The organism is Zoogloea sp. (assembly GCF_028689785.1).
Taxonomy (GTDB): domain Bacteria; phylum Pseudomonadota; class Gammaproteobacteria; order Burkholderiales; family Rhodocyclaceae; genus Zoogloea.
The window spans coordinates 1-44,220 of the sequence record NZ_JAQVCN010000040.1; the positions used below are offsets into that span (position 1 = coordinate 1).

Here is a 44,220-nt window from a genome sequence, read left to right on the forward strand (position 1 = left end):
CGCTACCTCGGCGGCAAGCAGTGCCCCCGTGGCCGGGCTGTGCCAGTGGGTGGCGATGCCCAGGGTACGCACGGGCAGCCCGAAGGCTGCGGGCGGGGCGGGGCGTCGGATGCGTCCGGGGTCGTCCGCGTCTTTGAGGAAGGGGGTCACGAGGTGAGGGTGGAGAGGATGTCGATCATGAACTCCACGTCTTCCTGTTCCAGGGCCTGCCAGCGGCTGGCGCCGAGGGCTGCGAGCATGGCACGCTCCTTCTCGGTCTGGTGCATGGACAGGAGCTGCCGGGCGATGGCTTCTGCATGGGGCAGCAGCGCCGGGCCGACCAGGAAAACGTGGTGGATGACCTGGATCTGGCTGGTGACCAGTACTCGCAGATCCCGACGTACCAGGGGTGACAGGCCGTTGAAGGCCTCGACCGGCAGGAAGCCGGCGTCGGCGTCGCCCCGGAGCAGGGCCTTGGTCACCTGGATGTAGGTCTCCCGGCGGAGTTCGCGGGTGTTGCCGGCCTCCAGATTGGCTGGTTCAAGCAGGATGCGCCCCAGGGTGTTGACGCAGGGGTCATCGGTGCAGGCGAGGCGAATGCCCGCGGGGAGTTCGGGGATGCTGTGGGCCGGGCTGTCAGCAGCTACCACGACGACCATCTCGTCAGCGTTGCCCTCGGGGCGTGCGATGGCCTGGAAGCCCTTATCCCGGACCAGCAGGGCGGCATCGAAGGGGTTGGCGTAGATCATGTCTACCCGGCCCGCGGCGATGGCCTGTCGCTGGGCTCCGAAGTTGTCGTGGAGCTCCAGGTGGATGGGAAGCCCGAGCTGGCGTTGCAGCCAGGTGTTGAAGATGTACCAGTCGGAGATGCGCTCGTTGGGAAAGCTCGGGCTGACCGTGAAGTTGAAGCTCATGGCCGGCGCATTTCCCGGTACTGGGCTTCGGCGGCGATGACCCGATCACGGGAGGGTTCACGTCGGACGGAAGTGTAGCCGACGACGCAGCCGTCTCGAATGTTGGGGACCACCGTGGCATAGACCCAGTAGTGTCCGCCGTCTTTGCGCAGGTTCTTGACGTAGCCGTTCCACTGACGCCCGGCCCGAACGGTGCTCCAAAGCGCCTGGAAGGTTGCCGCTGGCATGTCCGGGTGGCGAAGAATGTAGTGAGGTTGCCCAATGAGCTCGTCGTGGGTGTAGCCCGACATGTCCACGAAGGATGGATTGCACTGGGTGATGATGCCCCGGGTGTCCGTTCGCGAGACGATCAGCTTGCCGTGGGGGTAAGGCGTTTCAATGTCTGTGACGTGGACCTGGCGGGTGGTCCCGTCGGAATGGATGAGGACGTGGGTGGTGCCGGGGGAAGGATGCACGTCCTCCATGATCACGCTCAACCGAGGATGCGGCCGATGGCATCGGCGGCCCGTCGTACGTCGAGAAACACGAGGCCAAGCTTGGCATTGGGCTTGGCCATGACCGTCAGCACGGCGTCGGCGCCAGCCTGAACCATCAGTACGTAGCCTTTTTCACCTTTGATCAGAACCTGGTCGAGGGCGCCCCGGGACAGTTCCCTGGCGGTGCGGTCACCGAGGGAGAGCATTGCCGCGCTCATCGCTCCGACCCGGTCCTCGTCCACCGTGTTGGGAAGCAGGGCCGCCATCATCAGGCCGTCGGACGAGATGATGGCTGAGGCCTCGATATCCGCTGACGTGCCGTTGAGGTCGTTGAGAACGGTTTGAAGCATGTTTGCGCGCATCGTGCTGTACCTTGCTGGAGAGGGGCCGGACGAACTGCCTTGCGGTGTGTCGACCGGGGGTGTCACGGGGGTGTCGGGGCGTCATTATTTCACATAAGGCCCGGGGTTTAGGGTGGGGCGGGCGCGGCACCGGCAGTATCGGGGCGGGATGGCTGCGGGTAGAATCCGGGGCTGATTGCCTTCGAGGACGGAGCTGTAAGATGGATTTTGACAAGGAAGTGGATGCCCGCGGCCTGAACTGCCCGCTGCCCATCCTGCGCGCCAAGAAGGCGCTGGCGGAGATGCAGCCCGGGCAGATCCTGCACGTGCTGGCGACGGACCCGGGCTCATCCAAGGATTTCGCCGCCTTTGCCCGGCAGACGGGCAACGAGCTGATGTCCCAGGCCGAGTTGCCAGACAAGGCTTTCGAGTTCTTCCTGCGCCGCAAGTAGGCGGGTATGGATGTGTGAAAAAAGGGAGCCGGATGGCTCCCCAGATTGCTGATAAAGCCCCAAGGCCCCGCCCGCCGGGGGCTTGTTTTTTATAATATCGGCATGCTCAGGCCTGCTGTCGCCCCAGCCACCGGGAGGGGTGCTTCCACAAACGCGAGTACGCCTACGATCCGCAGACCGACTGCTACCTCTACGCGCCATGCAAGGGAACCGTTGAACGTAGCTTTGCCGACGCCAAAGAGTTGCATGGGCATCGCTACGCCCGCTTTCGCGGACTGGCCAAGGTTCAAGCCCAATGCCTGCTCTCGGCCGCCTGTCAGAACATGAAGAAGATCGCCCTGCTGCTGACCCGCCGGGCGGCAGCCCTTTTTGGCCCGAAATTCCGGCTTTACCACGCCCTCACAAGCGCTCTACGCGGCCAACATCTCCTCTTTCTCCAGATGAGCGCCACGGGCTCAGGCCGCTACCGGGCGTTTCCTGTCGTCGGAGAGGGCTTCAGAAAGCACGAACCCCCGGAAAAACCGGGGGTTCGTCAGCAGTCTGTGGGGGGCCGGATGGCTCCCCTTTTTTTGCAGGCTCGCGCCGGGGTCAGCGTTCGGAGAGCTTGGCCAGCTGGGGCTTGAGCTTGTCGAGGGTGGCGCTGAAGCTGGCCAGGCGATCCTTTTCCTGGGCCACCACGGCGGCGGGGGCACGGGCAACGAAGCTCTCATTGGAGAGCTTGGCGTTGGCCTTGGTGATCTCGCCTTCGATGCGGGCGATCTCCTTGGCAATGCGCTCGCGCTCGGCGGCGATGTCGATCTCCACCTTGAGCATCAGGCGCTGCTCGCCAACGATGGCGACCGGTGCCAGTTCTTCGCTGCTGATCTCCTCCACCACCTGGACCTCGGACAGCTTGGCGAGGCCGGCGATGTAGGGGGCGAACTTGCTCAGGCGCTCGGCATTGCCGCTGGCCACAAGAGGCATGCGTTGGGCGGGAGAGATGTTCATCTCGCCGCGCAGGTTGCGGCAGGCGTAGATCAGACTCTTGAGTTCGGCCACGTCGGCTTCGCTCTTCTCGTCGATGCGGCCCAGGTCGGCTTCGGGGTAGCGGGCCAGGCACAGGCTGTCCACGTCCTTGCGGCCGGCCAGCGGGGCGACGGTCTGCCACAGCTCTTCGGTAACGAAGGGGATCAGCGGGTGGGCCAGGCGCAGGATGGTCTCCAGGACGCGGATCAGGGTGCGGCGGGTGCCACGCTGCTGGGCTTCGTTGCCCGTGTTGATCTGGACCTTGGCGAGCTCCAGATACCAGTCGCAGTACTCGTCCCAGATGAACTCATAGACGGTCTTGGAGACGAGGTCGAAACGGTACTCGGTGAAGTGCTGGGCGATCTCGGCTTCGACGCGCTGCAGGCGGCTGACGATCCAGCGGTCGGCAAAGGAGAAGTCGAGGGGGCCGTTGCCGCCGCAGCTGGGGCCGTCCTGCTTGTGCTCAAGGCCCAGGTCGTGGCCCTGGACGTTCATCAGCACGAAGCGGGTGGCGTTCCACAGCTTGTTGCAGAAGTTGCGGTAGCCCTCGCAGCGGCTCATGTCGAACTTGATGTCGCGGCCGGGGCTGGCCAGGCTGGCGAAGGTGAAGCGCAGGGCGTCGGTGCCGAAGGCGGGGATGCCTTCCGGGAATTCCTTGCGGGTCTTCTTCTCGATGCTGGCCGCCTGCTTGGGGTTCATCAGGCCGGTGGTGCGCTTGGCCACCAGGGCGTCGATGCCGATGCCGTCGATCAGGTCGATGGGGTCGAGCACGTTGCCCTTCGACTTGGACATCTTGGCGCCTTCGGCGTCGCGGATGAGGCCGTGCACATAGACGTGCTTGAAGGGGATCTTGCCGGTGATGTGCTTGGTCATCATGACCATGCGCGCCACCCAGAAGAAGATGATGTCGAAGCCGGTGACGAGCACGGTGGACGGCAGGTAGAGATCCAGCGCGTCATTGGACTGGGCCGGGTAGTCCGGGGTCCAGTCGAGGGTGGAGAAGGGCCACAGGGCGGACGAATACCAGGTATCGAGCACGTCCGGATCGCGGCTGAGGGCGCCGGTGTAGCCGGCCTTTTCGGCCAGGGCGCGGGCTTCGTCCTCGCTGTGGGCGACGAAGGTCTCGCCGTTGTCGCCGTACCAGGCGGGGATCTGATGGCCCCACCACAGCTGGCGGGAGATGCACCAGTCCTGAATGTTGTTGAGCCACTGGTTGTAGGTGTTGACCCAGTTGCCGGGCACGAACTCGATCTCGCCCGAGGAGACGACTTCGAGCGCCTTTTCGGTGATGGACTTGCCGTCTTCACCGGGTTTGGACATGGCCACGAACCACTGGTCGGTGAGCATCGGCTCGATGACCACGCCGGTGCGGTCGCCACGGGGCACCTGGAGCTTGTGGGGCTTGACCTCGCCGAGCAGGCCGAGGGCCTCGAACTGGGCCACCACCTGCTTGCGGGCCTCGAAGCGATCCAGGCCGGCGAGGCTGACGGGCAGCGTCACGGAGCCGCTGACCTGACCCTGAGTGACCACGCTGCCCTGGGCAGGCACAGTACCTTCGAGGGTCAGCACGATGATCATCGGCAGGCCGTGGCGCAGGCCGACGGCGTAGTCGTTGAAGTCGTGGGCCGGGGTGACCTTGACCACGCCGGTGCCGAATTCACGGTCGACGTACTCGTCGGCAATGATGGGGATCTCGCGATCGACCAGCGGCAGACGAACCGTCTTGCCGATCAGGTGGGCGTAGCGCTCGTCTTCCGGGTGCACCATCACGGCGGTGTCGCCGAGCATGGTCTCAGGCCGGGTGGTGGCCACGGTGAGGCTGCCGCTGCCATCGGCCAGCGGATAGCTCAGGTGCCACATGAAGCCGTCTTCTTCTTCCTGGACGACTTCCAGGTCGGACACGGCGGTGTGCAGTTTCGGGTCCCAGTTGACCAGACGCTTGCCGCGGTAGATCAGGCCTTCGTTGTAGAGGCGCACGAAGGTCTCGGTGACCACCTTGTTGAGACCCGCGTCCATGGTGAAGCGCTCGCGGCTCCAGTCGGGGCTGGTGCCCATGCGGCGCATTTGCTGGGTGATGGTGCCGCCGGAGTACTCCTTCCATTCCCAGACCTTCTCGAGGAACTTCTCGCGGCCGAGGTCGTGACGGGAGACGCCCTGGGCGTCCAGCTGGCGTTCAACGACGATCTGGGTGGCGATGCCGGCGTGGTCGGTGCCAGGCTGCCACAGGGTGTTCCAGCCGCGCATCCGGTGGTAGCGGGTGAGCGCGTCCATGATGGTCTGGTTGAAACCGTGACCCATGTGCAGGGTCCCGGTGACGTTGGGCGGCGGCAGCAGGATGCAGAAGGATTGATCGGCAGGCTTGCTGCGGTCGAGACCGGCGGCAAAGTAGCCGCTCGATTCCCAGTGCTCATACCAGCGGCGTTCAATCTCCGCCGGCTCGAAACTCTTGGCCAGTTCCATGGGGTCTGTCTTTGAAGGCAAAACGCGGATTATAACGGATGCCCCCGCCCCGCCCGTCGGGAAGACTTGGCGGAGGAGGGGGGGAAAGGGTGAGTTCAGGCCTCGGAATCGTTGTCGAGGCGGCTGGCGATCTCGGCAGAGATGAGCGGTAGCAGGCTGTGCTGCAGTTGGGTGACTGCTTTTACCCGGAGGCGCTCGGCCAGATCGTCAAGCTCCCGGGAGACAAGTTGGGGGAGTTCGGTGGCGACCCAGTCCTCGATCAGGCGCTTAATGGCGATGTCGAGTTCGACGATCCGCCCGGCGAGATCGGGGGCGGGCGCGAGCACGGGGGGCTGAAGTTCGGGCTCGGGCTCGGGCTCGACAGCCTCAAGGATGATCGGCTCGCTGTCGCCGATGAAGGGCTCGATCCGCTCGTCCACCACGTCGGTCAGCACCGGCAGGTCGTCGCTATCGCCGCTTTCAGGCACCGCCAGTCTGTGCTGCGATGCTTCGGCTTCGTCGTCTTCCAGAGAGATCTCGAATTCGGGCTTGTGGGAGGTGTTCATTCGCCGCTCCGTTGGGCGAGATCGTGGGCGCTGAGCGGCAGGCCCTGTTGCTTGTAGCGCCGGTAGCGGCCACGGGCGGCCTGGCGCTCTTCGTCGGTGGGGCCGACGATTTCGATGACAAGGTCGAAGCGGCTGAAGCCATCGGGCAACTCGTCACCCAGGTTGATCAGTACGTCTTGGTGGGGAAGGGCGTCGAGCCGGCTACCGATGACCACCGGGGTTTCGGCGGCCAGCGGTGAATCCACCGCCACATGGGGTACGAAGGCCAGGGGCTGAAACCCCCACAGCATCTGGTCGAAATGCCGGGCAACGTGGCTTTCCGGCGCGAACACCGAGACCCGCCGCCCGTTGGCTTCGGCCTTGGCCGCGAGCACGCAGGCCACCCGAAGGCGGTCTGGCGCATTGTGGTAGAAGCGGATCTCGGTGCTCACGGTTGGCGTTTCAGCGTCCGGCCCGGTTCATCAGGAAGCGGGTCAGCAGCGGCACCGGGCGGCCGGTGGCGCCCTTGTCGCCGCCGGACTTCCAGGCGGTGCCGGCAATGTCCAGGTGTGCCCACTTGTAGGCTTTGGTGAAACGGGCCAGGAAGCATGCGGCGGTGATGGTGCCCGCGCCCTTGGTGCCGATGTTGGGGATGTCGGCGAAGTTGCTCTTGAGCATGTCCTGGTATTCATCCCACAGGGGCAGCTGCCAGGCCTTGTCGCCGGCCGCCTGGCCCGAGGCCAGCAACTCGGCCGCGAGGGCGTCGTCGTTGGCCAGCAGACCCGAGGTGAGGTTGCCCAGGGCGATGATGCAAGCGCCGGTGAGGGTGGCGATGTCCACCACCGCCACCGGGTCGAAGCGCTCGGCGTAGGTGAGGGCATCGCACAGGATCAGGCGGCCTTCAGCATCGGTGTTGAGGATCTCGATGGTCTGGCCGGACATGGAGGTGACGATGTCGCCAGGCTTGACGGCCGAGCCGCCAGGCATGTTCTCGGTGGTGGGGATCAGGCCTACGACGTTGATGGGCAACTCCATCCGTGCAATGGCCTTGAAGGTCCCCAACACACTGGCAGCACCGCACATGTCGTACTTCATCTCGTCCATGCCTTCGCCGGGCTTGAGGGAGATGCCGCCGGTGTCGAAGGTGATGCCCTTGCCCACCAGCACGACCGGCTTGTCCTTCGGCTTGCCGCCTTTGTAGTTGAGAATGATGAACTTGGGCGGTTCGTGGGAACCTTGGGCCACGGAGAGCAGGGAGCCCATGCCGAGCTTTTCCATGTCGGCACGTTCAAGGATCTCGACCTTGATCTTGTGCTCCTTGGCGAGCTTTTTGGCGGTGGTGGCCAGATAGCCAGGGGTGCAGACGTTGCCGGGGAGGTTGCCGAGGGTCTTCGCCAGGGCCATGCCATCGGCGATCGCCTCGCCGTCACGCAGGGCGGCATCGAGGTCAGCGGGGTGCTTGCTGCGGGTGATGAAGGCGAGCTTCTTGACACCCTTCTTTGATTCGTCCTTTTTTGATTTCAGCTCGTCGCAGCGGTAAGTGTTGTCCTTGAGGATCTGGGTGGCCTGGGCAATGCGCCAGGCGTCGTCGCGGCCGGGAAGATCCACGTCGGCCAGGCAAAAGGCAGCGTCGTCGGCGGGGGAGGCGGCCAACTGGCGGGCGGCCGCCGACACCGCGTCGCGATAAGTCTTGTCGGTGAGTTCGCCGGCCTTGCCCAGGCTGACCAGCAGCACGCGCGGCGTGGCCAGGCCGGGAAGGGCGTGAAGAGTGAGGCTGGCACCGAGCTTGTCGTCCAGATCGCCCCGGGCGAGGATGGCCGCAATGGCGCCGTCCGAGGCCTTGTCGAGGGCCTTTGCGGCTGCGCTCAGCTCACCGCCGGCAAACACGCCTGCCACCACGCAGCCGTTCTTGAGTTTTTCCGGCGACCCGGCCTTTATGGTAAATTCCACCCGCTTCTCCTTGGAAACACGCGTCAATTGGGACTTTGCGGCACATTATGGCCGGCACCCCGGCAGACGTCAAAAAGGCCTTTCCCCGGCGCGATCACTTCCTCCGCATGATTTTTCTCCGAGCCGCCCAGCGCGAATTCACGCAGAACGCCGTGGCGGTCTTTGTGGCCTTGTTCGCCATCCTGATTTCCACCGTTCTCATCCGGCTGCTCGGGCAGGCCGCTGGGGGACGGGTGCCCGCCGATGCGGTGCTGGCCTTGATCGGCTTCGGTGCCATTGCCCAGATGCCGGTGGTGTTGTCGCTCACGGTGTTCATTGCGATCCTGATGTCCTTGTCCCGTAGCTACCGGGATTCCGAGATGGTGGTGTGGTTTTCCAGTGGCCTGCCGCTGACCGCATGGATGCGGCCGGTGCTGCGGTTTTCGGTGCCGGTGGTGGTGCTCATCGCCGCCATGTCGCTATTTGTGGCGCCCTGGGCCCAGAAAAAGAGCGTCGAGTACAAGGAGCAACTCAACAACCGGGATGATGTATCCCGGGTTGCGCCCGGCATGTTTCGTGAATCTTCCGGGGGCGAGCGGGTGTTTTTCGTCGAGGCTTTGTCAGGAGACGAGGGGCGCGTTCGTAACGTTTTTGCCAGCAGCATGCAGAACGGGCGCCTTGGAGTGATGGTGGCGGCCCAGGGGCACATGGAGGTGGATGCCTCGGGTAATCGTTTTGTGGTGCTGGAGAATGGCCGGCGTTACGAGGGGACACCCGGTACGCCCAGTTACCGGGTCATGGAGTTCGAGCGTTACCAGATCCGTATGGAGTCCAAGGAGGTCAGTGGCGGGCCGCGCCAGCCCAAGACCCTGACCCTGCCGGCGCTGCTCAAGAACCCCGACAAGCGCAATCAGGGCGAGCTGCTTGGCCGCATCAGCACGCCTGTGCTGGCTATCATGCTGGCCCTGCTGGCTATTCCCCTTTCTTTCGTGAATCCCCGTGCTGGCCGCACCAATAACCTGATTCTGGCGGTGCTGGTTTACCTTATCTACAGCAACGCCCTCAGCGTGTGTCAGGCGTGGGTTGGCCAGGGGCGACTGCGTTTCGAGGTGGGTCTGCTGGCGCCTCATCTGATCATGCTGGGCGTGCTGGCCATCCTGTTCTACAAGCGCCTGAGCGTGTTTGCCCGGTGGCGGAGAGGCTGATGATCCCTGTCTATATCCGCTATATCAGTCGCGAGATCTACGCTGCAGTAGCCTTGGTGCTGTTGGCCTTTCTCGGGCTTTTTGCCTTCTTCGATCTGGTCAATGAGCTTGATGAGGTCGGCAAGAACGGTTACGCCCTGCACCATGCGGCCATCTATGTGGCGATGATCATGCCGGGCCGGGTGTATGAACTCATGCCCATCGCTGTGCTGATCGGCAGCCTGTATGCGCTGACAACCCTCGCCCGTCATTCCGAAATCACCGTGCTGCGGGCTTCGGGCTTGTCGACCCGGCGTTTTCTGCTGGCCTTGCTATCCGTGGGTAGTGTTTTCGTGCTGCTGACCTTTGTGTTTGGCGAGTATCTGGCACCCCCGGCCGAGCGAGCCGCCCAGCAGTGGCGTCTGGCTGCGACCCGCTCGATGGTGTCCCAGGAATTGCGGACCGGGCTGTGGGTCCGGGACGGCAACCTGTTTGTAAATGTCCGCAGCATCCTTCCGGATACCTCGCTGCAAGGCGTGCGCATCTACGAGTTCGATGATCGCGCAGCCCTCGTGTCCATCAGTGAGGCGGAGTCCGGTGCCTATCAGGAGGGGGCTGGATGGCGTTTGAAAGGGGTTGGAAAGACCGTTTTTCTCGGGGAGCGCACTGAGATCCTCAAGTTGCCGGAGTTGGTGTGGCGTTCCGAGTTGACGCCGGATGTGCTGTCTGTGTTGATGGTCGTGCCCGAGCGGATGTCGGTGACCACGCTGTATTCCTACATCCGTCACCTGGAAGAGAACAAGCAGCGCACCACCCGCTACGAGATCGCGCTGTGGAAGAAGCTGGCCTACCCGTTTGCAGCGCTCGTCATGATGGGGCTGGCATTGCCCTTCGGCTACATGCAGACACGCATGGGTGGAGTCAGCCTGAAGGTGTTCTCCGGGATCATGATCGGGGTCGGATTCCACCTTCTGAACGGCCTCTTCTCCAACCTGGGTGTCATCAATGGCTGGGTGCCGGCGGTGGCTGCGCTCACGCCTAGCATCGCCTTCCTGTTGGCGGCGATGGGCATGATGTGGTGGGTGGAGCGTCGCTAGCGGGTGTTCATGCCAAGGTGGACGCGGGCAGCAGCACGATGCGCGTGCCCGCCAGCCGGTCGTGCAAAAACTGTCGGTCTTTGTCGATAAGGGCCCAGATCACTCCGGCGCCGAAAAACAGCACTGAAGGCCACGCTAGAGCGTATCTGATCCAGCCCTGGCGCAAGGAGACGGGCTTGCCGTCGCTGTTGACGATGCGCAATTTCCAGGTCTGCATGGCCAGGGTCTGTCCGCCGCGGCGCCAGTACCAAAGAAAGTACATCCCGAGTACGGCGAAGATGTAGATCCAGAGCACGCCGCCTCTGGGGGTGTAGTCAGTGCCGATGCCGAGGACGAGCAAGGGCACCATGAAGGTTAGTGCTAGGACTCCAAGCAACAGCAGCGACTCGTAGAGCATGCTGGCGAGTCGGCGGCGCAGACCGGCGAGTTCGACTGTCTGGCGGCGGGCAGACAGCCCCCCGTTTGCATTGGCTTTTGAGGGCATGAGACTCAAGTCAGGGTTTGATGCCCGCGGCGACGGTCTGGCCGGCGGGCGTGCCTACTTCCTCGGTAGGAGTGTGAGGCGGGGCAGGGGCTGGGATGAGCGGTGCAGCGGGCTCCGGGGCGGGGGGCGGAGCGGCCACGACATGCTTGCGTGGCACGATGACACGCGGTGGTGGCTGTTCCGTCAATGGTTTGAGCGGTGTGGCAGCGGTCTTTGTGCGGGGTGGCTTGACTGGCGGTTTGGCCGCTGCTTCCTTGAAGCGGCTCTTTTCCTCGCTGGGGAGTTCCTGATAGGCGTTCCACTTCTCCCGAAGGACCTCCCGCTTTTCAGGGGCGATACGCTGCAGGTTGCGGTATTGATCCCGTGCCGTGGTTCGCTGTTCAGGAGTAAGGGAAAACCATGTTTCCATCCGTCGTTGCAGGCGTGACTGCTCCTCGGGGGTGTAACCCGGGAAACGATCAGCAATCCCCACCCATTTGCGCCTTCTGTCGTCAGGAAGATCCTTCCATTCGCTCGCAAGGGGGGCAAGGGTGCGTTGCTGATCCGGTGACAGATCCTTCCAGGCCGGTGCCGTGATAGGGGGGGTGGCCAGTGCCTGGGCAGAGCAGGCGACAACGAAGGCGGAGATCAGTCCGGTGAGTCGTTTTGAACCCATGCGTCGAATCCGCGATCCAGGTAAGCGTCTATCGGGAGGTCGTCGGCGAGCAGTGCGCTATCGACTTCTTCAAGGTCGGCGGCGCGCTGCCATTCACCCAGGAAACCGCTGCCCAGGGCGGCAAGAATGACCAGTATCATGGCCAGCGTGGTACGACCCTGGGGCAGGATGTGCTCGGAGAAGGTTTGGCCAAGCCCGGCCAAGCTGAGCTTTCGCACCGTCTTCTTCTGTCGGGAGAGGGCGCGCTGACGGGCCTGAAGCAGGCGGTCGGCAACCGGGGTGGAAACGTTGCGCGCAGACACGTTAAGGTGCTGGCGGAGCCGGAGTTGGAAGTCCTGTTCGTTCATGGTTTGATACCTTTTGCAGCAAGTGCAGCGGCAAGAGTGTGCGTGGCACGCGAGCAATGTGTCTTCACGCTGCCCTCAGAGCATCCCATTGCCGCTGCAGTTTCAGCGATGTCCATTTCTTCCCAGTAACGCATCAGGAAGGCTTCGCGTTGACGGGCAGGGAGCTTTTCGATTTCCCTTTCTATGGCGCCTAGCGTCTGGCGTTGTTCCAGCTGAGTCTGCGGGGACTCGCTTTTGTGGTCGCCGTCTGCGGATTCAAGCGTGTCGAGAGGGTCGTGCTCGTCGTCTTCTGGTCCAGAGAAGGCTGACAGCAGGGTGGTCCACATGTTGCGAACCTTCTGGCGGCGGTAGTGATCCCGGATGGCGTTCTGCAGGATGCGCTGGAACAGCATGGGAAGTTCGGCGAGGGGCTTGTCCCCGTACTTCTCGGCGAGGCGCATCATTGAGTCCTGCACGATGTCGAGAGCAGACTCTTCGTTGCGGACTGCGAACAAGGCTTGCTTGAAGGCCCGTTTTTCGACGCTGGCGAGGAAATCCGATAGTTCGAGACGGGATGGCAGGGGATGATCCTCGGTGATCCGGGTAGGGTGTTCCCGGAGGTCGTCGGTTGGTGGTGCTGTGGCAGGAGAGGGGGCACCGATACGGTGCGCCTTGACCAATCGCCGGGTCGGCGGTATGGTTCAACGTTTTACATCGCCGATATAGCTCGGGTGCAGTGATGGTCATTACCGGTGCAGAAATTGTAATCAGGTGCCTCCAGGAAGAAAAGGTCGATTATCTTTTCGGCTATCCAGGTGGCGCCGTCCTGTACATCTACGACGAGCTCTTCAAGCAGGACAAGGTCCGTCACGTCCTGGTTCGCCACGAGCAGGCGGCCATTCACGCCGCAGATGGATACGCGCGCTCCACCGAGAAGGTGGGGGTTGCGCTGGTGACCTCCGGGCCGGGCGCGACCAACGCGGTCACGGGTATCGCCACGGCGTTCTGTGACTCGATTCCGATGGTGGTCATCTCCGGTCAGGTGCCCTCCGCAGCTATCGGCCAGGATGCCTTTCAGGAAGTGGATACGGTCGGTATCACCCGCCCCTGCGTCAAGCACAATTTCCTTGTGCGTGATGTGCGTGATATCGCGGAGACGATCAAGAAAGCCTTCTACCTGGCGAAAACCGGCCGGCCCGGCCCGGTTTTGGTGGATATCCCGAAGGACATCACCGCCCAGAAGTGCGAATTCGTCTACCCGCAAACGGTGTCGATGCGCTCATATAGCCCGACGGTCAAGGGGCATCACGGTCAGATCAAGAAAGCCCTGCAACTGCTCTTGGAGGCTAAGCGCCCCATGGTCTATGCGGGTGGTGGCGTAGTTCTCGGCGACGCCGCCGACAAGCTGACGGCGCTGGTGCGCAAGCTCGGTTTCCCCTGTACCAACACGCTTATGGGTTTGGGAGGCTACCCGGCAACCGACCGGCAGTCCCTCGGCATGCTGGGCATGCATGGCAACTACGAAGCCAATATGGGCATGCATTACTGCGATGTCCTGCTTGCCGTGGGCGCCCGCTTCGATGACCGGGTGATCGGCAGCCCTGCGCACTTTGCGTCCGAGCCGAGAAAGATCATTCATATCGATATTGATCCGTCTTCCATCTCCAAGCGCGTCAAGGTCGATGTGCCCATCGTCGGTGATGTGGGCGAGGTCCTTGGCGAGTTGCTGGCGCTTCTTGACAGTACGGCCGAAAAGCCCGATCAGGAGTCCCTGGGCGGCTGGTGGAAGCAGATTGATGAATGGCGTCGTCGCGACTGCCTGAAGTTTTCCCAGGGTGAAGGGCTGATCAAGCCCCAGTACGTTATCCAGAAACTTTGGGAAGTCACCGGCGGCGACGCTTTCGTGACATCCGACGTGGGCCAGCATCAGATGTGGGCTGCCCAGTACTACAAGTTCGACAAGCCGCGTCGCTGGGTGAATTCTGGTGGCCTGGGTACCATGGGCTTCGGCCTGCCTGCTGCCATGGGTGTCCAGCTGGCGCATCCGGGCTCGCCCGTCGCCTGTGTCACCGGCGAAGGCTCTATCCAGATGAACATCCAGGAACTGTCCACCTGCAAGCAGTTCCGCCTGCCCATCAAGGTCATTCTGCTCAACAATGGCTACCTCGGCATGGTGCGTCAGTGGCAGGAGCTGTTCCACGGCAATCGTTACTCCGAATCCTACATGGATGCCTTGCCCGACTTCTCGAAGCTTGCTGCGGCCTATGGTCATGTTGGCCTGCGTGTCGACAAGCCGGGGGATGTGGAGGGTGCGCTGCGGGAGGCTTTCAAGCAGAAGAACGATCTGGTGTTCCTCGATTTTCAGGTTGATGCCACCGAGAACGTTTATCCCATGGTTCAGGGCGGCAAAGGGTTGACAGACATGATCCTGTCGGCCGAGGACCTCTGACCTGCCGGGATGCTTGCTGTGGGAAAAGGCCTGCAGCGGCTTCCCGAATCATCACAGATGCTCGACGCCGCATGGTTGCGCGGGCTGATGGTCATCCAGAATACAACGCCTATGAGACACGTCATCTCCCTTCTCATCGAGAATGAATCCGGGGCGCTATCGCGCGTTTCCGGCCTGTTTTCCGCGCGCGGCTACAATATCGAATCGCTCACGGTGGCCCCGACCGAAGATGCATCGCTGTCCCGCATGACGATCGTCACCACGGGGTCGGACGACGTCGTCGAGCAGATCACCAAGCACCTAAACAAGCTGGTCGAGGTGGTCAAGGTGGTCGACCTGTCCGAATCCGCCCATATCGAGCGCGAGCTGATGCTGGTCAAGGTGCGGGCTACGGGCAAGGACCGGGAGGAAGTGAAGCGTATGGCTGACATCTTCCGGGGCCGTATCATCGATGTGACTGATACCAGCTACGTGATCGAGCTGACAGGAAATCAGGCCAAGCTTGATTCCTTTGTCGGTGCGATCGAAGCGGGCTTGATTCTCGAAACCGTTCGCTCCGGAATCTGTGGCGTAGGCCGTGGTGACCGGGTTCTGAAAGTTTGATGCGGGGCATGGTCCGGACGCCGACGTCCGAGCCGTCCCGTGATTTGCTCCTCTTTTGTCAGAAAGGCATGAAATGAAGGTTTATTACGATAAGGATGCGGACCTCTCCCTGATCGAGGGGAAGCAGGTCACCATCGTCGGTTATGGCTCCCAGGGCCACGCCCACGCCCAGAACCTGCGCGACTCCGGCGTCAATGTGACGGTCGGCCTGCGCAAGAGCGGTGCCTCCTGGGCCAAGGCCGAAGGGGCTGGCCTGAAGGTTGCCGAAGTGGCTGAAGCCGTTCGCGCCGCCGACGTGGTCATGATCCTGCTGCCGGACGAGAACATCCCCGATGTTTACAAGAATGATGTCGAGCCCAACATCAAGCAGGGTGGCGTGCTGGCCTTCGCTCACGGCTTCAATGTGCATTACAACCAGGTTGTGCCCCGCGCCGATCTGGATGTGATCATGGTTGCGCCCAAGGGCCCCGGCCACACCGTACGCTCCGAGTACCTGAAGGGTGGCGGCGTGCCGTCCTTGATCGCTGTGTACCAGGACAAGTCCGGCAAGGCCCGTGACATCGCCCTGTCCTACGCTGCTGCCAACGGCGGCACCAAGGGTGGCGTTATCGAGACCAACTTCCGCGAAGAAACCGAAACCGACCTGTTTGGTGAGCAGGCTGTTCTCTGTGGCGGTGCGGTCGAGCTGGTCAAGATGGGTTTCGAGACCCTGACCGAAGCCGGTTACGCCCCCGAAATGGCTTACTTCGAGTGTCTGCACGAGCTGAAGCTGATCGTCGATCTGATGTACGAAGGCGGTATCGCCAACATGAACTACTCCATCTCCAACAATGCGGAGTATGGTGAGTACGTGACCGGCCCGGAGGTCATCAACGAAGAGTCCCGCTACGCCATGCGCGAAGCCCTGAAGCGCATCCAGACTGGCGAATACGCCAAGATGTTCATTCAGGAAGGCCGCACCAACTACCCGTCCATGACCGCCCGTCGTCGTCTGAACGCCGTGCACCCGATCGAGACCGTCGGTGCCCAGCTGCGTGACATGATGCCGTGGATCAAGGCCAACAAGCTGGTTGACCAGTCCAAGAACTGATCGCACCTGACTTGAAGCGCGCACGGGGGACGAAAGTCCCCCGTGTCGTTTTCGGGTCTGGGGCGTTGTCCTGCGTTACAATCGCGTTCGACTTCACCCATCGTCCCCTCCATGGCCGATCTGCAATCGCGCAAGCCCCTGCTCAACCCGGAACGGCGTCGCAAGGGCATCTACATTCTTCCCAACCTTTTTACCACGGCCGCCCTGTTTGCCGGCTTCTACGCCATCGTGCAGGCCATGAACGGGCTGTTCGAGCAAGCGGCAGTTGCCATCTTCATCGCAATGGTGCTGGATGGTCTGGACGGTCGGGTTGCCCGCCTGACACGTACCCAGAGCGCCTTTGGAGCCGAATACGATTCCCTGTCCGATATGGTGTCCTTCGGCGCTGCACCTGCATTGATCATGTACGAATGGGCGCTCAAGGGCATGGGCAAGCTCGGCTGGATGGCCGCGTTCATATACTGTGCCGGTGCCGCCTTGCGGTTGGCCCGTTTCAATACCAACATCGATGTCATCGACAAGCGCTATTTCCAGGGTTTGCCCAGCCCGGCAGCGGCGGCGCTGGTCGCTGGGCTGGTGTGGGTCATGATCGACAATGGCATTGCCGGGCCTGATGTGCGCTGGTATGGCTGTGCGCTCACCATCTTTGCCGGCATCTCCATGGTCAGTAACGTGCTGTTCTATAGCGGCAAAGAGATCAATCTGCGTCGCAGCGTGCCCTTCATCGTCATCATTGCCTTTGTTCTCGGCTTCCTGCTGGTCTCCAGCTATCCGCCGGGAGTTCTGTTCGGCCTTTTCCTCTGCTATGCCGTTTCCGGCTACGTGCTGGGGGCGTGGGCCTGGCTGAAGGGGCGTCGGCGCAGTGCTTCGGTTGCAGCGTCGGAAAAGTCTGATTTATAGTCCAAGGCCCCGCATCCGCCGTCTGCCCGGTGCAGTCGGGGTGCGTCCGGAGCCCGGATAAACCGCGAACTCCTGCATTCCCGACGGATTGAACGTCGGGAATGCGCCTTAATCCAACTACAAAGAACCGGCGGGAGCCCATAATGAACGACCAGCTGATCATTTTCGACACGACCCTGCGCGACGGCGAGCAAAGCCCCGGAGCATCGATGACGCGGGATGAAAAGCTGCGTATTGCCCGGCAACTCGAGCGGATGAAGGTCAATGTCATCGAGGCGGGCTTTGCGGCCGCTTCCAACGGCGACTTCGAGGCGGTCAAGGCTGTTGCCGAGGCGATTCGGGAGTCCACCGTGTGTTCCCTCGCTCGCGCCAACGAGAACGATATCCGCCGTGCCGGGGAGGCCATTCGTCCCGCTGCGTCCGGTCGTATCCACACCTTCATCGCCACCAGCCCCATCCACATGGAAAAAAAGCTGCGCATGACCCCCGACCAGGTGGTCGAGCAGGCGGTGCGCGCGATTGGTTGGGCAAAGGAGTACACCGACGACATCGAGTTTTCTGCCGAGGACGCCGGTCGTTCCGAGATCGATTTCCTGTGCCGCATTTTCGAGGCGGTGATCAAGGCTGGCGCGACCACCATCAATGTGCCGGACACCGTCGGCTATAACGTCCCGGAGCAGTTCGCCGAGACCATCCGTACCCTCATCGATCGTGTGCCCGGTGCCGACAAGGTGGTCTGGTCGGTGCATTGCCATAATGACCTCGGGTTAGCGGTGGCCAACTCGCTGGCGGCCGTGCGTGCCGGTGCCCGGCAGGTGGAATGTACGGTCAACGGGTTGGGCGAGCGTGCCGGCAATGCTTCACTTGAAGAGATCGTCATGGCGGTGCGCACCCGCAAGGATATCTTCCAGTGTGATACCCGCGTCGATACCACCCAGATTGTTCCGGCCTCCAAGCTGGTCTCCGGGATCACCGGTTTTCCGGTGCAGCCCAACAAGGCGATCGTCGGCGCGAATGCGTTTGCCCACGAATCGGGGATTCACCAGGATGGCGTGCTCAAGCATCGGGAAACCTATGAAATCATGCGTGCCGAAGATGTGGGCTGGACCACCAACAAACTGGTGATGGGCAAGCACTCAGGGCGCAATGCCTTCCGCTCGCGCCTCCAGGAGCTGGGCGTGGATATCACCTCCGAGGAGCAGCTCAACCACGCTTTTGCCCGTTTCAAGGAACTCGCCGACAAGAAGCACGAGATCTTCGACGAGGATCTGCAGGCGCTGATGAGCGACGAGAGCTCGGAGCCGAAGGAGCACTTCCGCCTGCTGTCTTCGTCCTTTCACTCGGAAACCGGTGAAACGCCCTGTGCGCGGGTGACCCTTGCGGTGGGCGGTAGCGAGGCCAAGGCGGAGTCCTGCGGTTCGGGCCCTGTCGATGCGGCCTTCAAGGCGATCGAGGTGGTGGCCAACAGTGGAACGGAGCTACTGCTTTATTCGGTGAATGCCATTACCACCGGTACGGATGCGCAGGGCGAGGTGACGGTACGCCTGTCGAAGGACGGACGGGTGGTGAATGGGCAGGGTGCCGACACCGATATCATCGTGGCTTCCGCCAAGGCCTATCTCAATGCCCTGAACAAGATTCAGGCGGGTTCGGAGAAGATGAACCCGCAGGTTTGAGCCCGCAGGCTCAGGTCTCCTTCGAGGCCTGGGCCAGTCGTGAAGGGGCGGTGTTGCGCGAGTAAAGCACCACCACCACAAAGAAGATCACGCTCAGAACGGCCTCCGCCAGCGCCAGTGCGTTGCCGGGGGCCGCGTCGTTGGTGCGCACTACACCCTCTGTCAGGTAAAGCAGGATCATCATCGAGCTCCACTGGTAGGTATAGCGCGTGCCCCGCAGGATGCCGAAGAGGGCGGCCATCAGGGGCAGGACCTTGAGGGTCATCCAGGAGCCGCCCGGGCGTAGCGGGGCCAGCATGGTTTCCCAGGCAAGGCACAGGGCAATGAGGCTGAGCAGGGTGATGCTGGCTATCAGAGACAGAGTTTTTGGTTTCATGGCGTGGCGAGCTTCAGTGCAGTTTCGGCCAGGCGCTTGCCCAGGGCCTTGGCGAGGCGTTTTTCCTCGTCGGTGAGTTGGGTGTTTTCGTCCTTGCCCGCCCAGTGCGTGGCGCCATAGGGAGAGCCACCGCTGCGGGTGCGGGTCAGGTCGGGTTCGGAGAAGGGGAGTCCGACGATCAACATGCCGTGATGAAGCAGTGGTGTCATCATCGACAGCAGAGTGCTTTCCTGACCGCCGTGCTGGCTGGCGGTGGAAGTGAATACGCAGGCGGGTTTCCCCGCCAGAGCGCCGGAAAGCCAGGGGCCGGCGGTGCTGTCGAGGAAGTACTTCATCGGTGCGGCCATGTTGCCGAAGCGGGTGGGGCTGCCAATGGCGAGGCCGATGCATTCTTCCAGGTCACGCATCTCGGCGTAAGGGGCGCCGCGCTCGGGGATGTCGGACTCGGTGGCTTCGCAAACTGCGGATACACGTGGTACGGTCCGCAACCTTGCCGATGCGCCCGGCACGGAGTCGATACCCCGGGCAATCATCTCTGCCAGGGCGCGAACCGAGCCTCGGTGACTGTAATAAAGGACGAGGACTTCCTGCATGGGTCAGGTCTGTGAAGCGGAAAGGCATTATACGTAAATGAACTCAGAGCTCGATTCCGGGCATCGCTTCCGTGCGTCCTTGCGGGGCCTGCGGCTGCTGTTGAGTGCAGTGGTGCGGCGTTTCCGAGAAGGGCGTTGTTCCCAGGTGGCGGCGAGCCTCGCCTTTACCTCCCTGCTTTCTGTCGTGCCTTTCGTGACGCTGGTGGCAGTGGTGTTCAGCAAGTTTCCCCAGTCACAGCGTTTTACCGATGCTCTTCGGGGCTTTCTGCTCGACAATCTCCTGCCCGAAACAGCTGGCAAGGTCATTGCCACCTACGCCCTCCAGTTCAGCCAGAAGACCACCAATCTGACTATTGTCGGCGGCATCGTACTGATCCTGACGACGATCTTGCTGATGCGGACCATCGATCAGGTGATCAACCAGATCTGGCGTGTGCAGGTGCATCGGGCTTGGGCGACGCGCTTGGTGGCTTACTGGGCGGTGCTGTCCCTGGGGCCGTTGCTACTGGCGGGCGGCGTATTTGCGGCAGGCGCCATGCTGAGTGTATCCATGGATTTAATGAATGAGCCCGCTTGGCTTGAAGTGGTGGGACTGCGGCTGGTGTCCCTGGGGGTGTTGGCCGGCGTGTTTGCCACTCTTTATTTTGCCGTTCCCCATTGCAGCGTGAGGCTCGTCGATGCAGGGCTGGCGGGCTTGTTTGCGGCTGCCGGGTTTCTTGTGATGCAGCGTCTGTTCAGTCTCTATCTGGCGCACTTTCCAAGCTACACCCTGGTTTACGGTGCGTTTGCGGTCGTTCCGATCTTCCTGCTGTGGCTCTATCTGTCGTGGATAGTCATCTTGCTGGGGGCGGTCGTGGCTGCAGTTCTTCCGGAACGCAGTCTGCGTCGCAAGCCTTTGCCGATGTTTCCAGGGCGAAGCCTTTATGTGGCTCTGCTGATGCTATTTGAACTGGCGGAGGCGCAGTCCAGCGGTGATTGCCGGAGTGTGGAGGCATTGGCAGAGGTAGCCCGGGTTGGCCATGACGAAGTTCGGGACGTGCTGGCCGTGTTGGCGTCGTCGAGGATCGTGGTGCGGCGGGATTCGGGTGGCTGGTTGCTGGCCCGCTCCGCTGAAAGCGTGCGCCTGGTGGAGCTGGTGAGTCTTTTCGGATTGGCTTTGCCGCCGGATGCGGGGAGAGTGTCGGGCGGTCCGGAGATTTTGGTGCAGATGCCCTGGCAGAAGATGCTGGCTGCTATGGATGTGACAATGGACGTGTCTCTCGGGCAGTTGCTGGAGGAGGGGAGGGCGCGGGCCTAGAGGGGGTAGGGGTCGATCTCGTACTGAAAGAGCTCAACGGCGGCGGTCTGCATGTCCAGGCTGAGTAGCCGCCCTTGGGCAACGTAGAGGCGGTTGGTGTCGGACACCAGCATAAAGCGTCGGGCCGAATAAGTGCCTGCAGGCGCCAGGATGGCCTGCTGGCGGCCAAGAGCCTGGACGGGGGGGAGTACCAGGGCCGGGCTCATGGGGCGGGTTCGGTTGGCATTGCGGAAGCCGACCGTCACGGGCTTGGCGGAGTTGGCCAGAACCTGAAGGCCGAGCTCGATCTGCTCAGGCGTTTCGGTGCGAATCCAGCGTACCACGCAGAGTGTCCACGGCTCGTCGTCGCTTCGACGTAGGGCCAACGCCATGCCGGCGTTGAGTTCGTTGGCGTTTCCGGTGACCTGCATGATCGCATAGCCTGTGGGGCTCTCATTGACCACCATCCACTCGGAGGAGTAGCGCGCCTGGTGGATGAGGCCTGGGTCGCGGAGCATCTTCCAGATGGTATCGAGACCGCAGCACACCCTGACAGCGTATTGGCTGCGTCGGCGGGAGTGTTCTCGGCGGGGAGGGCAGGCCCAGTATTCCCTCACGCGACGCAACAGCGTTGCTGCTTCGCTTCGTTCCAGCCCGGCGTGGAAGCCGGCGGGGAGAGGGGCTTCACCCTCGAGGATTTCGATGAGGGAAGTGGCTCGCCGGGCCAGCTCTTCACCCGAGAAGTACACCAGCCCGTCCACATTCGGCGGGTTGCGCCGATGAATCGACATGGGCTGGGTGTCCTGATCGGGGTCGAGCCAGAACCAACCCATTTCGTCCTCGCCCGGCGCTGAATGGCGAATTGAGGTGCTGTTTGCGTTGCTGGTGAGAAAGTCGGACAGCCAGCAGATCTCCCTGCCCGTCAGGCCTTCCGGGTGGGCTGCCGAGAATGCGAGCAGGTACTTGTAGGCGGCCTTGGCACTTTCTGTTGTCTCGCTGCCATGTCCGGTTTCTGCTTCGGCGATGCTCCCGGCGTAGAGGGAGTGGGCCTTGAGCCAGAATTCATAGGGGGCGCTGTTGCCCGCCAGGTGGGCGATGGTGAGTTGCTCGCCCAAGAGTTCAAGTGCTTTTGCGCTGATGGTGGCCGGGTTGCGGCGGAGGGTTCTGACCAGTCGATTGCGAACCTCGCTGAGCACTTCCTCGTGGCTGGCGGCAAGCTTGCCAAGTGCCGATACGAGCCGTGTTGCGGAGCGATGGAGTCCAAGGGTGAGTGGCAGGGATGCACCTGCCAGGCGCTCCCTGAACTGCCGGCTGATGGCCATGCTGCGCGAGTGGAGCAGGTCTAGGCAGCGGTGAAGCTGGCTGTGGCTGACGTCCGAACGACCGAGCTCCTCAAGATGGCGAACGAGAGTTGCCAGCTCCAGATCCGCATCGGTGGATAGATTGGAAGCCAGCCAGTCGAGAACTGGCGCAGTAGGATCGGAAAGATTGGATTCGGCGGCGTTCATTGCCTGGAAAGTCTCGTGACCAGGCCATCATTGTAATTAAATCGCCGTGATATGTGCCGCGTTTCGCCATTCGTTGATCCCATTGCGGGCTGCGACGGGAGGCTGTCGTGGTACCCCGATCCTGCATACGCCTTGATGTTTTTCTGTTCGTGATTTAGTATCCGACGTTTTTCCATTCCATCGGATCAGGAACAAGTCATGGTTGTTATTCGTCTCGCCCGCAGCGGTTCCAAGAAGCGTCCTTTCTACAACATCGTTGCCGCCGATTCCCGCAATCGTCGTGACGGTCGTTTTATCGAGCGCATCGGTTACTACAACCCCGTTGCTTCCGGCAATGCCGTCAGCCTGGTGGTCAATGCCGAGCGTCTTTCCCACTGGGAAGGTCACGGCGCCCAGCTGTCCGACACCGTTGCCCGTCTCGTGAAGCAGGCTGCCAAGGCGGCTGCCTGAGTTGTCAGGGTCTTCTGATCTGTCTCAAGACCCTTCCATGATCGTCCTGGGGCGCATTGTTGCGCCTTTCGGCGTTGGTGGCTGGGTCAAGGTTCATCCCTTTGGCGACGATCCATTGTCGTGGCGGCAAATGCCACAGTGGTGGCTGTCTACCGATCCAGACGGGAAAGAGTGGGTTCCCTACACGCTGAAGGCCTGTAGAGAACACGGTAAAGGTGGCATCGTTGCCAGCTTTGCCGAAGTGCCTGACCGCAACGAAGCCGAGGCTGTAAGCGGGTACTTTGTGGCGGCTCCCCGCGCGGCGCTGCCCAAACCCGAAAAGGACGAATACTACTGGGCCGATCTGATCGGGCTGGAGGTGTTCAACGCGGCAGGGTTGTCTTTCGGCAAGGTGTCTGGCCTGCTCTCTACCGGAGCGCATGATGTCCTGCAGATTCAGGATGGAGACACTGAGCGGCTGATTCCGTTTGTGGCCGCGTATGTGACGACGGTAGACACTTCAGCCGGGAAGATCGTTGTGGAGTGGGACGCGGATTGGTGATGTCTTCCGAGGGCTGCAAGGCCTACGATGTCCTCACCCTGTTTCCCGAAATGTTTTCTGCCTTGTCGCAGTTCGGCATTACCGGACGTGCCAGGGACAGGGCGCTTTATGAGATTCACTGCTGGAATCCCAGGGATTTCACGGAAGATCGTCATCGCACCGTAGACGACCGCCCTTATGGCGGTGGCCCGGGGATGGTGATGTTGCCGGGGCCGCTGGAAAAGGCCATCGCCAGCGCGAAGGCCCGGCAGCTTGAGTCCGTGGGTGCCGCAGGGCGAGTGATTTATCTCTCGCCCCAGGGCCAGCCGCTGGATCACCGCAAGGTGTGCCAGTTGATGGCTGAGCCCTCGCTGATCCTGCTGTGTGGTCGATATGAAGGTGTTGATCAGCGCCTGATCGATCGCTGCGTGGATGAAGAGATTTCTCTCGGCGATTTCGTCCTTTCGGGGGGGGAATTGCCGGCGATGGTCTTGCTCGATGCGCTTATCAGGCAGTTGCCTGGTGCGCTGAACGACGAGGACTCCGCGGTGGAGGACTCGTTTGTGGATGGTTTGCTGGATTGTCCGCATTACACCCGCCCGGTGGAATATCACGGGATGAGTGTTCCGGACGTGCTGCTGTCAGGCAATCACGCCGAGATCCGGCGCTGGAGATTGCAGCAGTCTCTGGGGCGTACCGAACAGAGGCGCCCGGACCTGCTTGCCGGACGCGTGTTGAGCAAGGAAGAGTTCCGACTGCTGGAGGCATTCCGGCAGTCAGAAAAGAAGCCGGAAACCTAGTTTTCCGGTTTCATAACAAAGCCGTGCATCAGGTGGCGACCTGCTCTGTACGAAAGGCCACAGGCCTCATTTTTTTCAGGAGTTACGCATGAACCTCATTCAGCAACTGGAACAAGAAGAAATCGCCCGCCTGACCCAAGGCAAGGCCATCCCCGAGTTCGCCCCCGGCGACACCGTGGTTGTCCAGGTGAAGGTCAAGGAAGGTAACCGCGAGCGTCTGCAGGCGTACGAAGGCGTCGTCATCGCCAAGCGTAACCGTGGTCTCAACTCCGGCTTCATCGTTCGCAAGATCTCTTCCGGCGAAGGCGTGGAGCGTACGTTCCAGACTTACTCCCCGCTGGTGGCCAGCATTGAAGTGAAGCGTCGCGGCGATGTTCGTCGTGCCAAGCTCTACTATCTGCGCAGCCGCTCCGGCAAGTCCGCACGTATCAAGGAAAAGCTGGACTACAAGTCCTTCGCTGCCAAGGCTGCTGCCAAGGCCTGAGTTTTTCCAGGACGAAAAAACGGAACTTCGGTTCCGTTTTTTTTCGTCCTGGATATCTGCCCCTCTCCTTGTAGGCGGGGAGGAGGGGGTTGCCTTCAGGCGGGCCGCTTGTCGTGCTCGATGAGTGCGTAGGCGGAGTGATTGTGAATGGATTCGAAGTTCTCGGATTCGACGATGTAGGCGTCGATGCGCTCTTCCCGGTTGAGGCAGCCGGCAACGTCGCGAACCATGTCTTCAACGAATTTGGGATTGTCGTAGGCACGTTCGGTCACGAACTTTTCGTCGGGGCGCTTGAGTAGGCCAAACAGCTCGCAGGAGGCCTGACCCTCGACGAGTTGCACCAACTCTTCGATCCACAGGTGATCGTTGGTGGTGGTGGTGACGGTGACATGGGAGCGCTGATTGTGGGCGCCGTAGGCGGAGATCTTCTTCGAGCAGGGGCACAGGCTGGTAACCGGCACGACGATGCGCATGGTGAACTCGTAGGCGCCGCCTTCACGGATCTCGCCGATGAAAGTGACCTCGTAATCCATCAGACTCTGGACGCCGGAGACGGGTGCCGCCTTGTTGATGAAGTATGGGAAGGTCATTTCCACATGGCCGGTTTCGGCTTCGAGTTTCCTGACCATCTCGCGCAGCATGGGCTCGAAGGATTCGACGGAAATCTCGCGTTCGTGGCTGTTCAGGATCTCCACGAAGCGGGACATGTGGGTGCCCTTGAAATTGTGGGGCAGGCCAACGTACATGTTGAAGACGGCAATGGTGTGCTGAACACCGCCATTTTTGTCCTGAACCCTAATCGGATGGCGGATGGACTTGATGCCGACCTTATTGATGGCCAGCTGGCGGGAGTCAGCGGAATTCTGGACATCCGGAATCGGGGTGGGGGCTTCACACGTGGTCATGACTGTTCTCGTTAAATCTCGTTGGGGAATGGGGATCTGCGGCCCCTGGATGGATTGATCCTATCATTCCCGACAAAAGCACTCAACTATTCGACCGATAGGTCTCTTCAATTCGCTGCCTTATGGCTTGTGCGTTGAGACCGACTTCAGCCATTAGCTGGGTCTGATCGCCATGGTCGATGAAGCGGTCTGGCAGGCCGAGCTGAAGCAGGCGGGTCGGCCTTCCGGCTTCATGCAGCACTCGGGCAATCTCCGAGCCTGCGCCGCCGATGATTGCATTTTCTTCAAGGCTGACCAATAGATCATGCGTGTCGGCCAGCTGGAGGATGAGGTCCCGATCGATGGGTTTGGCAAAACGCATGTTGGCGACTGTTGCATCGAGTTCGTCCCCAACCTGCAAGGCAGCGCCCAGCAGGCTGCCGAAAGCCAGCAGCGCAGTCTGGCGACCCTTGCGACGGAGCTCGCCCTTGCCGATGGGCAGGGCCTGCATTGTGCTTTGCGGGGTGACGCCGAGGCCACTGCCACGGGGATAGCGGACCGCAGTGGGGCCGTCATGTTGATAGGCGGTATAGAGCATCTGCCGGCACTCGTTTTCGTCGGCCGGACAGAAGATCGTCAGGTTGGGGACGCACAGGAGGTAGGAAATGTCGAAGGCGCCGTGATGGGTGGCTCCGTCGGCACCCACCAGGCCTGCCCGGTCGATGGCCATCATGACCGGGAGGTTCTGAAGGGCGACGTCGTGGATGAGCTGATCGTAGGCGCGCTGCAGGAAGGTCGAGTAGATGGCGACCACCGGCTTGAAGCCCTCACAGGCCAGCCCGGCACCGAAGGTCAGGGCATGCTGCTCGGCGATCCCCACGTCGTAGTAACGGCCGGGGTGTTCCTGGGCAAAGCGGACCATCCCGGAACCTTCACGCATGGCCGGGGTGATGGCCACGAGCCGTTCGTCGGCGGCGGCCATGTCGCACAGCCAGTCACCAAACACTTGGGTGTAGGTGAGCTTGCCGCCGCTCTTGGCATCCTTGCCTGTGGCGATGCCGGCGGTGTGGTCGAAGCGCGAGACGCCGTGGTAGAGGATGGGATCGGCTTCGGCCAGCTTGTAACCCTGGCCCTTGCGGGTGATGACGTGCAGGAATTGGGGGCCCTTCAGCGTGCGCAGGTTCTGCAGCGTAGGGAGCAGGGATTCGAGGTCGTGACCGTCGATGGGGCCGATGTAGTTGAAGCCGAACTCTTCGAACATGGTGCCGGGCATGACCATGCCTTTGACGTGTTCTTCAGTGCGGCGGGCCAGTTCGAAGACCGGTGGGGGCAGATTCTCGAGGAAACGCTTGCCGATCTTGCGGGCACCGTTGTAAAGCTTGCCCGACAGAAGGCGCGACAGGTGCTTGTTGAGGGCCCCCACCGGTGGCGAGATGGACATCTCGTTGTCGTTGAGGATCACCAGCAGGTTGGTGTCGTGGATGTCACCGGCGTTGTTGAGCGCTTCGAAGGCCATGCCTGCGGACATGGCGCCGTCGCCAATCACGGCAATGGCACGCCGATCCTCGCCGCGCAGGCGCGCCGCTTCCGCCATGCCGAGGGCGGCAGAGATGGAGGTGGAGGAATGAGCTGTGCCAAAGGTGTCGTAATCGCTCTCGCTGCGCCGCGGAAAGCCCGATATGCCCTGATACTGGCGCAGGCCGGCCATGGCCTCACGGCGGCCAGTGAGGATCTTGTGGGCGTATGTTTGATGGCCAACGTCCCACACGATGCGGTCTTCAGGGGTGTTGAAGACGTAGTGCAGGGCGACGGTGAGCTCGATGGTTCCCAGGTTGGATGAGAGGTGTCCGCCCGTACGGGACACCGAGCTGATCAGAAAATTGCGCAGCTCGTCGGCCAGCTGGGGGAGTTCGCTGGGGTCGAGCTGGCGCAGGTCCGCGGGCGAGGCGATGCTCTCCAGCAGGCTGCTGCGGGGTGTGGCGGGCTGCGTTCCGAGGGGCATTCCGGGTTACCGGGTCGTTAATGAGTGTTCTTGGTTGTTCGTCCGGGCGGCGCTCAAAACTGTCGATGGACGATGAAGCGCGTCAGCTCGGAGAGGCGGCGCGCCGGCTCTCCAAAGGCCGCCAGGCGATCCAGCGCGTCCTGGCACATCTCTTCGGCCAGCGCCCGGGCGCGGGTTACGCCCAGCAGGCTGACGTAGGTCGGCTTGTCGTTGGCGGCGTCTTTGCCGGCAGTCTTTCCCAGCGTGGCGGTGTCGGCTTCGGCGTCGAGGATGTCATCGACAATCTGGAAGAGCAGGCCGATGACCTTGCCGACGTGATCCAGTGAGGTCATTTCATCGTCGTTCAGATTGCGGCCGCATTGTACGCCAAGGCCGACTGCAGCCCGGATCAGGGCGCCGGTCTTGTGGATGTGCATGAACTCCAGCTCGGACAGATTCAGCTGCAACCCCACCGAAGCCAGGTCGATGGCCTGCCCACCAGCCATGCCGCGGGATCCCGAGGCGATGGCCAATTGCCGGAGCATGCCTAGCTGGCGCTGGGGGTCGTCGCTCACGGGGGCCTCGGCAAGATGCTGAAAGGCCAGGGTCTGCAGAGCATCTCCGACGAGGAGGGCGGTGGCGTCGTCAAATTGAACGTGAACGGTGGGCTTGCCGCGGCGCAGGGTGTCATCGTCCATGCATGGCATGTCGTCGTGCACCAGCGAGTAGGCGTGGATCATCTCGAGGGCGCAGCCCACCCGGTCGAGGCGCTCGGGCGTGGCGCCGCTGATGTCGCCGGCGGCGTGAACGAGCAGTGGGCGCACGCGCTTGCCGCCACCCAGGACGGCATAACGCATCGCTTCATGGAGGCGGGTGGGGGTGATCGCAGGGACGGGGAGGGCGCGGTCCAGGGCGGACTCCATGCGCTCCTGGATATGGGTCATCCACTGGCTGAAGCTCGGCGTGCTCATGCAGAAGGGGCTTCCGTGTCGGTGGTTTCAAGGATGCGGATGCTCTGCTCGGCCTTGCTCAGGACATCCTGGCACTGACGCAGCAGCGTGGTGCCGCGCTGGTAGGCGGCCAGCGCCTGGTCGAGGGGGAGCTGGCTGTTTTCCATCTCCTGAACGATGGATTCCAGCTCGGAGACGGCGGATTCGAAACTGGGAGACTTGGAGGGCTTGACCATGCGTGGCCGGATCCAACGTGGGGAAACCGTAAAAATAGCCTATGGCCGGGCTTCAGGTCAAACGCGTAATAATATATAATCTCGGGTTTTACGTTTCGGGCTTTCGCTTTGAATCAGGGGGTTCGGGATGTCTGACATTGCTTCTCAGGCACTTCTTTCGCCGGCGGTTTCCCAGTTGCCGGTCTCGTGGTACTTCGATGACAGGATTTTCGAGCTGGAGAAGCGTCTCCTCTTCGATGCCGGTCCTGGCTACGTCGGCCACGAGCTGATGGTGCCGGAAGTCGATCAGTATCGCTCTCTCGAATGGCTGGATCACTCGAAGCTGCTGATTAACCGGGGCGATGGTTTCTATCAGATGTCCAACATCTGCCGCCATCGTCAGGCCATCATGCTGCAGGGGACCGGCCAAGCCGATCGGAACATCGTCTGCCCGATCCATCGCTGGACGTACAACCCGGATGGTCTGCTCATCGGCGCGCCCCATTTTGCCGAGAAGCCCTGCCTCAATCTGCAACGTCAGAAGCTAGAGAGCTGGCAGGGCCTGCTTTTCAAGGGGCCTCGTTCCGCCAATGCGGATCTGGCCGGGATGCAGGTTGGAGGTGAGCTGAACTTTGCGGGCTACAAGCTCGATAAGGTCGAGATCCACGAGTGCAATTACAACTGGAAGACCTTCATTGAGGTGTACCTCGAGGACTACCATGTGGTGCCCTTCCATCCGGGGCTCGGCCAGTTCGTCACCTGTGACGACCTGACCTGGCAGTTCGGCGAGTGGTATTCGGTGCAGCGGGTCGGTATTACTTCCCTGCAGAAGCCCGGTTCGCCCACCTACAAGCGTTGGCATGAGGCCGTGATGGCTTACCATGGGGGCGAGATGCCGAAACATGGGGCGATCTGGCTCACCTACTTCCCCAATATCATGGTTGAGTGGTATCCCCATGTGTTGGTGGTAAGCACCCTGATCCCCACGGATGTCAACAAGACCACCAACGTGGTTGAGTTCTACTACCCGGAGGAAATCCTCGAGTTCGAGCGAGATATGGTTGAGGCCGAGCAAGCCGCGTACATGGAAACCGCCGTCGAAGACGACGATATCGGCGAGCGCATGGATCGAGGCCGCCTGGCTCTGCTGAAGGAAGGGCGCAACGAGGTGGGGCCGTACCAGTCGCCCTACGAGGACGGGATGCAGCATTTCCACGAGTTCTACCGGCGCATCATCCAGCCACATATCTGAGGTCCAGGCCCAATAAGAAAGGGAGCCAGCAGGCTCCCCAGACTGCTGACAAACCCCCGGTTTTTCCGGGGGTTTGTGCTTTCTGAAGCCCTCTCCGACGACAGGAAGCGCCCGGTAGCGGCCTGCGCCCGTGGCGCTCATCTGGAGAAAGAGGAGATGTTGGCCGCGTAGAGCGCTTGGAGGGCGTGGTAAAGCCGGAATTTCGGGCCAAAAAGGGCGGCCGCCCGACGGGCCAGCAGCAGGGCGATCTTCTTCATGTTCTGACAGGCGGCCGAGAGCAGGCATTGGGCTTGAACCTTGGCCAGTCCGCGAAAGCGGGCGTAGCGATGCCCATGCAACTCCTTGGCGTCGGCAAAGCTGCGTTCAACGGTTCCCTTGCGGGGCGCGTAGAGGTAGCAGTCGGTCTTCGGATCGTAGGCGTACTCGCGTTTGTCGAAGCACCCCTCCCGGTGGCTGGGGCGGCCGTAGCCCATCCCCCCATACAGGCCGCGCCCGCCGATGAGCTTGTGCTCGATCCCCGTCCAGGCAAAGCGACGCCGCCGGTTCTGGCTCAGCGTGGAGGCATCGGGTACCTTGTCTGTCAGGTGCAGCCCGAGAAACCAGCGGTAGGCCACATTGACCTCGATCTCGCGTACCAACCGACGCTCGGAGCGCGCCTCGAACAGCTGGCCGATGAACAGCACCACCGGATCGATGGCCGGGCGGCCCTTGTTCGCGCAATACAGTCCTTCGCACTTCTCGCGGATGACGTCGAAGCGGATGTGAGTGTCGATCAGGCGAAGCAGGTGATCACGCGGAACCAGTTGGTCCAACGTCACCCTCTCCAGTTCGGTCTGAGCGGTGGCGGCAGCAGGCTTGAGCATGCCGATATTATAAAAAACAAGCCCCCGGCGGGCGGGGGCTTGGGGCTTTGTCAGCAGTCTGAGGAGCCAGCAGGCTCCCTTTTTTATTGCCTGCTCCCATTCCGTAAGGGGGCAGGAGCCAGAGAGGAATCAGCGATTCGATTCTCGGACGATCTTCCACTGCCCGTTTTCGAGCTCGTAATGGAGTGTCTTGGGTGTGGTGTCCTTGAAGTCGGTAGAGCGGTAGTTTTGGGTGAAGCTGGCCTCGGCGGCGGTGGCGGAGATGCTGTGCACCTTCACGTTTTCAACTGCTACGCTGATCTCGCCGGGTTTCGCGAGGCGCTTCTCGCGCATGGCCATCCAGGCGTCGAGCTTGCCCTGTTCGGGCTGGAAACGGCTCGAATAGAAAGCCTTGTAACCCTTGAAGTCCTTCGCCGACCAGGCGGCAGCCCAGGACTTGACCAGCGGTTCAAGCGCTGGGACGCTGGCCTGCGTGGCGGCAGGAATGGCCGCCGCCGCCATGGCGTTCGTAACCGGGAGGGGCACCGGAGCAGGCTCGGGACGGCCGCGCATGGCGCCCACGGTGTCTAGCGGGGCAACGATGGGCAGTTCGGTGCTGCACTGCAGGTTCTCGTCCTGGGCGGCGTCGCTACGGCCCGCTTCCTCGGGTGCCGTCCGGGCAACGGGGGTAAGTTGCACGCTGGGCAGGATACGGTGAGTCTGCGTGAGCACGCGGAGCTCGGCCTGGGTCAGGTCGTAGCGGGCGCGTACGGTGGCGCGCTTGGCATCGAAAAGTTCGTTTTCGGTGTTGAGCACGTCGAGCAGGCTGCGTTGTCCGATGTCGAACTGTTGCCGGTAAGCATCCCGGGCCTTCTCTGTGGAAAGCTGGTGCTGTTCCAGATAGATCAGTTGCTCCTTGAGCTTCTTGACGTCGTTCCATGCAATCGCAGTCTGCTGGCGCACGTCGCGGCAAGCTTTGTCACGCAGATCTGTAGCGTTGTAGAGCTGCTCGTGGGACTGGCGGATACGGGCTTCGTCGGAGCCGCCCTTGTAGAGATTCCAGTTGAGCAGTACCTGCAGGGCGGTGGAATTGGTTTCACCGCTCACGCCGAGCAGGTTCTTATCCATGCCGGTGCTGGCACGCAGTTCGACGGTGGGCAGATTGTTGGCCCGCTGGACGTCAATGTTGGCGCGGGACGCACGAATGTTTGCGACCGCCGCCCGGAAGGCCGGGTTGTCGGTGATGGCCTGGCGCAGTACATCCTTCTCGAGGGGCAGTTGCTGGCCCAGTGCGGGAGCGACTTCCAGCGTGTCTGCCGGCGCTTCGCCAACCACACGCTGGTAGCGCTGGCTGACGTCGTGGAGGTTGGAGCTTTCGGTGAGCCAGTTGGACTGGGCCAGGGCCAGGCGACCGAAGGCCTGTTCCAGGTCGACGCGGCGGCCTACACCGGCCTTCACCCGGCGTTCGATCTGATCCACGGTTTCCTTGTGGATAGCCCAGTTCTCCTGAGCCAGCTTGCTCAGCTCGCGGTAACGCTGGACGTCAAGATAGGCCCGGGCGGCTTCGAATGCGGTCTCGTCGGTGGTACCGAGGAGTTCGTAGTAGCGCACGGCCCTGGCAAAGCCCAGCCGCTTAACATCGTTGCCGGTGGCGAAGCCATCAAAAATCAGCTGACGCAGCTGTAGCTGATAGCCGGGGCGGGTGTAGGTGTCGGAGGGCGTGGTCGGGGTTTCGCGGCGTTCGCGGCCGGTGTAACCCTGCAGATCGATGCGTGGAAACAGGCCGCCGCGGGCCACATCACGCTCGGCATCGGAGGCCTGGTAGTTGTGCAGACGGGCGAGCACTTCGGGGTTGCGGAGAACGGCCTTTTCGATGGCGTCCGGCAGGGTGCCGGGGGTGCCGGCCTGGGCGGAGGAGAGTGCCACGAAACAGAGAGCGAGGCTGGCGGAGAGCTTTGTTGCTTTGAACATTGTCATCTCGGTCATGGGAGGTGAGGGGACGGCATACGCGTCGTCACGGGGGTCACGGACTCAGGTCCGGAATAAGGCCAGATTCTATGCGTCGTTCGGAGCTTGCCTTGAGCATTATTTCTTGCTCGTGGCGGATGTGCCGACTGGATGAATGCCTTGAATAAATATTTCACAGTTGACGGGTGGAGAACCCGAAGCTTAACTTTTTCCGCGCCCCGCCGTTGATTCAAGCTGGTTCGGCCCGAATATCCACTCATCCAGAAGGCATCTCCGCTGCAGGGCGGTCCGCAAGGGTCGCCCATGGTTTCCACCTCCTCAATGCCATTCAGTTTCCCCTTTCCTTGCCCGTCCGTCCTTGCGGTCATCCGCCGTCAGGGTGGCGTAATGGGGGCTGTCTGCATGCTGAGCATCGGGCTGGCCCTGGGGGGCTTCGAGGTGGAGCGCATGCGCCAGGTTGCGCAGCAGCGCTTCGGCCCGGCGGGTAGCGAGGCAGTTGATGCATGGCGTAGCGCGGTCGGCGGGTGGCGTGGCTTGAACGAAGACGAGCAACTGCGCCGGATCAATGAGTATTTCAACCGGCGCATCCGCTTTGCCGAGGACAGCGTGGTGTGGTCCCAGGCGGATTACTGGGCCACGCCTCTGGAGACAATGGCCCGGGGGGCAGGGGATTGTGAGGACTTTGTCTTTGCGAAGTACTTTACCCTGCGTGAGTTGGGGGTGCCGGAAGATCGCTTGCGCATGACCTATGTACGGGCGCAGGTGGGAGGGGCTGGCAGCAGCGTGAGTCAGGCTCACATGGTGCTGAGCTACTACCGTTCGCCTGAAGCGGTCCCCCTGGTGCTCGACAACCTCATCACAGAGATCCGGCCGGCAAATGCACGCCCCGACCTTGTGCCGGTCTTCAGTTTCAATATGCAAGGGGTCTTTGTCGGCGGAGCTGCCCAGGCCACCAGCCCGGTGGATCGGGTGTCCCGTTGGCGGGAGCTGCTCCTGCGCATGCGTTCGGAAGGCTACACGCCTTGAAGGAATCGATATGTCCCTGTTGAGAAGATTGTGGGTCAGCGTGGTGGTGGCCATGGCGGTGGTGCTCGTCGGCGCCTTTGCGGTCAGCCTGTTTACCGCGCGTAGCTACTTCGAGCAGCAATTGACAGCCCAGGCCAGCGACGGGGCGGTGTCCCTGGCTTTGTCCATGTCCCAGCAGAGCAAGGATGTGGCCACCATGGAGTTGCTGGTGACGGCGCTGTTCGACGGCGGGCATTACCGTCAGATCCGTTTCACCGATCCATCGGGGCGGGTGCTGGTTGAGCGCACGCAAGACGATACAGCCGAGGGCGTGCCCGCCTGGCTGGTGTCTCTGGTGCCCATGGAGGCCCGGACAGGGCAGGCACTGGTCAGTGATGGCTGGCGGCAGGTTGGCAACGTGAGTGTGGTCGCGGCCCGTAGCTACGCCTACCGTTCCCTATGGCGCGGGACCCTGCAATTGGGGAGCCTCATGCTGGCCATCGGACTGTTCTGGGCCATGGCAGTGTCGATGCTGCTGCGCTGGGTCCGCCGCCCCCTGGATGAGATGGCCGAGCAGGCGGAGGCCATCGGCGCCGGGCAGTTCCGGGTCATTGAGGAGCCGCGGGTCGTTGAGTTGCAGAGCATGGCCCGGGCCTTGAACCACATGTCCGAACGTATCCGCGCCCTGTTCTCCGAGCAGGCTGGCCGGATTGCCCGCCTGCGTGACGAGGGCAGTCATGACGGCGGTACCGGCCTGCTCAACCGGGCTGCTTTCAATGGTGAGCTGCGGCGAGTGCTGTCCGATCCGGACGTTGTTCCGGGGGGCTGTCTCGCCGTGCTGCGGATTGCCGACCTGGTGGTGCTCAACCAGAAACTCGGGCGGGCCCGGACGGACGAGTGGCTGAGCGCCGTGGCTGATGCGCTGAAGGACGGCCTGGAAGCGGGGGATGATGTGGCGCTTGGGCGCCTTGGTGGCGCCGAGTTCGGTGTGCTGGTGCCCGGCATGGGGCTGGCCGACGGGCGCGCCATGCTTGAGCGCCTGTGCAGTGTCGTCACGGCGCTGGATCTGGAAGTGGATGGCGCCCACCGCCTGCATCTGGATGCAGCCGCGGTGGCCTATAGGCGCGACGACACCCCGGGCGAACTAATGGCGCGGGTGGATTCGGCGCTGATGCGTGCCGAGGCCGAGGGCGGCATCGTGGCCGAACCCGGTGGGTCGCCTTTGCCGATCCCGGTGCCCGGGGCAGAGGGGTGGAGGGAGATGCTTGAGGGGGCCTTGGCGCGCCACGAGTTCACCCTCACCAGCTATCCGGTGCTTACCGCCGATGGCGGCCTGGTCCACCGAGAGTACATGCTGCGCCTGCCTGCGGCGGGCGCCGTGCTGACGGCAGGACAGTTCATGCCGGCGGCAGTGCGGGTTGGTCTGGCGGCAGCCTGTGACTTGGAGGCCCTGCGCCTCGGCATCGCCCGTCTGGGCGAGTCATCCGAGCCGATCGCCATCAACGTGGCGCCCCGTTCTCTGATTGAGGCGGGTTTCCTGGACGGGCTGGACATCCTGCTGGCGACGGCTGGAGCGGGCGCCTCGCGAATCGCAGTGGAGGTCAGTGAGCGCGGGCTTGATGCGAGTCTGGCCGGCCTGGAGGCCCTGGCCGAGGTACTGGCGCGGCACGGCGCCCACCTGGGTATCGAGCACTTCGGCCGCCAGATGGCGGCGCTGCCGCGCCTGTACGCGCTGCGGCTGGCCTATCTGAAGCTGGACGGCAGCTTCGTTGCCAGCCTGCATGAAAACCCCGGCCATCAACGTCTGGTCAAGGCCATCGTGGATGTGGCCCACGGCCTGGAGGTGGCGGTCTACGCAGAGCAGGTCCACACCGCCGAGGAGTGGGCGGCGGCCCGCAATCTGGGAGTCGGAGGCATGACCGGCCCCGAGGCGTCGCGCCGTCTGGCGGCAGGCTGAATTTCTTGGCTACCCAGCCTGATTGCGAAGACACGGCAGCGCAGCTGAACGGGCTGCGCCCCATTTCAAAATGTGGGGATCAATGGCACAGCGCGTGCAGTAGCTTGGCCAGTTTTTTGATTGCGATTTCCAGTTCGTGCGGGGCATGGGCGGCAAAGCCCATCAGGAAGCCGGCCTTGTGTCGACTCGATGCATGCAGTGCCGTCAGTCCCAGCAGGTCGATACCCATCCGGCGCGCGGATTCCACTGCGTCACGCTCGGAGATTTCGCGGATGAATACGCAGGGCATCTGCATGCCACCAGCGGGCACATGTGCTTCCACGAAATCGGCCAGATGCTGGCGCACCAGGCGCGCCAGTACGTCGCGACGTTCAGCATAAACGGCGCGCATGGTGCGCACATGGGCGCCGAAGTGGCCGCCTTCGATGAAGCGTGCCAGGGTGAGTTGCGGAATGGGGGCACTGTGTCCGTCAAGCAAGGTGCGGGCCACGGTCATGGGCGCCACCAGCGAGGGGGGCAATACCATGTAGCCAATGCGCAGTCCGGGAAACAGCGACTTGGTGAAGGTGCCGATGTAGATCGTCCGTTCATGGGGGTCGAGCCCTTGCACGCAGGCGGTGGGCTTTCCTGCATAGTGGAATTCGCTGTCGTAGTCGTCCTCGATGATCCACCCCTGATTTTCTCTGGCCCATTCAATGATGGCCAGGCGCCGGTCCAGCGTAAGCGTTGCGCCAGTGGGGAACTGGTGCGATGGGGTCAGGAACACGGCCCTGGGCGGCATACCGGGCTGCTTGCTTGTCTCTAGCAGGTGCTCCACCTGCAGGCCGTCGGTGTCCATCGGCACGGGTACACATTCCAGCCCGGCGGCGTCGAAGGCCTTGCGTGCGCCATGGTAAACGGGGTCTTCGATGAAGATCCGGTCACCGGCGTCCAGCAGCACTTGGGCGCAAAGGGTCAGGGCTTGTTGCGAGCTGGTCAGCACCAGTACGCGTTCGGGCGTTGCGTGTGCCCCCCGTTCGAGACTGACGTAGTTGGCGATGGCACGCCGCAGCGGTTCCATGCCCTGGGGCGCACTATGCAGTAACGCCAGGGTGCCGTACTCCTTAAGCACCTGCCGCTCCAAGCGCTCCCAGGTCTGAAGTGGAAAGCTGCGCGTTTCCGGGACGCCGGGTGCAAATGGGCGTGGCGCCAGAAAGTCACGCACGCCACCGCTATCGAATATGGCGCTGCCTCGCTGGCTGAGGCGCAGTGCTGCCCGGCCATCCACGCCTGTTTGCCGGGGTGCGCCTCTCCTAGGCAGACGCAGAGCCCGCTCCGACACATAGCTGCCGCTGCCCACACGTCGTTCGATGAAGCCTTCAGCGTGTAGCTGGCTGTAGGCCGACTCAACCGTATCGCGGGAAACCTCCAGTGACTGTGCCAAGGCGCGTGATGCGGGCAAAGGCCTGCCCACCTCAAGAACACCGTCGAGAATCAACTGGCGAATGGCCCGTTGGACGCGGGCATGCAGGGGCAGGGCGCCATGAGCGGGGTCACCGATCCAGGCTTTGACGGACTCCAGTTGGGCGTGCTTGAACAATTGGCCGGTATATTTAAAAGAAGTGGCGGGGATGTTCAGGCCATTCTAGCTCTATAGATACGTGTCACACGCGGCTCGACTGATTCGACAGGCGCCACCGTCAAGCCATGACCCCCCTGGTCAAATCCGGCTTCAAGCTCCGTGGGGTGTTTACGAGAAGCTTGAAGCCGGTGCCCTTCTTATGCCATTGCTGCACCTTGCTCAGTCGGCGCTTAGCTTGCCCTTGGTCAGCAGGTCCTGAATGATCTGGGCATCCGTGCTGAGGGCTCCGCTGTTGGTCAGATCCACGCCCTGCAGCACGATCTTCTGGTCGGTGGCGCCGGCGCTGAAGGTGCCGCCGGTGTAACCGCCGGTGCTGCTGATGTGCACCACAGTGTCGACACCGGACTTTTCGAAGTGCAGATAGCTGCCCAGGTTGCCCGGGTTGGTGCCGGTGTGGCTCTCGCCCTGCAGGAGGTCACCCAGGTCCAGCACATCGCCGCCACTGATGGCCGCCGCCTTGTTGAAGTCGGTGATGGCATCGATGGCAGGCGCGCCGGCGCTGCCGGCATCGCCGAGGGACCATTTGAAGGTGTCTGAGCCGAGGCCACCGGTGAGGGTATCGTTGCCGGAGCCCCCGGAGATCAGGCTGGCTCCGCTGCCACCGATGATGGTGTCGTTGCCGGCGCCACCGTAGATGATGTCCTGGCCATCGCTGCCGGTGATGTGATCGTTGCCGTCGGTGCCGTCCAGACGTTCGCCGGTGCGCACCAGCCAGGAGCCGTTGGTGCTGCTCTCGACGATGTCCTGGAGGTCGTTGAGTACCGGGGCACTGGTGGGCGTGAAGAGAGCAAACTCGTCGGTGCCCAGGGTCTTGTAGGCACTGTCGGCCTCGCTGCTGAGTTTGACCTCGATGCGCAGGCGGGCATTGCCACCTTGTTCCCAGTACAGGATCTCGATGGGCTGCAGGCCGCTCTCCATGCTGATGCCAGTATAAGTTCGGGCGGTGGGCGACTGGATGTTGTCGAACATGGCCACGGTCTGGCCGCCGATGTTGATGCGGAAACCGTCGTCGGCGGTGACCCGGATGTCGTAGATCCCACCGGCAACGTTCATCATGCCGACAAAGCGTAGGCCCGAGTCTGTGGTGTTGCCCAGGCCGGTGGTGGTGGTCAGTGTCGAGGCGTCCGAGCCGGTGGTGCCACCGCGCAGGAAGTTGTACAGCGCACCGGAATTGACGGCCATGTCGGCGCCGACGGTGGGGTTATTGCCCAGGTTGCCGTTCACCGCGCTGGCTGTGGTGCTGCCGGTGGTGTAGCCAAAGCCGTAGTCGATCTTGTCGGCACTGAAGGTGGCGTCGGAGCCTGTTGCTGGGGCGGCGTTGTAGGTGCCCACCACGGTCTGGCCGCTGCGGCCGTCAACGATGGTGGTCATGTCGGAGACATGATCCAGGTTGCCCAGGGTGGTGTCGTCGGCGTGGGTGCGGGTGACGCCGCCGGTGGTCTCGTTGTAGCCGTAGTACTCTCCGGTCAGGCCGAGGCGGCTGGATTCGATGACGGTGGAGGTGCTGGTCAGCGTGACCACCTGCTCGGCCTGGCGGCTGACGTTGAAGGTCACGCTGGCCGAGGCGGTGTCGCCGTCCTTGTCGGCCAGCACGAAGTCGAAGCCATCCACGATGGGGGTGGTGACGCTGGCGCGCGGCGTGTAGTTGTAGCTGCCAGTGCTCATGTTCACCACCAGTGTGCCGCCGTCGTCGGTGCGCACGGTGAGGAGGTGGGTGGTGGCGTTGTAGGTGCCGTTGCCGGTTCCGCCGCTCTGGGTGACGCTGGTGGCACCGGTCGGGTTGTAGGTGTAGGTCACGCCCTCGATGGTGATCGAGCTGATGTGACCGCCGTCACCACCAAAGCCCGAGGTGCCGCCCAGCAGGCCGCCGGACAGGATGTCGCCGCTGGCCGATTGGGGAATGGTGGCATGCAGAGCGTTGGAAAGCTGGGCGAAGTCAGTGATGACCGACGCGTTGAGGTCAGTCTTGGTTAGGCCGTCGTAGGCGATGGGGTTGAGCGGCCCCTGGGATGCGCCGGCACCCATGCCCAGGGCGTAGCTGGTAATGCCGTTGGCAGTCAGGAAGGCCTTCCAGGCGGTCTCGTCGGCGGTGCCGATTTCCGTGCCCGAGTTGGGAACACCGTCAGACAGGAAATAGGCCACATTCTGACCGGACGCCAGCTTGCCGGTTGATCCGTAGGCGCTCTGAGCCGCGGCGATGGCCGAGTCGAAGTTGGTTGTACCACCCAAGGTCACGTTCCCGAGCTGGGTCTTGCCAAGATCGACCGTGGTCCAGGCGGTGCCGACTGAGGTAGCTGAGCTGTTGAAGGTGACAATCCGGATGCGCACTTCACCCAGTGCGTCGTAGGTGTCGATGAGCTGGGTGAGGGCGGTGATGGCAGATTTGAGGCGTGTGGTTCCGTCCACCCCGTCGGCGGTGTTCATGCTGCCGGAGTTGTCGAGCACGATCAGCAGGTTGGTGTCCTGAGGCGCAATCACCACGCTCTGATTGACGTTGGAGGCCTTGGGCGCATCGTCCTCCACACGCACGACAAGAGCGCTGGTCGTGGTCGTCACGCCATCATTGACGTTGACCCCCAGGTTGAGAGTAAGGACGTCTTCCTGGGTGGTGTCAGGGTGATCGATGGGGCCGGAGAGCTTAACCGATTGGGTGCCGTCGTTGGCGATGGTGGCGCGGATGATCTCCACGCCTCCAGCACTGCCCACCAGGGTCTGGGTGCCGCTGCCGGTCCAGGTGATGGCCACCCCGTTGGAGCTCAGCGCGGCGGTGGGGGCGGTGAGGGTGACGCTGAGGGCGTTGCCATCCACGTCGGACACGCTGATAGTGCCGCTGGCGGTGGTCTGGTTGGTGGTGTCGTTGGCACCGGTGGTGTCGGCGATACCGCCAGCCAGGCCTTCCTCGGAGACGCTCACGGTGGCCGTGCCGACCACCGGCGCGTCGTTGGTGCCGGTGACGTTGATGGTCACCGTCTTGGCGGTGCCGTCGGCGCTATGGACGCTGAAGTTGTCCTGCACCACCTCGCCCTGCTTGAGGGACTGGACGTTGGTGGCAGCGTTGTTGAGGCTGTAGCTCCAGCTGCCGCTGGACTGCAGGGTCAGGGTGCCGTAGGTGCCGGTGAGGGTCTGGGGCACGAAGGACGATTGGCCGGCGTCTGGATCGCTGATGGTGAGGGTGCCGCCGGCGGTGAGGGTGCCGTCTTCGGTGACATTGCCGGTGGCCACGCCGCCGATCACCGGGGCGTCATTGAGACCGTTGACCTGAATGGTCAGGGTCGTGGTGGCTGTGCCGCCGTTGCCGTCGGAGACGGTGTAGGTGAATACGTCGCTGGCCGACTGGCCCAGGGTGAGGGCCTTGGCGCTGTCGCCCGGGGTGTAGGTGTAGCTGCCGTCCTGGGCGATCAGCAGGGTGCCGAAGGCGCCGCTGACGCTGGTGCCGCCCGCCGTGACCGGTACGCTGGAGCCGCTGCCGGCAGCGATGCCGGTTACGCCCAGGGCACCGCCGTCGATGTCGGAGTCATTGGTGAGCACGCCGCCGGCCGCATTGCGGACCAGGGCCGTGTCCTGGTTGGTGCTGCCGGTATCGGCAATCGCCACGGGGGGATCGTTGACCGGGGTTACATTGATGCTGGCGGTGGCTTGGCTGGAGATGCCGCCGTTGTTGTCGGCTGCGGTGAAGTGGAAGCTGGTTTCGCCGTTCCAGTTGGCGCCGGGCTGGAAGTACAGGGTTACGGCACCGCCGGTGGTGGCGAGAGGCGTGCCGGCGGTGACCGGCTGGGTCATGGCGGCATCGCGGTAGAGGGTGCCGTTGGCAGGCAGGTCGGCCAGGGTGAGGCTGGTGACGGTGCCGTCCACATCGTTACCGGCGAGGACGACAGGGATGGGCGCAGACGGGTCTTCGGCACCGGTGGCCGTCACGTTGGCGACGGTGGGGATCTCGTTGGTGCCGAGCACGGTGACGACCACGTTGCGGGTGGTGCCGTCGGCGGTGGTGACGGTGAAGTTCTCGGTGCGGGTGTCGCCTTCCTTGAGGGCCTGGACGTTGGCCGCACTGTTGTTGAGGGTGTAGGTCCAGGTGCCGTTGGCGGCGATGGCGAAGCTGCCGTAGGTGCCGGCGGCGCTGGCCGGCGTGAAGGTGGCCGGGCTGTCCACATCGGTGGCGGTAAGGGTGCCGGTGGTGGTGAGTTGGCCGGCGGTGTCTTCCTTGACGGTGCCTGCGGCGTTGCCGGTGATCACGGCCGGGTCATTGGCGCCGATGACGGTGATGGACAGGTTGGCAGTGGCGGTCAGGCTGCCATCGCTGAGCTGGTAGGAGAAGACGTCCTGAACACTGTCGCCAGCGTTGAGGGCCTGGGCTGCGGCACCCGGGGTGTAGGTGTAGCTGCCGTCGGCATGGATCAGCAGGGTGCCGTAGGTACCGGTGAGGGTCACGCCGGAAGCGCCCGGTGCGGTGAATGCGCCGTTGGTGCCGGTGCGGACACCGGAGACGGTGAGGCCGGTGCTGTCGATGTCGCTGTCGTTGGCGAGCACGCCGGTGGCGGCAGTGCGGCTGACCGGGTTGTCTTCGGTGGTGGTGGCGGTGTCATTGACGGCCACGGGGGCGTCGTTGACCGGGGTGACATTGATGGTGACGGTGCTGGAGGCGGTGCCGCCATTGCCGTCGGAAATGGTGTAAGTGACGACCACCGGGCCGTTGAAGTTGGCGGCGGGGTTGAAGGTGAGGGTGCCGTCGGGATTGACCGCGACCGTGCCCTTGGCCGGATCGACGGTGGCGCCGGTGACGGAGAGGGTGTCGCCTTCCGGATCGGTGTCATTGCCCAGCACGTTGACGGTGACGGGCTGGTCTTCCGGTGTGGTGGCGGTGTTGGGGTTGGCGACGGGGGCGGTGTTGGTGCCGGAGATCGTAAGGACGAGCTGGGCCGTGTCGGTGCCTCCCTTGCCATCGGAAACGGTGTAGGTGAAGCGGTCCACCAGGGAGGCGCCGGGAGCCAGGCTGGTGACGGCACTGTTGGTGCTGTCCTGACTGTAGCTGTAGCTGCCGTCCGGGTGGATGGTCAGGGTTCCGAAGGCGCCGTTGACGACGGTGCTGCCGGTGACTGCAGTGCTGCCTATCCGGCTGACGCTGAGGGTGTCACCGTCCAGGTCGGTGTCGAGGCCAGCCGGGTTGGTGATGACGTTGCCGGTGGCTGGGGTGGTGGCAGTCTTGCTCAGGCTGTTGGCGTCATCCAGGGCGACCGGTGCGTCATTGACCGGAGTGACGTCGATGGTGACGGTGCTGGTGGCGGTACCGCCCTTGCCGTCGGAGATGGTGTAGGTGACGACCACCGGGCCGTTGAAGTTGGCGGCGGGGTTGAAGGTGAGGGTGCCGTCGGGATTGACTGCGACCGTGCCCTTGGCCGGATCGACGGTGGCGCCGGTGACGCTGAGGGGGTCGCCATCCGGATCGGTGTCATTGCCCAGCACATTGACGGTGACGGGCTGGTCTTCCGGCGTGGTGGCCGTATTCGGGTTGGCGACAGGGCCGTCGTTGGTGCCGATGATGGTCAGGCTGACGGTGGTGGCGGTACCGTCGGCACTCTTCACGGTGAAGGCCTCGGTGCGGGTCTCACCTTCCTTGAGAGCCTGGACGACGGGCTTGGTGTTGTCGATGGTGTAGGTCCAGGCACCCGAGGCGTTCACACTGAAGCTGCCATAGGTGCCGGCTACATTGGTCTGGGGTTGAAAGACGGCTTCGCCAGCGTCCGGATCGACGATGGAGAGGGTGCCGGAGGCGGTGCTCTGGGCGGGGGTGTCTTCCTTGACGGTGCCACTGCCGGTGCCGAGTACGGCGGCGTCGGCTACCGGGGTAACGCTGATGCTGGCTGTGGCCTGGCTGGAGATGCCGCCGTTGTTGTCGGCTGCGGTGAAGTGGAAGCTGGTTTCGCCGTTCCAGTTGGCGCCGGGCTGGAAGTACAGGGTTACGGCACCGCCGGTGGTGGCGAGAGGCGTGCCGGCGGTGACCGGCTGGGTCATGGCGGCATCGCGGTAGAGGGTGCCGTTGGCAGGCAGGTCGGCCAGGGTGAGGCTGGTGACGGTGCCGTCCACATCGTTACCGGCGAGGACGACAGGGATGGGCGCAGACGGGTCTTCGGCACCGGTGGCCGTCACGTTGGCGACGGTGGGGATCTCGTTGGTGCCGAGCACGGTGACGACCACGTTGCGGGTGGTGCCGTCGGCGGTGGTGACGGTGAAGTTCTCGGTGCGGGTGTCGCCTTCCTTGAGGGCCTGGACGTTGGCCGCACTGTTGTTGAGGGTGTAGGTCCAGGTGCCGTTGGCGGCGATGGCGAAGCTGCCGTAGGTGCCGGCGGCGCTGGCCGGCGTGAAGGTGGCCGGGCTGTCCACATCGGTGGCGGTAAGGGTGCCGGTGGTGGTGAGTTGGCCGGCGGTGTCTTCCTTGACGGTGCCTGCGGCGTTGCCGGTGATCACGGCCGGGTCATTGGCGCCGATGACGGTGATGGACAGGTTGGCAGTGGCGGTCAGGCTGCCATCGCTGAGCTGGTAGGAGAAGACGTCCTGAACACTGTCGCCAGCGTTGAGGGCCTGGGCTGCGGCACCCGGGGTGTAGGTGTAGCTGCCGTCGGCATGGATCAGCAGGGTGCCGTAGGTACCGGTGAGGGTCACGCCGGAAGCGCCCGGTGCGGTGAATGCGCCGTTGGTGCCGGTGCGGACACCGGAGACGGTGAGGCCGGTGCTGTCGATGTCGCTGTCGTTGGCGAGCACGCCGGTGGCGGCAGTGCGGCTGACCGGGTTGTCTTCGGTGGTGGTGGCGGTGTCATTGACGGCCACGGGGGCGTCGTTGACCGGGGTGACATTGATGGTGACGGTGCTGGAGGCGGTGCCGCCATTGCCGTCGGAAATGGTGTAAGTGACGACCACCGGGCCGTTGAAGTTGGCGGCGGGGTTGAAGGTGAGGGTGCCGTCGGGATTGACCGCGACCGTGCCCTTGGCCGGATCGACG

At 62.9% G+C, this 44,220-nt stretch carries 37 protein-coding genes and 3 pseudogenes; 17 read left to right on the top strand and 23 right to left on the bottom strand.

Annotated elements, in window-relative coordinates; translation table 11 throughout:
- Positions 1 to 146: 146 nt before the first annotated feature.
- Genes PHI64_RS15845 through PHI64_RS15855 form a run of 3 tightly spaced genes read right to left on the bottom strand, consistent with a single transcriptional unit; the run spans position 147 to position 1,719 of the window.
- Positions 147 to 893 (bottom strand): phosphate/phosphite/phosphonate ABC transporter substrate-binding protein, encoded by a 747-nt coding sequence (locus PHI64_RS15845; RefSeq protein ID WP_299884584.1) that lies wholly within the window; start codon positions 891 to 893, stop codon positions 147 to 149.
- Positions 890 to 1,357: a PAS domain-containing protein gene (locus PHI64_RS15850; RefSeq protein WP_299884587.1), complete on the bottom strand. Its 468-nt coding sequence runs from the start codon at positions 1,355 to 1,357 to the stop codon at positions 890 to 892. The genes PHI64_RS15845 and PHI64_RS15850 overlap by 4 nt, the downstream gene beginning before the upstream one ends.
- A gap of 8 nt (positions 1,358 to 1,365) precedes the next feature.
- A complete protein-coding gene (locus tag PHI64_RS15855) occupies positions 1,366 to 1,719 on the bottom strand; it encodes a roadblock/LC7 domain-containing protein (protein ID WP_296564112.1) in 354 nt (117 codons plus the stop codon).
- A 212-nt stretch (positions 1,720 to 1,931) separates the two neighbouring features.
- Here PHI64_RS15855 and PHI64_RS15860 point away from each other — a divergent pair, with 212 nt between their 5' ends.
- Both PHI64_RS15860 and PHI64_RS15865 read left to right on the top strand, forming a co-directional pair.
- Entirely contained in the window at positions 1,932 to 2,162 is a 231-nt protein-coding gene (locus PHI64_RS15860; protein ID WP_299884591.1) for a sulfurtransferase TusA family protein, read from the top strand.
- A gap of 203 nt (positions 2,163 to 2,365) precedes the next feature.
- Positions 2,366 to 2,515 (top strand): annotated as a pseudogene (locus tag PHI64_RS15865) (transposase); the annotation flags it as partial.
- A 235-nt stretch (positions 2,516 to 2,750) separates the two neighbouring features.
- Here the strand turns inward: PHI64_RS15865 and PHI64_RS15870 are convergent.
- From PHI64_RS15870 to PHI64_RS15885, 4 genes are all read right to left on the bottom strand, one after another.
- Positions 2,751 to 5,627, bottom strand: coding sequence for a valine--tRNA ligase (locus tag PHI64_RS15870; RefSeq protein WP_299884594.1), 2,877 nt, complete (start codon positions 5,625 to 5,627; stop codon positions 2,751 to 2,753).
- 95 nt (positions 5,628 to 5,722) lie between these two features.
- Positions 5,723 to 6,172: a hypothetical protein gene (locus PHI64_RS15875; protein ID WP_299884597.1), complete on the bottom strand. Its 450-nt coding sequence runs from the start codon at positions 6,170 to 6,172 to the stop codon at positions 5,723 to 5,725.
- The gene (locus tag PHI64_RS15880) at positions 6,169 to 6,603 is read right to left on the bottom strand and encodes a DNA polymerase III subunit chi (protein WP_299884600.1); all 435 of its coding nucleotides are present in this window, start codon (positions 6,601 to 6,603) and stop codon (positions 6,169 to 6,171) included. The genes PHI64_RS15875 and PHI64_RS15880 overlap by 4 nt, the downstream gene beginning before the upstream one ends.
- A gap of 10 nt (positions 6,604 to 6,613) precedes the next feature.
- Positions 6,614 to 8,101, bottom strand: a complete 1,488-nt coding sequence (locus PHI64_RS15885; RefSeq protein ID WP_299884603.1) for a leucyl aminopeptidase — start codon at positions 8,099 to 8,101, stop codon at positions 6,614 to 6,616.
- Between the two features lie 107 nt (positions 8,102 to 8,208).
- Here PHI64_RS15885 and lptF point away from each other — a divergent pair, with 107 nt between their 5' ends.
- Positions 8,209 to 9,285, top strand: a complete 1,077-nt coding sequence (lptF, locus tag PHI64_RS15890) for an LPS export ABC transporter permease LptF (protein WP_299884606.1) — start codon at positions 8,209 to 8,211, stop codon at positions 9,283 to 9,285.
- The gene (gene lptG, locus PHI64_RS15895) at positions 9,285 to 10,361 is read left to right on the top strand and encodes an LPS export ABC transporter permease LptG (RefSeq protein ID WP_299884609.1); all 1,077 of its coding nucleotides are present in this window, start codon (positions 9,285 to 9,287) and stop codon (positions 10,359 to 10,361) included. Before lptF ends, lptG begins: the two co-directional genes overlap by 1 nt.
- Positions 10,362 to 10,368: 7 nt before the next feature.
- On the opposite strand, the gene PHI64_RS15900 is transcribed toward lptG, so the two are convergent.
- The 4 genes from PHI64_RS15900 to PHI64_RS15915 are packed head-to-tail and all read right to left on the bottom strand — an operon-like array spanning position 10,369 to position 12,506.
- A complete protein-coding gene (locus PHI64_RS15900) occupies positions 10,369 to 10,845 on the bottom strand; it encodes an RDD family protein (protein WP_299884612.1) in 477 nt (158 codons plus the stop codon).
- Positions 10,846 to 10,855: 10 nt separating this feature from the next.
- Positions 10,856 to 11,500 (bottom strand): DUF3106 domain-containing protein, encoded by a 645-nt coding sequence (locus PHI64_RS15905; RefSeq protein ID WP_299884615.1) that lies wholly within the window; start codon positions 11,498 to 11,500, stop codon positions 10,856 to 10,858.
- On the bottom strand, positions 11,473 to 11,847 hold the full coding sequence (locus PHI64_RS15910; protein WP_299884617.1) for a DUF3619 family protein: 375 nt from the start codon (positions 11,845 to 11,847) through the stop codon (positions 11,473 to 11,475). Before PHI64_RS15910 ends, PHI64_RS15905 begins: the two co-directional genes overlap by 28 nt.
- The gene (locus PHI64_RS15915; RefSeq protein ID WP_299884620.1) at positions 11,844 to 12,506 is read right to left on the bottom strand and encodes an RNA polymerase sigma factor; all 663 of its coding nucleotides are present in this window, start codon (positions 12,504 to 12,506) and stop codon (positions 11,844 to 11,846) included. Before PHI64_RS15915 ends, PHI64_RS15910 begins: the two co-directional genes overlap by 4 nt.
- Positions 12,507 to 12,565: 59 nt before the next feature.
- Here PHI64_RS15915 and PHI64_RS15920 point away from each other — a divergent pair, with 59 nt between their 5' ends.
- From PHI64_RS15920 to PHI64_RS15940, 5 genes are all read left to right on the top strand, one after another.
- On the top strand, positions 12,566 to 14,275 hold the full coding sequence (locus PHI64_RS15920; protein WP_299884622.1) for an acetolactate synthase 3 catalytic subunit: 1,710 nt from the start codon (positions 12,566 to 12,568) through the stop codon (positions 14,273 to 14,275).
- A 111-nt stretch (positions 14,276 to 14,386) separates the two neighbouring features.
- Positions 14,387 to 14,878, top strand: coding sequence for an acetolactate synthase small subunit (gene ilvN, locus PHI64_RS15925; RefSeq protein ID WP_299884684.1), 492 nt, complete (start codon positions 14,387 to 14,389; stop codon positions 14,876 to 14,878).
- Positions 14,879 to 14,951: 73 nt separating this feature from the next.
- Positions 14,952 to 15,968, top strand: coding sequence for a ketol-acid reductoisomerase (gene ilvC, locus PHI64_RS15930; protein WP_299884625.1), 1,017 nt, complete (start codon positions 14,952 to 14,954; stop codon positions 15,966 to 15,968).
- A gap of 111 nt (positions 15,969 to 16,079) precedes the next feature.
- Positions 16,080 to 16,868, top strand: coding sequence for a CDP-diacylglycerol--serine O-phosphatidyltransferase (gene pssA, locus PHI64_RS15935; RefSeq protein ID WP_299884628.1), 789 nt, complete (start codon positions 16,080 to 16,082; stop codon positions 16,866 to 16,868).
- Positions 16,869 to 17,011: 143 nt separating this feature from the next.
- Positions 17,012 to 18,544, top strand: coding sequence for a 2-isopropylmalate synthase (locus PHI64_RS15940; RefSeq protein WP_299884631.1), 1,533 nt, complete (start codon positions 17,012 to 17,014; stop codon positions 18,542 to 18,544).
- 10 nt (positions 18,545 to 18,554) lie between these two features.
- Here the strand turns inward: PHI64_RS15940 and PHI64_RS15945 are convergent, their stop codons facing one another.
- A complete protein-coding gene (locus tag PHI64_RS15945) occupies positions 18,555 to 18,920 on the bottom strand; it encodes a DUF2069 domain-containing protein (protein WP_296564139.1) in 366 nt (121 codons plus the stop codon).
- Positions 18,917 to 19,513 (bottom strand): NAD(P)H:quinone oxidoreductase, encoded by a 597-nt coding sequence (wrbA, locus tag PHI64_RS15950; RefSeq protein WP_299884636.1) that lies wholly within the window; start codon positions 19,511 to 19,513, stop codon positions 18,917 to 18,919. Before wrbA ends, PHI64_RS15945 begins: the two co-directional genes overlap by 4 nt.
- Positions 19,514 to 19,550: 37 nt before the next feature.
- Here wrbA and PHI64_RS15955 point away from each other — a divergent pair, with 37 nt between their 5' ends.
- A complete protein-coding gene (locus tag PHI64_RS15955) occupies positions 19,551 to 20,810 on the top strand; it encodes a YihY family inner membrane protein (protein WP_299884639.1) in 1,260 nt (419 codons plus the stop codon).
- Here PHI64_RS15955 and PHI64_RS15960 read toward each other — a convergent pair.
- Positions 20,807 to 22,297, bottom strand: a complete 1,491-nt coding sequence (locus PHI64_RS15960) for a hypothetical protein (protein ID WP_299884641.1) — start codon at positions 22,295 to 22,297, stop codon at positions 20,807 to 20,809. The genes PHI64_RS15955 and PHI64_RS15960 overlap by 4 nt on opposite strands.
- Positions 22,298 to 22,495: 198 nt before the next feature.
- Here PHI64_RS15960 and rpsP point away from each other — a divergent pair, with 198 nt between their 5' ends.
- From rpsP to rplS, 4 genes are all read left to right on the top strand, one after another.
- On the top strand, positions 22,496 to 22,747 hold the full coding sequence (gene rpsP, locus PHI64_RS15965; RefSeq protein WP_299884644.1) for a 30S ribosomal protein S16: 252 nt from the start codon (positions 22,496 to 22,498) through the stop codon (positions 22,745 to 22,747).
- Positions 22,748 to 22,784: 37 nt separating this feature from the next.
- Entirely contained in the window at positions 22,785 to 23,288 is a 504-nt protein-coding gene (rimM, locus tag PHI64_RS15970) for a ribosome maturation factor RimM (RefSeq protein WP_299884647.1), read from the top strand.
- The gene (gene trmD / locus PHI64_RS15975) at positions 23,288 to 24,067 is read left to right on the top strand and encodes a tRNA (guanosine(37)-N1)-methyltransferase TrmD (RefSeq protein WP_299884650.1); all 780 of its coding nucleotides are present in this window, start codon (positions 23,288 to 23,290) and stop codon (positions 24,065 to 24,067) included. The genes rimM and trmD overlap by 1 nt, the downstream gene beginning before the upstream one ends.
- 88 nt (positions 24,068 to 24,155) lie before the next feature.
- Entirely contained in the window at positions 24,156 to 24,551 is a 396-nt protein-coding gene (rplS, locus tag PHI64_RS15980) for a 50S ribosomal protein L19 (protein WP_296564151.1), read from the top strand.
- 95 nt (positions 24,552 to 24,646) lie between these two features.
- Here the strand turns inward: rplS and folE2 are convergent, their stop codons facing one another.
- From folE2 to xseB, 4 genes are all read right to left on the bottom strand, one after another.
- Complete coding sequence (gene folE2 / locus PHI64_RS15985) at positions 24,647 to 25,456, bottom strand: GTP cyclohydrolase FolE2 (protein ID WP_299884654.1); 810 nt, start codon at positions 25,454 to 25,456, stop codon at positions 24,647 to 24,649.
- 82 nt (positions 25,457 to 25,538) lie between these two features.
- On the bottom strand, positions 25,539 to 27,437 hold the full coding sequence (gene dxs, locus PHI64_RS15990; RefSeq protein ID WP_299884657.1) for a 1-deoxy-D-xylulose-5-phosphate synthase: 1,899 nt from the start codon (positions 27,435 to 27,437) through the stop codon (positions 25,539 to 25,541).
- 53 nt (positions 27,438 to 27,490) lie between these two features.
- Positions 27,491 to 28,387 (bottom strand): farnesyl diphosphate synthase, encoded by an 897-nt coding sequence (locus PHI64_RS15995; RefSeq protein ID WP_299884660.1) that lies wholly within the window; start codon positions 28,385 to 28,387, stop codon positions 27,491 to 27,493.
- Positions 28,384 to 28,602: an exodeoxyribonuclease VII small subunit gene (gene xseB, locus PHI64_RS16000; protein ID WP_299884663.1), complete on the bottom strand. Its 219-nt coding sequence runs from the start codon at positions 28,600 to 28,602 to the stop codon at positions 28,384 to 28,386. Before xseB ends, PHI64_RS15995 begins: the two co-directional genes overlap by 4 nt.
- Before the next feature lie 127 nt (positions 28,603 to 28,729).
- On the opposite strand from xseB, the gene PHI64_RS16005 reads away from it, so the two are divergent.
- On the top strand, positions 28,730 to 29,833 hold the full coding sequence (locus PHI64_RS16005) for an aromatic ring-hydroxylating dioxygenase subunit alpha (RefSeq protein WP_299884666.1): 1,104 nt from the start codon (positions 28,730 to 28,732) through the stop codon (positions 29,831 to 29,833).
- Positions 29,834 to 29,970: 137 nt separating this feature from the next.
- Here the strand turns inward: PHI64_RS16005 and PHI64_RS16010 are convergent.
- The 3 genes and pseudogenes from PHI64_RS16010 to PHI64_RS16020 all read right to left on the bottom strand — a co-directional run.
- A pseudogene (locus PHI64_RS16010) lies at positions 29,971 to 30,225 on the bottom strand (transposase); the annotation flags it as partial.
- A 135-nt stretch (positions 30,226 to 30,360) separates the two neighbouring features.
- Positions 30,361 to 30,696 (bottom strand): annotated as a pseudogene (locus tag PHI64_RS16015) (transposase); the annotation flags it as partial.
- 129 nt (positions 30,697 to 30,825) lie between these two features.
- Complete coding sequence (locus PHI64_RS16020; RefSeq protein WP_299884669.1) at positions 30,826 to 32,646, bottom strand: TolC family outer membrane protein; 1,821 nt, start codon at positions 32,644 to 32,646, stop codon at positions 30,826 to 30,828.
- Between the two features lie 399 nt (positions 32,647 to 33,045).
- Here PHI64_RS16020 and PHI64_RS16025 point away from each other — a divergent pair, with 399 nt between their 5' ends.
- Together PHI64_RS16025 and PHI64_RS16030 are read left to right on the top strand one after the other, a co-directional pair.
- Complete coding sequence (locus PHI64_RS16025) at positions 33,046 to 33,669, top strand: transglutaminase-like cysteine peptidase (protein ID WP_299884672.1); 624 nt, start codon at positions 33,046 to 33,048, stop codon at positions 33,667 to 33,669.
- Positions 33,670 to 33,679: 10 nt separating this feature from the next.
- Positions 33,680 to 35,605: a LapD/MoxY N-terminal periplasmic domain-containing protein gene (locus PHI64_RS16030; protein WP_299884675.1), complete on the top strand. Its 1,926-nt coding sequence runs from the start codon at positions 33,680 to 33,682 to the stop codon at positions 35,603 to 35,605.
- A 79-nt stretch (positions 35,606 to 35,684) separates the two neighbouring features.
- Here PHI64_RS16030 and PHI64_RS16035 read toward each other — a convergent pair whose 3' ends face one another.
- Entirely contained in the window at positions 35,685 to 37,184 is a 1,500-nt protein-coding gene (locus PHI64_RS16035) for a PLP-dependent aminotransferase family protein (RefSeq protein ID WP_299884678.1), read from the bottom strand.
- A 201-nt stretch (positions 37,185 to 37,385) separates the two neighbouring features.
- Positions 37,386 to 44,220, bottom strand: a 6,835-nt coding sequence (locus PHI64_RS16040) for a VCBS domain-containing protein (RefSeq protein WP_299884681.1), incomplete at its 5' end; no start/stop codon positions are given.

Excerpts from the sequence above, each read along its gene's own strand:
- PHI64_RS15845 (WP_299884584.1), bottom strand. The coding sequence starts at position 893 with ATGAGCTTCAACTTCACGGTCAGCCCGAGCTTTCCCAACGAGCGCATC.
- PHI64_RS15850 (WP_299884587.1), bottom strand. The coding sequence starts at position 1,357 with ATGGAGGACGTGCATCCTTCCCCCGGCACCACCCACGTCCTCATCCAT.
- PHI64_RS15855 (WP_296564112.1), bottom strand. The coding sequence starts at position 1,719 with ATGCTTCAAACCGTTCTCAACGACCTCAACGGCACGTCAGCGGATATC.
- PHI64_RS15860 (WP_299884591.1), top strand. The coding sequence starts at position 1,932 with ATGGATTTTGACAAGGAAGTGGATGCCCGCGGCCTGAACTGCCCGCTG.
- PHI64_RS15870 (WP_299884594.1), bottom strand. The coding sequence starts at position 5,627 with ATGGAACTGGCCAAGAGTTTCGAGCCGGCGGAGATTGAACGCCGCTGG.
- PHI64_RS15875 (WP_299884597.1), bottom strand. The coding sequence starts at position 6,172 with ATGAACACCTCCCACAAGCCCGAATTCGAGATCTCTCTGGAAGACGAC.
- lptF (WP_299884606.1), top strand. The coding sequence starts at position 8,209 with ATGATTTTTCTCCGAGCCGCCCAGCGCGAATTCACGCAGAACGCCGTG.
- lptG (WP_299884609.1), top strand. The coding sequence starts at position 9,285 with ATGATCCCTGTCTATATCCGCTATATCAGTCGCGAGATCTACGCTGCA.
- PHI64_RS15900 (WP_299884612.1), bottom strand. The coding sequence starts at position 10,845 with ATGCCCTCAAAAGCCAATGCAAACGGGGGGCTGTCTGCCCGCCGCCAG.
- PHI64_RS15905 (WP_299884615.1), bottom strand. The coding sequence starts at position 11,500 with ATGGGTTCAAAACGACTCACCGGACTGATCTCCGCCTTCGTTGTCGCC.
- PHI64_RS15910 (WP_299884617.1), bottom strand. The coding sequence starts at position 11,847 with ATGAACGAACAGGACTTCCAACTCCGGCTCCGCCAGCACCTTAACGTG.
- PHI64_RS15920 (WP_299884622.1), top strand. The coding sequence starts at position 12,566 with ATGGTCATTACCGGTGCAGAAATTGTAATCAGGTGCCTCCAGGAAGAA.
- ilvN (WP_299884684.1), top strand. The coding sequence starts at position 14,387 with ATGAGACACGTCATCTCCCTTCTCATCGAGAATGAATCCGGGGCGCTA.
- ilvC (WP_299884625.1), top strand. The coding sequence starts at position 14,952 with ATGAAGGTTTATTACGATAAGGATGCGGACCTCTCCCTGATCGAGGGG.
- pssA (WP_299884628.1), top strand. The coding sequence starts at position 16,080 with ATGGCCGATCTGCAATCGCGCAAGCCCCTGCTCAACCCGGAACGGCGT.
- PHI64_RS15940 (WP_299884631.1), top strand. The coding sequence starts at position 17,012 with ATGAACGACCAGCTGATCATTTTCGACACGACCCTGCGCGACGGCGAG.
- PHI64_RS15945 (WP_296564139.1), bottom strand. The coding sequence starts at position 18,920 with ATGAAACCAAAAACTCTGTCTCTGATAGCCAGCATCACCCTGCTCAGC.
- wrbA (WP_299884636.1), bottom strand. The coding sequence starts at position 19,513 with ATGCAGGAAGTCCTCGTCCTTTATTACAGTCACCGAGGCTCGGTTCGC.
- PHI64_RS15955 (WP_299884639.1), top strand. The coding sequence starts at position 19,551 with ATGAACTCAGAGCTCGATTCCGGGCATCGCTTCCGTGCGTCCTTGCGG.
- PHI64_RS15960 (WP_299884641.1), bottom strand. The coding sequence starts at position 22,297 with ATGAACGCCGCCGAATCCAATCTTTCCGATCCTACTGCGCCAGTTCTC.
- rpsP (WP_299884644.1), top strand. The coding sequence starts at position 22,496 with ATGGTTGTTATTCGTCTCGCCCGCAGCGGTTCCAAGAAGCGTCCTTTC.
- rimM (WP_299884647.1), top strand. The coding sequence starts at position 22,785 with ATGATCGTCCTGGGGCGCATTGTTGCGCCTTTCGGCGTTGGTGGCTGG.
- trmD (WP_299884650.1), top strand. The coding sequence starts at position 23,288 with ATGTCTTCCGAGGGCTGCAAGGCCTACGATGTCCTCACCCTGTTTCCC.
- rplS (WP_296564151.1), top strand. The coding sequence starts at position 24,156 with ATGAACCTCATTCAGCAACTGGAACAAGAAGAAATCGCCCGCCTGACC.
- folE2 (WP_299884654.1), bottom strand. The coding sequence starts at position 25,456 with ATGACCACGTGTGAAGCCCCCACCCCGATTCCGGATGTCCAGAATTCC.
- dxs (WP_299884657.1), bottom strand. The coding sequence starts at position 27,437 with ATGCCCCTCGGAACGCAGCCCGCCACACCCCGCAGCAGCCTGCTGGAG.
- PHI64_RS15995 (WP_299884660.1), bottom strand. The coding sequence starts at position 28,387 with ATGAGCACGCCGAGCTTCAGCCAGTGGATGACCCATATCCAGGAGCGC.
- xseB (WP_299884663.1), bottom strand. The coding sequence starts at position 28,602 with ATGGTCAAGCCCTCCAAGTCTCCCAGTTTCGAATCCGCCGTCTCCGAG.
- PHI64_RS16005 (WP_299884666.1), top strand. The coding sequence starts at position 28,730 with ATGTCTGACATTGCTTCTCAGGCACTTCTTTCGCCGGCGGTTTCCCAG.
- PHI64_RS16020 (WP_299884669.1), bottom strand. The coding sequence starts at position 32,646 with ATGTTCAAAGCAACAAAGCTCTCCGCCAGCCTCGCTCTCTGTTTCGTG.
- PHI64_RS16025 (WP_299884672.1), top strand. The coding sequence starts at position 33,046 with ATGCTGAGCATCGGGCTGGCCCTGGGGGGCTTCGAGGTGGAGCGCATG.
- PHI64_RS16030 (WP_299884675.1), top strand. The coding sequence starts at position 33,680 with ATGTCCCTGTTGAGAAGATTGTGGGTCAGCGTGGTGGTGGCCATGGCG.